47 protein-coding genes and 1 pseudogene (2 of these 48 running past the window's edge) are annotated in these 57,671 nt (G+C 64.9%); 33 read left to right on the forward strand and 15 right to left on the reverse strand.

The window, feature by feature from the left end; all coding sequences use genetic code 11:
* From OW521_RS16070 to OW521_RS16080, 3 genes are all read left to right on the forward strand, one after another.
* Positions 1–567, forward strand: partial view of a hypothetical protein gene (locus OW521_RS16070; protein WP_326493967.1) — the 3' portion only. The gene continues 105 nt to the left of window position 1, outside the view; the window shows 567 of its 672 coding nt (coding positions 106–672); the start codon falls outside the window, past its left edge; its stop codon occupies positions 565–567.
* A 90-nt stretch (positions 568–657) separates the two neighbouring features.
* A complete protein-coding gene (locus tag OW521_RS16075) occupies positions 658–1,878 on the forward strand; it encodes an MFS transporter (RefSeq protein ID WP_268020613.1) in 1,221 nt (406 codons plus the stop codon).
* A 155-nt stretch (positions 1,879–2,033) separates the two neighbouring features.
* Positions 2,034–3,284 carry an acyltransferase family protein gene (locus OW521_RS16080; RefSeq protein WP_268020614.1) on the forward strand — a complete coding sequence of 417 codons (1,251 nt, stop codon included), beginning with the start codon at positions 2,034–2,036 and terminating at the stop codon, positions 3,282–3,284.
* A gap of 3 nt (positions 3,285–3,287) precedes the next feature.
* On the opposite strand, the gene OW521_RS16085 is transcribed toward OW521_RS16080, so the two are convergent.
* Complete coding sequence (locus tag OW521_RS16085; protein WP_268020615.1) at positions 3,288–4,082, reverse strand: alpha/beta fold hydrolase; 795 nt, start codon at positions 4,080–4,082, stop codon at positions 3,288–3,290.
* A gap of 225 nt (positions 4,083–4,307) precedes the next feature.
* On the opposite strand from OW521_RS16085, the gene OW521_RS16090 reads away from it, so the two are divergent.
* Genes OW521_RS16090 through OW521_RS16100 form a run of 3 tightly spaced genes read left to right on the forward strand, consistent with a single transcriptional unit; the run spans position 4,308 to position 7,366 of the window.
* A complete protein-coding gene (locus tag OW521_RS16090; protein WP_268020616.1) occupies positions 4,308–5,363 on the forward strand; it encodes a permease in 1,056 nt (351 codons plus the stop codon).
* A 7-nt stretch (positions 5,364–5,370) separates the two neighbouring features.
* Entirely contained in the window at positions 5,371–6,120 is a 750-nt protein-coding gene (locus OW521_RS16095) for a TIGR03943 family putative permease subunit (protein WP_268020617.1), read from the forward strand.
* Positions 6,110–7,366: a hypothetical protein gene (locus tag OW521_RS16100; protein ID WP_268020618.1), complete on the forward strand. Its 1,257-nt coding sequence runs from the start codon at positions 6,110–6,112 to the stop codon at positions 7,364–7,366. Before OW521_RS16095 ends, OW521_RS16100 begins: the two co-directional genes overlap by 11 nt.
* Before the next feature lie 29 nt (positions 7,367–7,395).
* Here OW521_RS16100 and OW521_RS16105 read toward each other — a convergent pair whose 3' ends face one another.
* The 3 genes from OW521_RS16105 to OW521_RS16115 are packed head-to-tail and all read right to left on the reverse strand — an operon-like array spanning position 7,396 to position 11,543.
* A complete protein-coding gene (locus OW521_RS16105; protein WP_268020619.1) occupies positions 7,396–8,316 on the reverse strand; it encodes a phosphatase PAP2 family protein in 921 nt (306 codons plus the stop codon).
* Between the two features lie 32 nt (positions 8,317–8,348).
* Complete coding sequence (locus OW521_RS16110; protein ID WP_268020620.1) at positions 8,349–9,371, reverse strand: glycosyltransferase; 1,023 nt, start codon at positions 9,369–9,371, stop codon at positions 8,349–8,351.
* Positions 9,372–11,543 carry an amylo-alpha-1,6-glucosidase gene (locus OW521_RS16115; protein ID WP_268020621.1) on the reverse strand — a complete coding sequence of 724 codons (2,172 nt, stop codon included), beginning with the start codon at positions 11,541–11,543 and terminating at the stop codon, positions 9,372–9,374.
* Positions 11,544–12,250: 707 nt separating this feature from the next.
* On the opposite strand from OW521_RS16115, the gene OW521_RS16120 reads away from it, so the two are divergent.
* Genes OW521_RS16120 through OW521_RS16135 form a run of 4 tightly spaced genes read left to right on the forward strand, consistent with a single transcriptional unit; the run spans position 12,251 to position 16,958 of the window.
* Positions 12,251–13,669: an extracellular solute-binding protein gene (locus OW521_RS16120; protein WP_268020622.1), complete on the forward strand. Its 1,419-nt coding sequence runs from the start codon at positions 12,251–12,253 to the stop codon at positions 13,667–13,669.
* On the forward strand, positions 13,666–14,610 hold the full coding sequence (locus OW521_RS16125) for a carbohydrate ABC transporter permease (protein ID WP_442781165.1): 945 nt from the start codon (positions 13,666–13,668) through the stop codon (positions 14,608–14,610). Before OW521_RS16120 ends, OW521_RS16125 begins: the two co-directional genes overlap by 4 nt.
* Positions 14,611–14,618: 8 nt before the next feature.
* The gene (locus OW521_RS16130; RefSeq protein WP_442781166.1) at positions 14,619–15,506 is read left to right on the forward strand and encodes a carbohydrate ABC transporter permease; all 888 of its coding nucleotides are present in this window, start codon (positions 14,619–14,621) and stop codon (positions 15,504–15,506) included.
* Between the two features lie 27 nt (positions 15,507–15,533).
* A complete protein-coding gene (locus tag OW521_RS16135) occupies positions 15,534–16,958 on the forward strand; it encodes a glycoside hydrolase family 32 protein (protein WP_268020623.1) in 1,425 nt (474 codons plus the stop codon).
* 117 nt (positions 16,959–17,075) lie between these two features.
* Here the strand turns inward: OW521_RS16135 and OW521_RS16140 are convergent, their stop codons facing one another.
* Positions 17,076–18,149, reverse strand: a complete 1,074-nt coding sequence (locus OW521_RS16140; RefSeq protein WP_268020624.1) for a LacI family DNA-binding transcriptional regulator — start codon at positions 18,147–18,149, stop codon at positions 17,076–17,078.
* Between the two features lie 177 nt (positions 18,150–18,326).
* Between OW521_RS16140 and OW521_RS16145 the strand changes: the two genes are divergently transcribed.
* Complete coding sequence (locus tag OW521_RS16145) at positions 18,327–19,331, forward strand: o-succinylbenzoate synthase (protein ID WP_268020625.1); 1,005 nt, start codon at positions 18,327–18,329, stop codon at positions 19,329–19,331.
* Positions 19,332–19,487: 156 nt separating this feature from the next.
* Positions 19,488–21,197 carry a 2-succinyl-5-enolpyruvyl-6-hydroxy-3-cyclohexene-1-carboxylic-acid synthase gene (menD, locus tag OW521_RS16150; RefSeq protein ID WP_268020626.1) on the forward strand — a complete coding sequence of 570 codons (1,710 nt, stop codon included), beginning with the start codon at positions 19,488–19,490 and terminating at the stop codon, positions 21,195–21,197.
* A gap of 137 nt (positions 21,198–21,334) precedes the next feature.
* Here the strand turns inward: menD and OW521_RS16155 are convergent, their stop codons facing one another.
* The 4 genes from OW521_RS16155 to OW521_RS16170 all read right to left on the reverse strand — a co-directional run bounded on the left by OW521_RS16155 (position 21,335) and on the right by OW521_RS16170 (position 25,593).
* Positions 21,335–22,111 (reverse strand): amino acid ABC transporter ATP-binding protein, encoded by a 777-nt coding sequence (locus tag OW521_RS16155; protein WP_308193807.1) that lies wholly within the window; start codon positions 22,109–22,111, stop codon positions 21,335–21,337.
* Entirely contained in the window at positions 22,108–23,082 is a 975-nt protein-coding gene (locus OW521_RS16160) for an amino acid ABC transporter permease (protein WP_268020627.1), read from the reverse strand. The genes OW521_RS16155 and OW521_RS16160 overlap by 4 nt, the downstream gene beginning before the upstream one ends.
* A gap of 35 nt (positions 23,083–23,117) precedes the next feature.
* Positions 23,118–24,071: an ABC transporter substrate-binding protein gene (locus OW521_RS16165; RefSeq protein WP_268020628.1), complete on the reverse strand. Its 954-nt coding sequence runs from the start codon at positions 24,069–24,071 to the stop codon at positions 23,118–23,120.
* Positions 24,072–24,270: 199 nt separating this feature from the next.
* Positions 24,271–25,593 carry an isochorismate synthase gene (locus OW521_RS16170; RefSeq protein WP_268020629.1) on the reverse strand — a complete coding sequence of 441 codons (1,323 nt, stop codon included), beginning with the start codon at positions 25,591–25,593 and terminating at the stop codon, positions 24,271–24,273.
* 151 nt (positions 25,594–25,744) lie between these two features.
* On the opposite strand from OW521_RS16170, the gene OW521_RS16175 reads away from it, so the two are divergent.
* From OW521_RS16175 to OW521_RS16190, 4 genes are all read left to right on the forward strand, one after another.
* Positions 25,745–26,521: a demethylmenaquinone methyltransferase gene (locus OW521_RS16175; protein ID WP_268020630.1), complete on the forward strand. Its 777-nt coding sequence runs from the start codon at positions 25,745–25,747 to the stop codon at positions 26,519–26,521.
* 22 nt (positions 26,522–26,543) lie between these two features.
* Positions 26,544–27,887, forward strand: coding sequence for a geranylgeranyl reductase family protein (locus OW521_RS16180; protein WP_268020631.1), 1,344 nt, complete (start codon positions 26,544–26,546; stop codon positions 27,885–27,887).
* 9 nt (positions 27,888–27,896) lie between these two features.
* On the forward strand, positions 27,897–29,000 hold the full coding sequence (locus tag OW521_RS16185) for a polyprenyl synthetase family protein (protein WP_268020632.1): 1,104 nt from the start codon (positions 27,897–27,899) through the stop codon (positions 28,998–29,000).
* 450 nt (positions 29,001–29,450) lie between these two features.
* Complete coding sequence (locus tag OW521_RS16190; RefSeq protein ID WP_326493968.1) at positions 29,451–30,329, forward strand: endonuclease domain-containing protein; 879 nt, start codon at positions 29,451–29,453, stop codon at positions 30,327–30,329.
* A gap of 161 nt (positions 30,330–30,490) precedes the next feature.
* Here OW521_RS16190 and OW521_RS16195 read toward each other — a convergent pair whose 3' ends face one another.
* Both OW521_RS16195 and OW521_RS16200 read right to left on the reverse strand, forming a co-directional pair.
* On the reverse strand, positions 30,491–30,913 hold the full coding sequence (locus OW521_RS16195) for a hypothetical protein (protein WP_268020634.1): 423 nt from the start codon (positions 30,911–30,913) through the stop codon (positions 30,491–30,493).
* Between the two features lie 13 nt (positions 30,914–30,926).
* Positions 30,927–31,610: a trimeric intracellular cation channel family protein gene (locus tag OW521_RS16200; RefSeq protein WP_268020635.1), complete on the reverse strand. Its 684-nt coding sequence runs from the start codon at positions 31,608–31,610 to the stop codon at positions 30,927–30,929.
* Between the two features lie 51 nt (positions 31,611–31,661).
* Here OW521_RS16200 and OW521_RS16205 point away from each other — a divergent pair, with 51 nt between their 5' ends.
* The 12 genes from OW521_RS16205 to OW521_RS16260 all read left to right on the forward strand — a co-directional run bounded on the left by OW521_RS16205 (position 31,662) and on the right by OW521_RS16260 (position 46,018).
* The gene (locus tag OW521_RS16205; RefSeq protein ID WP_268020636.1) at positions 31,662–32,360 is read left to right on the forward strand and encodes a sirohydrochlorin chelatase; all 699 of its coding nucleotides are present in this window, start codon (positions 31,662–31,664) and stop codon (positions 32,358–32,360) included.
* Positions 32,361–32,492: 132 nt separating this feature from the next.
* Positions 32,493–34,238 carry a nitrite/sulfite reductase gene (locus OW521_RS16210; RefSeq protein WP_268020637.1) on the forward strand — a complete coding sequence of 582 codons (1,746 nt, stop codon included), beginning with the start codon at positions 32,493–32,495 and terminating at the stop codon, positions 34,236–34,238.
* Positions 34,235–34,951, forward strand: coding sequence for a phosphoadenylyl-sulfate reductase (locus OW521_RS16215; protein ID WP_265977671.1), 717 nt, complete (start codon positions 34,235–34,237; stop codon positions 34,949–34,951). The genes OW521_RS16210 and OW521_RS16215 overlap by 4 nt, the downstream gene beginning before the upstream one ends.
* Complete coding sequence (gene cysD, locus OW521_RS16220; RefSeq protein ID WP_268020638.1) at positions 34,948–35,934, forward strand: sulfate adenylyltransferase subunit CysD; 987 nt, start codon at positions 34,948–34,950, stop codon at positions 35,932–35,934. Before OW521_RS16215 ends, cysD begins: the two co-directional genes overlap by 4 nt.
* The gene (locus OW521_RS16225; RefSeq protein WP_268020639.1) at positions 35,934–37,346 is read left to right on the forward strand and encodes a sulfate adenylyltransferase subunit 1; all 1,413 of its coding nucleotides are present in this window, start codon (positions 35,934–35,936) and stop codon (positions 37,344–37,346) included. The genes cysD and OW521_RS16225 overlap by 1 nt, the downstream gene beginning before the upstream one ends.
* A gap of 274 nt (positions 37,347–37,620) precedes the next feature.
* Positions 37,621–38,775 carry an ABC transporter substrate-binding protein gene (locus OW521_RS16230; RefSeq protein WP_268020640.1) on the forward strand — a complete coding sequence of 385 codons (1,155 nt, stop codon included), beginning with the start codon at positions 37,621–37,623 and terminating at the stop codon, positions 38,773–38,775.
* A 103-nt stretch (positions 38,776–38,878) separates the two neighbouring features.
* The gene (locus OW521_RS16235) at positions 38,879–39,616 is read left to right on the forward strand and encodes an ABC transporter ATP-binding protein (protein WP_268020641.1); all 738 of its coding nucleotides are present in this window, start codon (positions 38,879–38,881) and stop codon (positions 39,614–39,616) included.
* Positions 39,606–40,553: an ABC transporter permease gene (locus OW521_RS16240; protein WP_268020642.1), complete on the forward strand. Its 948-nt coding sequence runs from the start codon at positions 39,606–39,608 to the stop codon at positions 40,551–40,553. Before OW521_RS16235 ends, OW521_RS16240 begins: the two co-directional genes overlap by 11 nt.
* A gap of 35 nt (positions 40,554–40,588) precedes the next feature.
* Positions 40,589–41,623, forward strand: a complete 1,035-nt coding sequence (locus tag OW521_RS16245) for an LLM class flavin-dependent oxidoreductase (RefSeq protein ID WP_268020643.1) — start codon at positions 40,589–40,591, stop codon at positions 41,621–41,623.
* A gap of 85 nt (positions 41,624–41,708) precedes the next feature.
* Positions 41,709–42,965 carry a uroporphyrinogen-III C-methyltransferase gene (gene cobA, locus OW521_RS16250; protein ID WP_268020644.1) on the forward strand — a complete coding sequence of 419 codons (1,257 nt, stop codon included), beginning with the start codon at positions 41,709–41,711 and terminating at the stop codon, positions 42,963–42,965.
* Positions 42,966–43,063: 98 nt separating this feature from the next.
* Entirely contained in the window at positions 43,064–44,530 is a 1,467-nt protein-coding gene (locus tag OW521_RS16255; protein WP_268020645.1) for an FAD-dependent oxidoreductase, read from the forward strand.
* 108 nt (positions 44,531–44,638) lie between these two features.
* The gene (locus tag OW521_RS16260) at positions 44,639–46,018 is read left to right on the forward strand and encodes an MBL fold metallo-hydrolase (RefSeq protein ID WP_268020646.1); all 1,380 of its coding nucleotides are present in this window, start codon (positions 44,639–44,641) and stop codon (positions 46,016–46,018) included.
* A gap of 174 nt (positions 46,019–46,192) precedes the next feature.
* Here OW521_RS16260 and OW521_RS16265 read toward each other — a convergent pair whose 3' ends face one another.
* The 3 genes and pseudogenes from OW521_RS16265 to OW521_RS16275 form a co-directional block, all read right to left on the reverse strand.
* Positions 46,193–46,873 (reverse strand): FadR/GntR family transcriptional regulator, encoded by a 681-nt coding sequence (locus OW521_RS16265; protein ID WP_268020647.1) that lies wholly within the window; start codon positions 46,871–46,873, stop codon positions 46,193–46,195.
* Positions 46,870–48,095, reverse strand: a pseudogene (locus OW521_RS16270) (MFS transporter). Before OW521_RS16270 ends, OW521_RS16265 begins: the two are co-directional and overlap by 4 nt.
* Positions 48,096–48,287: 192 nt before the next feature.
* The gene (locus OW521_RS16275; protein ID WP_268020648.1) at positions 48,288–49,730 is read right to left on the reverse strand and encodes a PucR family transcriptional regulator; all 1,443 of its coding nucleotides are present in this window, start codon (positions 49,728–49,730) and stop codon (positions 48,288–48,290) included.
* 144 nt (positions 49,731–49,874) lie between these two features.
* Between OW521_RS16275 and OW521_RS16280 the strand changes: the two genes are divergently transcribed.
* The 3 genes from OW521_RS16280 to OW521_RS16290 all read left to right on the forward strand — a co-directional run bounded on the left by OW521_RS16280 (position 49,875) and on the right by OW521_RS16290 (position 53,807).
* Positions 49,875–51,305: a gamma-aminobutyraldehyde dehydrogenase gene (locus OW521_RS16280; RefSeq protein ID WP_268020649.1), complete on the forward strand. Its 1,431-nt coding sequence runs from the start codon at positions 49,875–49,877 to the stop codon at positions 51,303–51,305.
* 70 nt (positions 51,306–51,375) lie between these two features.
* On the forward strand, positions 51,376–52,731 hold the full coding sequence (gene gabT / locus OW521_RS16285; protein WP_268020650.1) for a 4-aminobutyrate--2-oxoglutarate transaminase: 1,356 nt from the start codon (positions 51,376–51,378) through the stop codon (positions 52,729–52,731).
* A 209-nt stretch (positions 52,732–52,940) separates the two neighbouring features.
* Positions 52,941–53,807: a universal stress protein gene (locus tag OW521_RS16290; protein ID WP_268020651.1), complete on the forward strand. Its 867-nt coding sequence runs from the start codon at positions 52,941–52,943 to the stop codon at positions 53,805–53,807.
* A gap of 11 nt (positions 53,808–53,818) precedes the next feature.
* Here OW521_RS16290 and rarD read toward each other — a convergent pair whose 3' ends face one another.
* Complete coding sequence (rarD, locus tag OW521_RS16295) at positions 53,819–54,808, reverse strand: EamA family transporter RarD (protein ID WP_268020652.1); 990 nt, start codon at positions 54,806–54,808, stop codon at positions 53,819–53,821.
* A 206-nt stretch (positions 54,809–55,014) separates the two neighbouring features.
* On the opposite strand from rarD, the gene OW521_RS16300 reads away from it, so the two are divergent.
* Together OW521_RS16300 and OW521_RS16305 are read left to right on the forward strand one after the other, a co-directional pair.
* The gene (locus OW521_RS16300; protein WP_268020653.1) at positions 55,015–56,448 is read left to right on the forward strand and encodes an FAD-dependent oxidoreductase; all 1,434 of its coding nucleotides are present in this window, start codon (positions 55,015–55,017) and stop codon (positions 56,446–56,448) included.
* Positions 56,449–56,561: 113 nt separating this feature from the next.
* On the forward strand, positions 56,562–57,671 hold the 5' portion of the coding sequence (locus OW521_RS16305; RefSeq protein ID WP_268020654.1) for a GAF domain-containing protein. 255 nt of this gene lie beyond the right edge of the window; only the first 1,110 of its 1,365 coding nucleotides appear in the window; its start codon is at positions 56,562–56,564; its stop codon lies off the right edge, out of view.

Raw genomic sequence — 57,671 nt, forward strand, 5'->3', positions numbered from 1 at the left:
GACAGGGTGCGCACAGTGCTGGACCTGGCCGCTTTTACCCCGTTCGTCGAATCAATCGCTCCCTTGGACCACGTGCTCAAAGACGATCGGAAACGGGGACTGCCGGCCATCACGAAAGAGACGCTGCTGGCAGGAGCGGATGGAATCTATACGGCAGCAGCCATCCGGAGGATCCAAGCCGCCGTCGATTTCGCAGATCCCTTGTCCGGATCTGCCGGGGAATCCTACAGCCGCGCTTTAATGCACGCTGCCGGATTCGAGGCTCCTGTACTTCAACGTGAATTCCGCGACGAAGCAGGCCTCGTGGGCTATTCGGACTTCTATTGGAAGGGTGCGCGGGTGGCAGGGGAGTTCGACGGCATCGATAAATACCTGAAGCCGGAATTCCTGAAGGGACGGACTGCCGCCCAAGCCGTGGTCGAGGAGAAGCTGCGGGAGGACCGGATCCGTGCCACCGGGTGCGGCGTCGTCCGTTGGGTGTGGGCAGAACTCATGGCTCCCGGCGTGTTCGAACGGAAGCTGGCAACGGCAGGGGTGCCCCGGCGTCGTGCGCGAGGAGCCCTATGACGCGCAAAGTGTCCCGCGCTGCGCAGAATGCCTGGCGCTGCTGGAATTCCGGGTGCGATAGGTATTTTGCGCGTCGCTAGGATAGTAGGGATGACCACCACCAGCACCATCCGACCCTTCAACCTCCGCAGCATTGCCTTGCCTGCCTTCGGGCCCGCACTGCTGTTCTGCATAGGCGAGGGCGCTGTACTTCCGGTGGTGGCATTGTCCGCCCGCGATCTTGGCGCTTCCGTTGCCGTTTCCGCCCTGGTGGTCACATTAATAGGGCTGGGCTCCTGGCTCTTCAACCTGCCGGCGTCGCTCATCACCATCAAGTTCGGTGAGCGGTGGTCCATAGTAGGCGCAGGTGCCGCCGGAGCCTTGGCTTTGCTGGCCGCAGGATTCGCACCACTCCTTGCCCACAACGGCATCTGGTTGCTCGCAGCCGCCATGACCGTGGTCGGGATGTCCACGAGCGTCTTCAACCTGGCTCGCCAGAAGTACCTCACCGAGGCCGTCCCGGTCATTTTCCGGGCCCGCGCCCTGTCTACGCTGGGCGGCGTCACCCGGATCGGCGTGTTCGTCGGCCCGTTCGTCGGCGCGGCGGTGATGCAGTTCGCAGGCATCAGCGGTGCGTATTGGGTCGGCGTTGTGGGCATGGCGGCTGCAGCGGTGCTGTCCCTCACCATCCCCGACCTCGTTGTGCCGGACGACGCCGACGGCAGCCCCAAAGGACCCGAACCCACCCTCCGGGGCGTGGCGGTTTCCCACGCGGGCGTGTTCCTGACGATCGGCACCGGGATCCTCCTGCTCAGCGCGCTCCGGGCCTCCCGCCAGGTGGTCATCCCTCTGTGGGCGGACCACCTGGGACTGGACGCAACACACGCCTCACTCATCTACGGCCTGTCCGGGGCGATTGACATGCTCGTGTTCTACCCCGCCGGCAAACTCATGGACCGCAAGGGGCGGATGTGGGTTGCCGTGCCGTCCACGCTCATCATGGGCGCGGCGTTGTTCCTGATGCCCCTATCGGCCGAGTTTGTAGGATTGCTCCTGGCTTCGCTCCTGATCGGCTTCGGCAACGGCATCAGCTCGGGACTCATCATGACGCTCGGCGCCGACTTCTCCCCGGACAACGGCCGCGGCCAATTCCTCGGCTTGTGGCGGTTCATCTCCGACGCCGGTTCCACCGGTGGACCCGTCCTGCTCTCGGCCCTCACAGCCGCGGTATCCCTTGCAGCCGGCGTCTGGGCCACAGGCGTTCTGGGCGTGGCCGCTGCGGCCGTGTTCGCCGTCGCGCTCCCCAAGCTCAAACACCGCCGCAACTACTAAGGCGCCCGACGACGGCGGGACGCGCCGCCGTCGGACGCTGCCTGATGTGGGCGGCGGAGTCAGCCGGTAGCGGCTATGTGGGGCGGGTCCTGCACCCAGGCCGCCTGCCGCCCACTCCCAGACTCCGGTCAGGAGCCTCCGGTATGGTGAATCGGATGGTTTCAGTCATCACGCCTCCGCGTCCCGCCACTTCCTGGAAACCCACCGGGAATCCGGCCCCGGCGAAAGCCAGACCGGAAGGCGCAGGAGCTCCCCGGCCGAAGATCGATTCACAGCAGTCCAGGCCTGATCTCGGGACACTGACCGCGCTGCGTTTCGTTGCGGCGCTGTGGGTGGTGCTTTTCCATCTTCAGGCCATGCGGCAGACTTTCCTGGCCCCCGTCTACGAGCTGTTCGGCCCTGTCATTTCCAATGGTGACCTGGGCGTGGACGTGTTTTTTGTGCTCAGCGGCTTCATCATCACTTACACCTACCTGGACCGGCTGGGCCCGCGGTTCCGCTGGCGTGCGGCCGCGGACTTTGTCTGGGCCCGGTTCGCCCGGATGTGGCCGGCGTTCGCCTTGGTGGTGGGCGTGCTGGGCCTGTGGTTCGCGTACGGAACCGAGGAACAATCCGTGGGGACCTGGTCCCTGCAGACCCAGGCCCCGGATCTGTCGCCGTGGGGGCTGGCCAAGCAACTGCTGATGGTCCATCTCTGGTTCCAACCGGGCACCGACGGCGCCAGCTGGTTCGGGCCGGGCTGGACGGTCAGCGCCGAATGGATGGCTTATCTGGCGTTCCCGCTGCTGGCGATGGTCCTCTTCCGGCTGCGTCGGCTGCATCCGCTGGCAGCGCTTGCAGCTTCAGTGATGGTCCTCCTGCCGACAGCCATTTGGGGCCAGGACCTGCCGATCGCCACCGGCGAGCAGCAGCCGTACGAGTGGCTGCTCCGGATCACCTGCTGCTTCCTCTCCGGCGCCTTCGCCTGCATCGCCGCGCGGAATGCGGACCGAATGAACTTCAACTCCGCGCTCGCAGGGCCGGGCGCGGTACTGGCCGGAACCGCCGTCGTCATCTTCCTGGCAGCGGCAGGAAAACCGGGCCCGGGACGGCTTGCGGTGCTGGCCTTCCCGCTGCTGATCGCGCTCCTGAGCCTGACCCAGGGCTGGCTTCGCTCGGCGCTGTCGGCACGCTGGCTGCAGTATGGCGGACGCAGCTCTTACAGCCTGTACCTGGTCCACATGTTCTTTATCTATCTCTACTACTGGCTGAACAGGGACTGGCCGAATGGTGCGGGTCCTGTGGCCTCGAACGTGCTCGCGGCGGGCTGCCTGACCGGAATTGCCCTCGCCACCCATCTGATGTTCAAGTATGTCGAGGAACCTGCCCGCCTCCGGCTGCGCGCGCTGGTGCCGGCGGCGCGCTGAGCCTCAGCCGACCGAACCAAGGAACGCCGTCGCATCCTCTGCCACCTGGTCCGGACACTCCCACAAGACCAAGTGCCCCACACCTGGATAGACCTTCAACACGGCGTCCGGTATTCGGGCCGCCAAGGCTTCCTGGTGCCTCCGAGGCAGCACGGAGTCGTGCGCGCCCCACAGGATCAGGGTGGGCGCGAGAATTGTTCCGGCCTCGGTTGGGGGCGTGGCCGTGCACAAACCATCGAGGATGCGCTTCCACGCGTGCGCCGGCATCCTGATCCCGTCGTGTACCCGGTCCTCGATGAACCACGTGGGAACAGCATGCAGCAGGGGAAACCAGGACAGGGAAGTCCGTACCCAGTCCTCGTCGATGGGGTCCTCAAGGCGGTCGATGTCCTTGGCGAAAGATGGCCGGGCCCGAAGGCTCAACGGGGAACCCGCCAGCACGAGCGCCGCGACACGATCGGGGTACTGGATGGCCAACTGCTGGGCCACGTAGCCGCCACTGGAGGAGCCAAGGACGAATGCCCTGTCCACATCGACGGCATCCAGGATGGCCGCGGCGTCCTCGGCCTGTTCTGCCAGCGAATAGCCTTCCGGTGGTTTGTCCGCATCGCCCTGCCCGCGGAGGTCGGGAGCGTAAACCCTGAAGCTGGTCAGCCGGGGTACAAGACGGTCAAAGCTTCGACGGGATTCACCCCATGCATGCAATAGCACCAGCGGCTTTGCATCGACGTCGCCCTGGACGAGACACGGCACCGTGATGCCCGTGCTGAGCCTGAGATTCAGGACTTCGGAGCCCATAGCCTCAGGGTACGCCTCGGCTCGCCCCCGAAGGCACTGTAGCGACGGCCGCCGTCGGGCACTGTGGCTCGCCCCCGGGCACCTGCGAGGCTACGGCGAGAGACGGGTGGTCATTACTCGTTCCTTCCCGCGCTCGGTTGGGTAGAACTTCTGCTGTAAGTAGTTAGCTTTCCCAGCCCTTTCCGGTCAGGCCCTTCCGGCCGGGTCAGGGAGGAAGGAGTGCCCGTGACGCTGCCCGCCGTCGACACAAGCGAACAGTCGGCACACGAGCACAAAAGCTCGGCGCCCACTTTCAGATCGAAGTCTGCTGCCGGGCTCGCCGTCGGTCTCGCACTAGTTGTCCTGTTCGCCGTGGTCCGGGTGCTGGCACCGCCCGCGTCGGCAACCTTTGGACTTCCCGACGCCGCCCGCGACTTTGCGACGCTCTCGATCAGCGTGGTGGTCGAATCCCTGCCCTTCGTTTTCCTCGGGATTGTCCTCTCGATCGCTGTCCAGGTCTGGCTGCCGGAGGGCATGCTGCTCCGTCGGCTGCCACGAAGCCCGGTGCTGCGGCGCCTGGTGCTCTCGCTCCTGGGAATGCTGCTGCCGGTGTGCGAGTGCGGGAATGTTCCATTGGCCCGGGGATTGGTGGTCAAGGGCCTCACGGTTGCCGAGTCGATGACCTTCCTGTTCGCAGCCCCCATCCTGAATCCCGTCACCATCGTCACCACCGCGCAGGCATTCGGCTGGGACAACGGCGTCCTGGTCTCCCGCGTTTTTGGCGGCTTCTTCATCGCGAACCTTGTCGGTTGGATCTACAGCCGGCATCCGCGCCCCCAGGACCTGCTGACCACCCGTTTCCAGGAGACCTGTAGCCTGGCTGACCACCACGGCCCTGCCAGCCGGGTGAAGCGCAGCGTGCGGATGTTCTCGCAGGAGACGCGTGCCATGATGCCGGCCTTGTTCATTGGCGCAGGCATGGCCGGGCTGATCCAGGTTGCTGTCTCCCGTGAAGTGCTGGTCACCCTGGGCGGGAACCCCGTCTGGTCTGTCCTGGCGCTGATGCTGCTGGCGTTCGTTGTCGCGATCTGCTCGAACGTGGATGCTTTCTTCATCCTGTCTTTCGGCGCAACCTTCATGCCGGGAGGGATCGTTTCTTTCCTCGTTTTCGGGCCGATGATCGACGTAAAAATGCTCGCCCTGATGCGCACCACGTTCACCGCGAAAACGCTTCTGCAGCTCAGCCTGCTGGTAGCACTGTGCGCGGCTGTACTCGGGTTGGCGGTCAACTATGGTCATTAGGCGGCTCGTGGCCCACTGGCAGGGCGTGGTTCTCGGCCTGATCGGCCTCATCGCCACGATCTGGCTGGGGCTCACAGGCCAGCTTGCTTTGTACATCCATCCACGGTATTTCGTGTTCACGATCATCATGGCCGTGATAGCCGCCGTGCTTGCCCTCGCGGCCTTCACCCTGGATCCCGCCACCCCGGACGAGCACGACAACGACCACGACCACGCCGAGGAGGGCAGATCCCGGTGGGGCTGGCTGTGGTCGGTCGGAAGCGTGCTCACGGTGATCGCCGCCGTCGTCGCCTTGCTGATCCTGCCGCCGTCGACCCTCACCACGGCGACAGTCGCCCAACGGGACCTCAACGGCTCGGCCTCTGCCCTCACGCTGAAAGCGCCCGCCCTGCCCAGCAAAGGCGACTACTCCGCGTTCACCGTGAGGGACTGGGCATCGCTGCTTCGCTCCGGCGCCGGACAGGACTTCTTTGCCGACAAGACTGCCACCGTGACCGGGTTCATCACCCCGGACAAGACTGATCCGAATGTTTTCTTCGTGGCCCGCTTTGTGGTCACCTGTTGCGCGGTCGATGCGCAACCGATCGGCATTCCGGTGTACCACCCGGGTTGGCAGAATGAGTACACAACCGACAGCTGGGTCACGATCTCCAGCGGTTTTCGCGCCAACCCCAACCCGGCCAGCCGCGAGGCCATCGTGCTGATCCCGGATTCCATCATCCCCACCACCCAGCCGGCGCAGCCCTATGTCTACTAAGCGCAGCCCTGCCTCTGCCAAGCGGGCCGCGGCCGCTGCAGCCGCCGCCGCGCTCGCCGCTGGGCGCCGCTTCGCCCGGCGGCTCTACGGCACCATCACGATCCTCACGCTGCTTGCCGGTGGCCTCACCGCCGCGAACCTGGCGAAGCTGCCACACCCCAACTCCACCTCGGCGCTAACCCGTTCCTCCGCCTCCGCAGACTTCGCGCTGTACACCCTGCAACGGGACACGGGCAAGGACAACACAGGGGTGAAGAAGCCGGACACCATCCGCGGCACAAGTCTTTCCGGCACCGGCGAACCCACTGCCATTGTCAGTGCTCCCCGCATTCAGGAATATGCCGCCCTTCCCTCCGCCCTCGCCGTAGTCACGATCAACGATGACAACACCAGCTCACTGGAGATCGTCTCCCTCGCCGGCGGCCCGCCAACCCTGGTTCCCTTGCCAAGCCTGGGAACAGTGGCGAACCTTCATGCGGCAGGATCCAAACACCTCATCGGTTTCACGTTCACCGCGTCGTCGGCCACAGGCCAGTACTGGAAGACACTCTTCGTGTACGACGTCGACAATCCGTCCGCGGGTCCGCGCCCCGTCCAGGGGATAAACGGCACGGTGTCGGCTGCGGATTGGCGCTTTGTGCCCGATGCGGCCACGTTGGTGGTGCGGACCGATGACGGATCCATGTTTCTCATTGACGCGTTGGAACCGGGCAAGGTGTCGCCTTTGGGTACGCACGCCGGGATTCTCGGATTCGTCCCCGGCACCAACGAACTCGCCGTGGCCGACCCGGGGCTGAGAAAAGGCATAGACCCGCTCCGATATTCAACCATCAGCCTCGCCACCGGCACACCGGCACCGCTGAAACTCACTGGGACCTCCGCGACCGATCCTGCCAACGGGGTCACCGCCTCCGCGGGCCAGCCCCTCGTCCTGGACGGTTCCGGCCAGTACGTGCAAGTCGTGAGAAAGTACGACGCCGGAAAAGAGGCTTCCGCCGTCATCCTCACCGGCAAGAACGGCCCGCGCCAGTTCTACCAGCCTTCCGCCGCATGGTCGCGCATTCTGGACCTCTGCGTCTCTCCGGCCCGTGACTACCTCGCGATCGAAACGGCACCCCCGGAATACGCAGGAGACCAATACCCCGTTCTCCCCGAACCCTTCCCCATGCGGACAGACCTCGTGGATCTGAAGACCGGCAGGGTCCTGAAAAGCGTTCCAGGGTTTCTCCCGAGCTGGTGCGGCTGACGCCTAAGGCGAATGCCGCCGTCGGGCGCTCAAGGTGTGGGCCGCCGTCGGGCGCTCAGTCCGAAAAGCCAGGTGGCAGCGACCGTTGCCAGATAACCGGTGATGACGATCAGCGCGGCCCCGGCCCAAAAGTAGTTGGTGGTGCTGCTTTCCTGTCCGAAACCAGGGGCGATCTTGATCAGCGAGTACACAGCAACAGCCGCCGCCGCGACGCCCGCCAGCGCCGACAACAACAGCCACAAACGCGAGGACGCCCAATGGTCGCCGCGATCGTCCTGGACGTTCCAGCGGTTCCCGGTGCGCAGCACCAGCCAGCCGGCCGGGAGCATGACCGCTCCCACCAGGAGGAACGCGGCTACGACGTCGGCGGGCCGGTGCCACTGGTTGATCAGCGTGGACACACCGGCCGCCACCGCGAACGTGCCGCCCAGGAACCCGGCCACAGGGCGCCAGCGGGGCGACACCACCAGGAACACCGCGGCTGCCGCCGAGGCCGCCAGGGTCGTGTGGCCGGACGGCAGCGAATTCAGCTCGATGGTCTCGACACCTCGGAACGGCCTGTCCGGGAACCAATCCTTCAAGATCTGCGTGGCCAGGTTCGCCGCCACACAAGCGGCCAGGGCAATGCCCGCAGCCTTCCAGCGCCGGCGCGCTATCGTGACGAAAAGGACGACGACGGCGGCGATCGCCACCGAAATGACCGGCAACCAATCGAGGAACTTGGTGGTTGCCCGCTCGGCCGGGCCGTTGAGGGTCACGGCTTCCACCAGGGCGGATTCGTCGATGTACTGTCCCGTTGTGGTGCGGACGAAGAAATAGTAGGTGGCCGCGAAGCCAGCCACGCATGCCAAGGTTGCCAGCACAAAAAGGAAACCCGTTCCGGCGCCTGCCCAGCGCTTGTTTGCGGTCCTCTGTGTGGCCGTCAGCCGGCCTGTGCTAGGAAAACTCATCCCCTTCAGGGTGCCATATCTAGCTGGGAGGATCACTTCTGCTCGGCGAGAAGCTCCTCATAGAGCTCCAGGTGTTCGGCAACCATCCTTTCGGCGCCGAAATAGGTTTCCGCGGCCCGGCGGCATTCGCCTCGGTCCAGCGTGGCGGCGGCAACGAGGGCGGACGCGAGTTCCGGAGGATTGGAACCCAGGTAACCCGTGACGCCTTCACAAACGATCTCCGGGGCGGATCCTCGGAAAGTTGCCACTACTGGCGTGCCGGTAGCGAGGGCCTCAATCATGGCCATCCCGAAGGGTTCATCCCACTGAATCGGATTCAGCAAAGCCACGGAGCCGCCCAGGAGGACGAACTTGTCCGCGGCGTTCAGCTCGCCGAGGTATTCGACGTCGGGCCCCAGCAATGGTGCGATGACCGCGGAGTAATACTCATGCTCCTCCGCGCTGTACATTTTGGCCGCAATTCGGAGCGGAATCTGGGCCAGCTTGGCGGCCTCTATTGCTTCCGGCAAGCCCTTGCCGGGATGCATCCGGCCAAGGAAGCTGGCGTAGCCGCCGTCGCCGGATCCGAGCGGGACGGATTGCGTGTCGATGCCGTGGTGAATGACCCTCCGTGTCTTGATTCCGGGGGCAGTATCTGCCTGATGATGCGAGATCGCAATGATCGCGGTGTCGGTTGCCATTGCTTGGTAGATGTCATGGTTTTCGGCTGAAAAGGGGAGATGGGCCGTTGCGACGAGGGGAATACCGCCTGGCCGATGCCGATAGAGTGGCCCGGCCAGCGTGTTGTCGTGGATGAGGTCCACGCCCTCCATGGCCGCGAAGGCATACACGCTGTGGCGAAGTTCGTCGGTGCCGTTCCCAATCCTGGATCCGTCCGCGAGCGGAGGACCGGGGACCTTGGCCACTGGACATGTGCTTCCGGACGCCGCCGCCAGAAGCACATCATGACCGGCTGCGGACAGGCCACGCGCCAGGATATCGATGATCGACTCGGTGCCGCCGTAAGCGGGCGGTGGGACGGGGATCCAGGGCGGGGCAACCAATCCGATGCGCATCTACTTCCCCCGCCGCGGTCCAGCGGTGGCATGGTGGACATCCAACAGGTCGGAAAGCGGTTTGCGGGCCTCGAGGTGCAGCGCAATATTCTCAGGCAGGTCCGTGACCCGTGTTTTTCCGTTGACCACCTCCAGGGAAATCCGGGATCCGGCCAGCGGAATGTTCCGCATCTTGATGTCCCCGAAGCCCTCCGGGACCACAGGAGCCAGCCAGAGGCCTCCGTGTGTGAGGCAGGGATCGAAGCGGAGCAGAACGCGGAGCAGGTGAACCGGTGTGGCGGCCGCCCACGCCTGCGGTGAACATGACGAGGGATACGGAACGGGCATTCCGTAGGTTTTCCTGTCCAAGCCGCAGAACAATTCCGGCAGCCGCCCGCCAAAAGCCTCCGCCGCATCCAAGAGGCCCATGACGATCCGCTGGGACTCCTCCACAAAGCCGTACCGCATCAAGCCGCCGGCAATGAGGGCATTGTCGTGCGGCCACACCGAGCCGTTGTGGTAGCTCGCAGGATTGTAGGCTGCCATGTCTGAGGCGAGCGTCCGGACACCCCACCCGGTGAACATGGTGTCCGACATCAGCCGTTCCGCGACCAAGGGAGCCTTGTCGTCGTCGACGATTCCGCTCCAGAGGCAGTGGCCCATATTTGACGCGCACGCATCTACTGGCCGCTTGTCGCGGTCCAGGGCGATCGCGAAATAGCCGCGTTCAGGGAGCCAGAACTGCTCGTTGAACTTGCGCTTGAGTTCGGCCGCCCGCGCACCCCACACCGCAGCAAGCTTGGCATCTCCGTCCTCTTGGGCTATGAGTGCCCTGCTGAGATAGGCCGTGTACACGTAGCCCTGGACTTCGCACAGCGCGGTTGGAGGCATGGCCAAAGTGCCGTCGGCGAAGTTGATGCCGTCCCCGGAATCCTTCCAGCCTTGGTTGAACAGCCCTTGGTCCGTGGCCCGCGAGTACTCCACGAAGCCATCCCCGTCGGCGTCTCCGTAGTCGCGGATCCAATCCAAGGCCCGGTCCACCGCTGGCAGGAGGGATTCCGTGACCTCGGAGCGGAATCCCCAGCGGGTGAGCTCCCCGGCAAGCGTGACGAACAACGGAGTGGCATCCACCGACCCGTAGTAGGCACTCCCGCCCCCGAGGGCCAAACCCGTGCTGGCGCCCAGGCGGACCTCATGCAGGATCCGGCCGGGTTCCTCTTCGCTCAGCGGGTTGACGGTGCGGCCCTGGTGGTCGGCGAGGGTCCGCAGCGTCGCCAGGGCCAGCGAGGGGTCGAGGGGAAGGGTCATGAAGGAAGTCAGGAGCGAGTCCCGGCCGAAGAGGGCCATGAACCAAGGCGATCCTGCTGCCACCACCGTGCACCCAGGATGGTCGGGGTCGAAGATCCGCAACGAGCCGAGGTCTGCCCTGCTTTGATCCAACGCTTCTTGGAAGGCGTGGTTGGCCACTTCCGTTTGGGGAACCTTGCCGTGCCACTCCTGCAATCTCTCTTCCGGGACATCGTAAGGACGCTGGCTGCCCCAAACAGAGGCGTCGGCATCCGGTCCAACCCCGTCAATGCTTGGCGTGGCAGTCACGCTGGTGGACCAATGGCCTTGGGGCCCGATGGCCACGTCATAGCTGAGGACATCGCCGTCAACCAGGGCATTCGGGGCATCGACAGTGACCAGCACATGCCGCCCCTGCCGCTGGGACTCAAGGACCAAGGCCCCATTGCTGCCCTGCGCCAAATGCACACTCTCGTGCCGTGCCCGCCCTTCTTTGACTTCGAAGATGTCGGCAAAATCAGCATTCACCGTCAGCGAAACAGTGCATCGAGTGGCTTTGTGGGAAAAGTTCCTGACCGTGATTTCCTCGCGCACTCCGCCGAACAGGCTCCGTCGGCGTTCGATCAACAGGTGGCTGTCTGCCAGGCCGTCGGTGCGTGCCGCCCGGCCGATGAAATCGGCACGATAAGGCTCCGGGACCGGGGAGCCCAAGGCCTCGATGGCGTGCCCGTTCACCGCCAGGACCCAGTTGGAAACGAACCGAGTGTCCCGGAAAAACATTCCGTGGGGGCGTAGTTGGTCCATATCGCCGTTGGCTGCGGACACACAAAAGGATGTTCCCGCCAACAGCGTCACGGCGCCGGCGCCCGCCGAACCTGCAAGGTTTTCGGCATTCCAACCTGTCATCGATGAGCTCCAAGGTAGGGAAGGGGAATGGAAGGAAGAGGAGGAAGAGGAGGGGGTGGTGGTGGGGTAGGGAACGAGATATGGCCAATGAAAGCGACGGGGACTGGATCTGGGGATCGGAAGCAGGAGATGGGGATCGGGAATCTGGGCATAGGGATCGGAAACTGGAGATGGGGATGGGGAAACTGGGCAACTTGCATCAGCGTATTCTGCGCGTCTTCGGAAGTGAACCCTCCTGCACGTATGGCGGGTTTTGGGTGGACCCTCCTTCAGTCCTGGCGGGTTTTCCACTGACGCTCCTGCAGATATGGCGGGTTTTCCACCGACCCTCCTTCAGGTATGGCGGGTTTACCACCGACGCTCCTTCAGTTCTGACCCCTTGTTGCCGCAGATTGGGCCCCGATATGTGGTGGAGGGTTTAGGTTTTGGGGCCAATATCTGCAGGAGGGTCGGGGGTGTGGGGCGTATATGTGCGGGAGGGTCGGGGGTGTGGGGCGTATATGTGCGGGAGGGTCGGGGGTGTGGGGCGTATATGTGCAGGAGGGTTGGGGTTTGGGGGGCGATATCTGCAGGAGGGTTGGGGTTTGGGGCGGGATATCTGCAGGAGCGTTGGGGAACCGTGAGGTCGGCGTAACACGGATGTGACGCTTGACACGTGTTAGGTGATGGATTTACGCTACCTAACACGTGTTAGGAAGGAAAAAGACATGGCAGGAAGCAACGGGAAGTTGCGTGAGATCTCACGCAGGACAGCCCTTGGTGCCTTGGGCGCGGGAATTGTCGGAGCAACCGTGGCGTCGTGGCCACGGTTGACCGGCATGGACATCCCGGGCCGCGGGGACAACAGCCTCAGCATCGCCATCATGGGAACCGCAGCGGACGCAGCCGCCCGACAGCGGGTCATCGATGCGTTCGCGCGGGTCCACCCGGAAATCAGGGTGAAGGTCCAGGCCATCCAGGCCGCGGACTGGAAGGACTTCTTCACCAAGATCCTCACCATGGTGGCAGCAGGAACGCCACCGGACGTGGTCTACGTAGCCACCGAAGGCGCCCAGCTTTTCGCCGAGAAACTGGCCCACCCCTTGGACGAGTACCTTCGCCGCGATGCCGCGGACATGAAGGAATACTTCGCGGACGTCCACCCCAGCCTCGTGGAGGCGTTCATGTACAAGGGGAGCCTGTTCCAGCTTCCCATCGACTGGAACGCCGCCAACATGTACTACAACACCTCGGCTCTGCAGCAAGCCGGACTCGAACGTCCGTCGGATAACTGGACCCAGGCCGACTTCCGCAATACCCTTGCGGCGATGCGCAAAGCCAGGCCGCAGGACTTCACCCCGTACTACTGGACCAACAGGCTCTTCGGCGGCGTGGTTCCGTGGCTCTACGCCAACGACACCAGCTTCCTCAAGGAAACCAAGTCCGGCGGCGGCGGATGGCTCTGGGACAGCTTCTACGCCCAGGATCCGTCGCGCGGCCTGCGCTCGGGCGGCTATCAGTGGCTTGAACCCAATGCCGATGACCCACGTGTGTATGAGTCGTTCGACTACCTCCGCGGGCTCGTCAAGGACGGCTTGGGTGTCCGGCCCGAAGAGGGCGGCGGAAACTCACTCGTCGGGCTGTTCGCTTCCAACAGGATCGGCATGACGCCGGCGGGCGGCTACTGGGTGGAAGGCCTCCACGAAGCCGGAATGAAGGAGGACGGCTTCGACGTCCAGTTCTTCCCACGCTGGCGCACCCAGCGTCACCAGTTCGGTACCGCGGGTTACGCCATCATGAAGACCGCCAAGGACAAGGACGCTGCGTGGGAGTGGCTCAAGTTCTCTTCCAGCCTGGAAGCCATGCGCTTGGTCTTCCCGACGCCGAATACCACCCCGGCGCGCCGCTCCATGGTCAACGAGCAGTTGTACGCGGGACGCGGCCCCAAGCACTGGAAAGTCTTCTACGACACCCTGGACAAATTCCCCACCACAGGTCCCATTCCGGCACCGCCCCAGCAGGCCGCCGTCGAGACCGCATTGATGAAGAACGTATCCCTGGCCGTCAGCGGTGACGAGCGCCAACTCAAGCAGGCCCTCGACTCCATGCAACGCGACCTTGAGATCGCCTTGAGGAGGCAGGCATGAGCACGGCAACAACGGACATGTCCACCAAACGCCGGCACGGCGCCGCGGCGAAGAGCAAGACATCCGGAAAGCAGCGCCAGCGCTGGCTGCCTTGGGCGTTCTTGGCCCCGACCATCCTGGGCATGGGACTCTTCACCCTCGTGCCGATCGTGGCGTCCGTACTGCTCGCTTTCTTCCGCTGGGACATCATTTCGGCCCCAAGCTTCGTCGGGTTCGACAACTTCGCCGAAGTGGTTCAGGACCCCACGGTCCGGGTCTCGTTCCTGAACACCATCGTGTTCGTGGTGGTGGCCGTGGCGTTGCAGCTCGGCCTCGCCTTGGCGCTGGCCATCATGGTGCAGGAGAAACTCCCGGCCTGGCTCCGCGTCTTCTTCCGCAGCGCCTTCTTCTTCCCGCTGATACTGTCCGCGGCATCGGTGTCCATCTTCATGCGCTACCTGTTCAACGAACAATTCGGCGTGGTCAACTGGCTCCTGTCCTTCGTGGGCATCCCCGCGGTCCCTTGGCTGACGACGCCGGGCGGGTCTGCCGCCGTCGTGATCCTTGTGTATGTGTGGCAGAACTTCGGATTCTCGTTCCTGCTGTTCATCGGCGGCCTGGCGTCCATCCCCACCGAAACCTACGAGGCTGCATCGATCGACGGCGCCACGGGCTGGCGTAAACACCTCCACGTGACGCTGCCGCTTCTGAGCCCCACCACCTTGGTGGCATCCGTGATGGCGATCATCAACGCCCTGCAGGTGTTCGACCAGCCCTACGTCCTGACCCGCGGCGGCCCCGGCGACTCCACGCGCACCGCGGTGATGGTGATCTTCGAGTCCGCCTTCCAGCGCCTCGAGTTCGGCCAGGCCTCGGCGATCGGCGTGATCCTCACGCTGATCATCATGGCCATCACCGCCGCCCAGTTCCGGCTCAGCAAACGATTCGTCTTCTACCAGTAAGGCCCGCCATGACTACCACCTCAACCCAGCGCGCCGCCGTCGGACGCATCTCTCCCAACGGAGTCACGCCACGCAAGAAGCGGAACTGGAGCATGGCCGGACGAATCGTGCTGCTCCTGATCGCGTCCGTCCTCATCCTTGGCCCGGTGCTGTGGACCCTGTCCACCTCGTTGCGGCCACCTGCGGAATCGTTCCAGTTGCCGCCGTCGTTCCTTCCGCTCAATCCTGACTTCACGTCGTACGAGCAAGTCTTCAAACAGCTCAACATCATGCTTCTGGTCCTCAACAGTGCCCTCGTGACGGGACTGATCGCCGTCGGGCAGATGTTCACTGCGGCGCTGGCCGGGTATGCGTTCGCGAACCTCAAGTTCCGCGGCCGCGGGGCGCTGTTCTCGATCGTGTTGGCAACTATGATGGTCCCCGCGCAGGTGACGATTGTTCCGGTGTTCATGCTGATCCGCGGCATCGGTTTGTCCGACACGCTCCTCGCGCTGATCCTTCCGGCGATCCCGACGGCGTTCGGCACCTTCCTGATGCGCCAGTACTTCCTGGGGCTCCCGGGCGATTTGGGCGAGGCCGCGTCGATCGACGGCGCCTCGCCCTGGCGCACGTTCCGCTCGGTGTACGCGCCGCTGGCGATGCCGGGCATGGCAATCGTGGGCATCCTGGCGTTCAATTACCACTGGAACGAGTTCTTCCGCCCGCTCATCCTGACCATCTCCGAGCAGAACTTCACGCTCCCGCTAGGCCTGGTGTCGCTCCAGGGCAACCTCGGCACTGGCAGCATCTCGGTGGTGCTGGCGGGCGTGATCCTCTCCATGATTCCTGCCCTGGTGGTGTTCATGTTCGGCCAGCGCGCCCTGCGTGACGGACTCACCGCCGGCACAGGCAAATAGCCCTCCTACTTTCCTGAAAGGCCTTCGATGACGGACCTTGTAGCCTCCACTCCTTCCCTTGCCATGGCGGCCACCCACCCCGACCCCGCGTTCCCGCGCTTCCACCCCCGCCCTGCCCTAGGCTGGATCAACGATCCCAACGGCGTCAGCTACATCAACGGCCGGTACCACGTGTTCTTCCAGTTCAACCCGGAATCGGCCCGGCACCACCGGATCCAGTGGGGCCACGTGAGTTCCCCGGACCTGGTGCACTGGGATGAGCATCCCGTAGCGTTGCGCCCACAGGACGGCGGGCCGGACGAGTTCGGTTGCTGGACCGGCGTAGTGACGGACGACGACGGCGTCCCCACCGCCGCTTACTCCGGCGTCAGGGCGGATGGGGGTCACTCGCAAGTGGTGATTTCCCGCGGCTCGGCGGACTTGGTGTCGTGGGAGCAAACCGGCCACGTGGCGGCTACGATGCCGTCCGATGGCCTGGTCACGGCCGTGCGCGACCCCTTCATCTTCCACTTCAACAGCAAGCGCTACGCCATGCAGGGCGCCGGGCTGGCCAATGGACATGCTGCTTTGCTGCTGTACACGGTCGAGGACATGTCCGACTGGAAGTTCCAAGGGATCTGGCTGACCACCGAAAACCCCGTGGCCGCCACACACACGCCGGCCGAAATCTGGGAGTGCCCGCAGCTGGTCCGTGTCCCTTCCGACGGGGTAATTTCCGACGGCGTCCCTTCCGACGGCGCTGACACCTGGGTCATGATGTTTTCCCTGTGGCTCTCCGGTGACGACCACGAGCACGCCAACGGAGTGGGCCACCTCATTGGCTCGCTGGCCGAGGATCCGTCCACTGGACTGCCGGTGTTTGTCCCGCGTTCCGGAGGCAAGTCGGACCTTGGCCGGGATTTTTATGCCCCGCAGATCGTTCAGCTGGATTCCGGGTCCGCGTCGGAGCCGCGCGCCCTGCTGTGGGGATGGGCTAACGAAGGGCCCGGCCGTGATGGGCGCCGCGGCCGTTCGCAAGACCAGATCGACGCCGCGGGCTGGGCCGGCGTATTAACCCACCCGCGCTTCCTCTCGGTTGAGAACGATGCATTGGTGGTTGCTCCTGCGCCGGAGGTTGAGGCTTACCGGGGTTCCTCGGCTGCGGGCGGTGCGGCCGGGACGGTTTCCTTGCCGCCGTTTGCCGAAGCAATTGTGACCGGTGGCCTTGACGGTAGCGCTGGCGAGGTTCGGCTGGTGCTGGCCTCCGGAGCGGAGCGGCAAGTGGTGTTCGCGGGGCCGTTGTCCGGAGGCGAGGAACTCCGCATCTTCGTCGATGCTTCCCTGGTGGAGGTGTACCGGAAGGGCTCGGTGGCCACGACGCTCCGTGCCTACCCGGCCCTGGGTGAGGAATGGAGCCTTGAGCTTCCCGAAGGTGCAGCGGCGGACATCTGGGAACTGAAGCTGCCCGAATAGGCGGCAGGCCGCCGTCGTAATTTCCCCACTTTTGACCACGTTTGGCCGGAGTCGTAGTCCAAGAACCCCGTATTTTAGGGGATTCCGGGGCTGCGGCCCGGCCAAAAGTGGGGAGATTCAGCGGGCAGGCACGGGTCCCGTGGACTCACGGACCACCAGACGGCAGGGAACCATGGTCTCCAAACCGGCGTTGGTCTCCAACCCGGCCCTGCCGCCTCCCGCCGCGGCCCCCTGTTCAGGGTCCTCAATCTGTTCCAGCAACATGCTCATGGCGGCCGCGCCCATTTCGCGCAGCGGGAGCGCCATGGTGGTCAGCGCGGGGATCATGGTGGCGGCGATGCGGAACTCGTCGTCGTAACCCATGATCGAGAGGTCGTGGGGGACGGAGAGGCCCAACCGCGAGGCAGCCAGGGCAACCCCGACCGCGAGGCGATCGTTCGCGCACGCAATCGCGGTGGGCCGTTCGGCGGAGGAGAGCAGTCTCATTGCACCGTGGAATCCGTCGTTGATGTCCCATCCGGCCGTGAAGACGCGGTCGTCGCGAACGGGGATGGCGGCCTTGGCCATGGCTTCCCGGTGGCCTTCGATGCGCAACGGTACAGCCGGGGAGCTTGCAGCGCCGGCTAGGAAAGCGATGTCGCGATGGCCCAAATTCAGCAAGTGCTCGGTGGCTTCCCTGCCGCCGGAAACCTCGTCCGGGATGACATGGCGGAGCTGCGGGGTGGGGCTGTTGTCGTAGCAGTTGGCCAGCACAGAGGGGACGCGCAGCATGCCCTGGGGCACGTCGAGTGGCTTCAAGCCGACTGTGACATACATCAGTCCATCGACTTGCCTGTCGAGCAGGGTTTCGACGGCGCTCTCGTCACGGGAGGCGTCGCGCTCGGTGTCCATGACGACGGTGACAAAGCCGTGGGCGCGGGCGACATCGTCGGCGCCACCGATGATATTGCCGTCGAACGGGCTCACCACCACCTCGTCAGACACGATGCCAATCACGCGCGTGCGCTGGTTCCGCAGGCTCAGGGCGATGGCGTTGGGGGAGTAGTTGAGCTCGGCCGCGGCCTGCCGGATGCGGTCCTGACTCTCCTTGGCCACATTGCCGTCGCCGCGCCCGTTGAGCACCAGCGACACCGCACTCCGCGAGACGCCCGCCCGTTTCGCGACGTCGAGTGCTGTGGCCTTGCGCTGCATACGGGCTCCTCCGCCGGGGGTGATTCGGGCTTCTTGCTGCATTCTACCTAACGCGTGTGAGGTCCGCCGGTACCGCAACCCTCCTGCAGTTTTGAGGCCCTTTACGGCGATCCTCCTGCAGATATATGCCCTTCCCCCAAACCCTCCCGCAGATCTACCGGGCGTAGAGTATCCACCATGCCCGCATTCCCCACCCTCGACGAGATCCTTGCCACCGCCACCGTGGTCAGCCTGCCGATGCGCGTGAAGTTCCGGGGGATCATGGAGCGCGAGACGCTCCTGTTCCGCGGCCCGGCCGGTTGGGGCGAGTTTTGCCCGTTCCCCGAGTACAGCGACGCCGAAGCCTCCCGCTGGCTCGCCGCCGCCGTCGAAGCCGCATGGCAAGGTTTTCCCCCGCAGCTGAGGGACACCATTCCAGTCAATGCAACCGTCCCCGCCGTGCCTGCCGCCCGGGTGCCCGAGGTCCTGGAGCGCTTCGGCCGCGTGGACGCGGTCAAGGTCAAGGTCGCCGAGCGCGGGCAGGAACTCACCGACGACGTCGCTCGCGTCACCGCAGTCCGGAACGCCCTGCCGGACGCGGCCATCCGGGTGGACGCGAACGCAGGCTGGGACGTGCCCCAGGCGATCGAGGCACTTGGCCGCCTGTCCGCCGTCGGGCTCGAATACGCCGAGCAGCCCGTGCCGCACATCGAGGGGCTCGCCGAAGTCCGCCGTCGGCTCGCGCAACAAGGAACGCCCGTGCTCATCGCGGCCGACGAATCCGTCCGGAAGGAAGACGACCCCCTCAAGGTGGCCCGGGCCGGCGCGGCGGACTTGATCGTCGTCAAGGTGGCGCCGCTTGGGGGAGTGCGGCGCGCGCTGGACATCGTCGCGCAAGCCGGGCTTCCCGCCGTCGTGAGCTCGGCACTGGACACGTCGGTGGGGATCCGCGCGGGGCTGGCGCTCGCCGCCGCGCTGCCGGAACTGCCGTACGCCTGCGGGCTGGGGACCGTGCGGCTGTTCACCTCGGACATTACGCGGGATCCGTTAGTGCCCGACGACGGCGCCATCCGCGTCCGCGAAGCCGTCGCCGACGAGGGGCTGCTGGAGCAGTACGCGGCTCCCGCTGAACGTCGCGACTGGTGGCTGGACCGGCTCCGCCGCGTGCACGGTCTCCTGGCTGGGCAGTCCACCGGAACCTAACCGGAGTGTCCTCTCGCCGCCCGACGCTCGCTCACCTTTGAGGGTCCTTTCGGAAACGCTCGCTCACCTTTACTTTCAGATGAGCGAGCGTTTCGGCTTTTGGCCCCAAAGGTGAGCGGGCGTTTTAGGGGGAGGCGCCGCTAATAGACTGGTGCGGTGACTTCGCAAGGCTCCCTGAGCTCCCTCGCCGCTGCCCGGATCGCCGTTAAGGCGTTGCTCGACGGCGGTGTGCGGCACGTGGTGGTCTCTCCGGGTTCGCGCTCGGCGCCCATGGCCTACGCGCTGGCCGAAGCCGAAGCAGCCGGAAACGTCCGCCTCCTCGTCAGGATCGACGAACGCTCAGCCGGTTTCACGGCGCTGGGCCTGGCCCTCTCCACGGGCGCCCCGGCGGCCGTCCTCACCACCTCAGGCACCGCCGTCGGGAATCTCCTGCCGGCCGTCATGGAAGCCAACCACGCTGCGGTTCCCCTCGTAGTCCTTTCAGCCGATCGTCCCGCCGAACTCCTGGGCACCGGCGCCAACCAAACCACCATCCAGCTGGACCTCTTCGGCGAACACGTGCGCTTCGCCGTCGACATTCCCGCGGGCAGCAACCCGAGGCGCGCCGTCGAGACCGCCCTTTACGCGGCAACCGGCGCCCTCGAGGACACCCCTCCAGGCCCTGTGCAGCTCAACCTCGCCTTCCGCGAGCCACTCGTCCCGGAACAGGGCGAGGCCCTGCCCGCCCCCCAGGGCCGCGGCGTCTTCCACTACGACTCCGGTCCCCAGCCGCTGAACATGCCGCCCGCTCCCGCCGAACTGACCGAACGGCGGACGGTGGTCCTTGCAGGGCACGACGCCGGTCCGGTCGCGGAGGCCTTCGCCCGCGCCCACGGCTTTCCCTTGCTGGCCGAGCCGTCCTCCAACGCGCGCTTCGGCCCCAATGCGATCGGGCCGTATCGCCTGATGCTGGACAATTTCGGACCAAGCTCCGCCCTGCCGATCGAACGGGTGGTGGTCTTCGGACGTCCGACCCTTTCGCGGCCCGTCGCAGCCCTGCTGGCCCGAAACGACCTCCCCGCCGCCATATATGAGCCTGTTCCGGTGGCCTGGTACGAGCACGGCCGGCGTCGCGAGGAACGCTTTGATTCGCTGACTGAATTGGCGGAGTTCGCAGGCCGGGGCTCGGACGAATGGCTCGACGCTTGGCTCCTCGCCGGGTCCGCAGCCCAACACGCGCTCGACAGCGTTCTCGAAGCGGAGCCTGCAACCAACGGGCCCGCCGTGGGCGCCGCCGTTTGGAAACACGCTCGCGGACAGCTGGTACTGGGCTCCTCCAACGGCATCCGCGACGTCGACCTCGCCGGACAGCCCGCCTCCGAACCCCTGGCCACGGTTTTCGCGAACCGCGGCCTCGCCGGCATCGACGGAACCATCTCCACGGCCACGGGAATCGCCCTCGGCGCGGGCCGCGAAACCACCCTCCTCCTGGGCGACGTCACCTTCCTGCACGACGCCGGGGGCCTGCTCCTCGGAGCCGGAGAACCCGGGCCGGACCTGCGCACCGTGGTTCTTAACGACTCCGGCGGGGGCATCTTCGGCCTCCTCGAGCACGGCAAGGTGGAGGACGACGGCGGCTACGGCACCGCCGTCGAGCGCCTCTTCGGCACCCCGCACAGCGTCGACATTTCCGCGCTGGCCGCGGCATACGGCGTCGGGCACACTTCAGTGCGTACGACGGCGGAGCTCGCCGCCGTGCTTGCCTCGCCTTTGAAGGGGCGCAGCATTGTCGAAGTACGCACGGACCGTTCCGACCTGCGCCGGTTGCATGCGCGCATCAAGGCCGCAGTAGGCGCGGCCGTGTCCCAGGTACTGCTGCGGGCGTAGGCGCTCAGCGCTGGCGACGCGGACACTGACTGGCGACACGTAGGCAGACCCGCGACACGGAAATGCCCTGTCGAGGCTGGAATTCCAGCCTCGACAGGGCATTTGCGCGTCGCCGGGCATTTACCGCAGCGCAGGATCTACAGCACTCGGCTGAGGAATTCCTTGGTGCGGGCGTGCTGGGGGTTGGCGATGATTTCGCGGGGGTCACCGGATTCCACCACCACGCCTCCGTCCATGAAGGTCAGGCGGTCGCCGACTTCGCGGGCAAAGCCGATCTCGTGGGTCACCACGATCATGGTCATGCCGGACTTGGCCAGGTCCTTCATCACGTTGAGCACATCGCCCACGAGTTCGGGGTCAAGCGCGGAGGTGGGCTCGTCGAAGAGCATCAGCTCCGGTTCCATCGCCAGGGCCCGGGCGATCGCGACGCGCTGCTGCTGGCCGCCGGAGAGCTGTGCGGGGTAGTGGTTGGCGCGGTCGGCCAGGCCTACCCTGTCCAACAATTCGAGGGCGGCCTTCTTCGCGACGCCCTTGTTCTTGCCCTTGACCTGCACAGGCGCTTCCATGACGTTGTAGAGCGCGGTCTTGTGCGGGAACAGGTTGAAGCGCTGGAAGACCATGCCGATTTCCCGGCGCTGCGCGGCGATTTCCTTGACCTTCAGGTCGTGGAGGCGGCCGTTGACTTCGCGATAGCCGATCAGCTGGTCACCGACGGAGATGCGGCCGGCGCTGATGGTTTCGAGCAGGTTCACGCAGCGGAGCATGGTGGACTTTCCGGAACCGGACGGACCGATCACAACGGACACTTCGCCTTGGTTGACCGTCAGGTCGATGCCGCGGAGCACGTGGTGGGGACCGAAGTACTTGTGGAGGCCTTCGATCCGCACCAGCGGTTTCTGGGTGGTGATCGTCATTTTGCCTCATCCTCCGGGAAGTCCATCTTCAGCGACGGCTCTGCTTCGGCACTCGGTGCCACTGCCGCGGCCGCCTTGGCAGCCGCGGGGTTGATGACGGCCGGGGCCAGGTTGGTGTCCACGCCCTTGCCGTAGTAGGCCTCGATGTAGTGCTGGCCGACCATGAGGATGCTGGTGATGACCAGGTACCAGATGGCTGCCACGATCAACAGCGGCACCGGAAGGTAGATCCGGTTGGCCAGGGCGTTGGTGGCGAAGGTCAGGTCCAAGGTGAACGGGACGGCCAGGACCAGGGAGGTGGTCTTGAGCATGCCGATGGTCTCGTTGCCGGTGGGCGGGACGATGATGCGCATGGCCTGGGGCAGGATGATGCGCCACATGATCTTGCCCTTGCCCATGCCCAGGGCTTCAGCGGCTTCGGTCTGTCCCTTGTCCACGGACTTCAGGCCGGCCCGGAAGATCTCGGCCAAGTAGGCCGATTCATTAAGGCCAAGCCCCAGAATCGCGGCAACAAGGGCGGTAATGACTGTGCTCGTGTCCATGCTGAACAGCTCGGGGCCGAACGGAACCCCGGCGCTGATTTTCGGGTAGAGGACGGCGATCAGGCCCCAGAAGACCAATTGGGTGTAGACCGGGGTGCCGCGGAAGAACCAGACCCAAACCCAGGAGGTGTACCGCAGGACCGGGTTGTCGGACTGCCTCATGACGGCCAGCAGGATGGCAAGGACAATCGCAATGGCCATCGAAGCCACAGTCAGGAGCAACGTCCAGCCAACACCCTGGACGACCTTCACGTCCAGGATGTAGGTGCCCACCACGTCCCAACGGAAGTTGTGGTTCGTGATGACGCTTTGAATCATTAGTGCCAATACGCCAAGGATAACGACAGCGCTGATCCACCGCCCAGGATGCCTGACCGGCACCGCATTGTTCAGCACCGGCGCTGCGTGGGCTGGTTGATGATGATCCATCTGTGCACCTGATTTGTTATCCGTGGCGGGAATACTCAAGACTTGACCGCCGGGTTGACCTCGGACTTGGTGATGGCGCCTTCGGCGTTGCCCCAGCCAGTGAGGATCTTCTTGTATGAACCGTCAGACATGAGCTTGGTCAGGGTCTTCTGGATGACGTCGGCGAGGGCGGTGTCTGACTTGGCAACGGCGATGCCCTGGGGAGCGGCGTCGTAAACGTCGCCGAGCTTCTCGAGCTGGCCGTTCGTCTGGGTCAGGGCGTAACCGATGATGGGGGAGTCGGCTGCCATGGCGTCAATGCTGCCGTTGACGAGCCTGGTGGTGACGTCGGTCTGGTTCTTCAGGGTGACGATGTTGATGGGCTGCTTGCCATCAGCTACGCACTTCTTGTTGCGACCGGAAAGGTCCGGGTCTTCCTGGACGGTGCCGGTCTGCACGCCGATGGATTTGCCGCAGACGTCATCCAGGGAGAACTTCTTCGGGTTGCCCTTCTGCACTGCCCAGGCGGTGCCGGCGTTGAAGTAGCTGACCATGTTGACCGCGCCGAGTCGCTCGGGGTTGATGGTGAAGGAGGAGATGCCGAGATCGTACTTGGGGCCGAGAGCGGGGAGGATGCCCGTGAATTCGGCAGTCTGCACCTGGACCTTCAGGCCGAGTGTGGCACCGATTGCCTTGGCGATGTCGACGTCGTAACCGACCGGAGTCTGGCCGTCGGTTCCGAGGAACTCTGCAGGAGCGTAGGTGGTGTCCGAGCCGACGGTCAGCGTGCCCTTGGACTTGATAGCCGCCGGGACCAAGGCAGCAAGAGTGTCATCCTTGGCGATGGTGGTGGGGTTAAAACTTGCATTCGCGCTGCCAGAAGGTGAGGAAGAACTCGACGTGCCTTGCTCTGAGGCGTTGGTGCAGGCGGTCAGGGCCAGGGCGCCGATTGCGATGATGGTTGCAGCCTTGAGCGTCGAATTGACCGGAAGCGAACGGAATTTCTGCATTTTCTTACCTTTTTTTGCAGTGGATGCGAAACTAATCGGTTTATAGTGTAGCGCCGAACATGAGATGTGCGTCACAGAAAACTAAGTTTTACTATTGGATAACCTACCAAGCCAAAAATCAAGACCCTCTCCACAGCCTTTGTCTCACATCCCAGACATCACAGGGGTAGGCGAGGGCCGGAAGTCAAAGGGTCGGATCTTAGCTGTTGATACCCAGTGATTCGAGCATCGGGCGGAATTTGGCCCAGGTCTCGGCCAGCTCGGCCTCGGGAACGGAGCCCTCAACGATCCCGCAGCCCGCGTACAAGCGGACGGTTGTTGGGCTCTCGATGATGGCACCACGCAATGCGATACCCCACTCACCGTTGCCCGCGGCGTCGAGCCAACCGACCGGTCCCGCGTACGGCCCCCGGTCCATGTGCTCAAGCTCCCGGATCAGTTCCCCGGCCACCAAAGTAGGCGTGCCACACACCGCGGCCGTGGGGTGAAGTGCGTTGATCAGGGCGAGGCACGTAGGGACGTGTCCCTCGATATCGGCGAGTTCAGCCTTCACGTCCGAAGCCAGGTGCCACACATTGGGTAGCTCCAGGATGAACGGCTCACTGTGGGCGTTCATGGCCTCGGAGAAGGGCGCAAGCTGCGTGGTGAGCGACTGGATGGCGATCTCGTGCTCGTGCCTTTGCTTCTCGGAACCAGCAAGTACCCGTTCGGCGTATTCCATGGGGGAGCCGTCTATCCCCTCCGCATCGCGCCGGTCAAGGGTCCCGGCCAGGACACGCGCCTGTGCAGTACGGCCTTCCACTTGGATGAGCATCTCCGGCGTCGCGCCCACCAAACCGTCGACGCCGTAAGTCCAGCATTCGCGGTAACGGCTGGCCAGCTGGCGGAGCACCTGTGCGGCGTTGACGCCGTCGGGCAGCGCTGCTACAACGTCGCGGGCGAGGACCAGCTTCTCAAGCCTTCCCGTCCGGATTTCCGTCACGCCGTCGGCGACGGCCTGCTTCCAGTCGGCTTCGCTCAGCGATCCGCTCTCCAGTGTGACCTTCCCGTCCCCGACGCCGGAGCCACCCGCCGCTGTAAGCTCACTGTCCGCAGGACTCAGCCAGCCCGCGAGGGCGGCGAGGGCACCCGCCTCGGTGAGTTCGACGTCGTCGAGTGTCAACTGGGTGAGCCAGGACTGCCCATCCCGGATCCCGACCACAATCTCTGGAAGGATCAGGCGCGATTCAAAGGCGGACGTCTTGGAGAAAGCAAAGGAGCCAAAGGCTGCGGGGCCGGTGCCGGGGATCTCGAGGGGATCCGTGACGTCGGCCTCGATGACGAGGTGGCGCCACCAGATATCGGCCTCAAGGAAGCGATCAGGCCCGGTGGCAGTGAAGCGTGCAAGTTCGCCAAAGCCCACCAGCCCGTTCTCGCGGCGGGACCAGCACAGGACGTCGTCCCGGACCAGAAACGACGGCAGCCCCCCGGAGGATGAATCGACATCGAGGGGGACTGTCAAGGTGCGGAGCGTGCTCGTCATGATGGAACAACATTACTCCCGCGGGCAACGGTAGCCGCGTTCGCCGGACGGGCCCCCGGCGGGAGCCCGAGGCCGGGAACCCAGACGGGAACCCGGGCAAGAACGGAGCGCCCCGAAAGTTCTTCCCAAATTTGTCTGAGACAATTGCAGGGTGAACCGAGCATCCTTGGAAAAGCGTCCGGACGAAGTTGCGACGATGTTTGACGATGTCGCCCCCAAATACGACGTCGTCAACGATGTCCTGTCCATGGGGCAGACCCGGCGTTGGCGCCGCGTCGTCGTGGAAGCGATGGATGTTCGGGTGGGCCAAAAGGTCCTTGACCTGGCTGCCGGCACCGGTACCTCCAGCGAACCGTACGCCGACGCCGGAGTGGATGTTGTGGCCTGCGATTTCTCGCTGGGGATGCTGAAGGTTGGCAAGCGCCGCCGTCCGGACATCAACTTCGTTGCCGGAGACGCTACCAATCTGCCTTTCGCGGACAACTCCTTTGACGCGTGCACCATTTCCTTCGGCCTCCGCAACGTCAACGAACCACAGAAGGCCCTGGAAGAGATGCTCCGCGTCACCAAGCCCGGCGGACGCCTGGTCATCGCAGAATTCTCGGCCCCGGTGGTGCCCCTCTGGCGCACTATGTACACCGAATACCTGATGCGCGCCCTGCCTGCCATCGCCACCAAGGTCTCTTCCAACCCGGACGCCTACGTGTACCTTGCCGAGTCCATCCGCGCTTGGCCGGACCAGGACCACCTGGCCGCTTGGCTGCAGGAAGCCGGCTGGACCGACGTCAACTACCGCAACCTGAGCGGTGGCATCGTAGCGGTGCACCGCGCCCAGAAGCCCGGTGCCGAACACCGGGAAAGCGTCCCCGTGGCCAAGCTGCGCCGCCAGATCAAGCCGCGCCGCCAAGCCGGCGATCAGTCCCGCTAACCGGCTTATTAACAAGGACGCTGTGAACGTACTGATAGTCGGCGCAGGACCAGCAGGTTCCACCGCCGCGTACTACCTTGCCCAGGCTGGAATCGCCGTGACGGTGCTGGAGAAGACCACCTTCCCGCGCGAAAAGGTCTGCGGCGACGGACTCACTCCCCGCGCGGTCCGCGAAATCCAGAAGCTCGGCCTTCCTCACGCCGAGGACGGGGGTTGGCGCCGCAACAAGGGGCTCCGCCTGATCGCCGGCGGCCGGACCATCGAGCTGCCCTGGCCCGAAGTTGCCGACTTTCCCACCTACGGACTCATCCGCACCCGCCTCGGATTCGACGAGGAGTTGGCCCGGCACGCCCAGGCGGCAGGCGCCGTCGTCCTTGAACGCCACAGCGTCACCGAAGCCCTGCGCGACGACGCCGGGCGGGTGATCGGCGCCCGGGCCGCGATCCTCGACGAGTCCGGACGCAAGACGGGCGAAACGCGCGACTTCCACGCCGACGTCGTACTCGCCGCGGACGGCAACTCGACCCGCACAGCCGTTTCGCTCGGCATCCACAAGCGCGATGACCGCCCGCTGGGCGTCGCGGTCCGCACCTATTTCGCCTCGCCCCGCCACGACGACGACTGGATGGAAGGCTGGCTTGAGCTGCCGGGCAAGTCCGGCAAGCCGCTGCCCGGCTACGGTTGGGTGTTCGGCGTCGGGGATGGAACGTCCAACGTTGGCCTCGGAATCCTGAACTCTTCCAAGGAATTCGGCAAGCTCGACTACAAGCAGGTCCTGCGCGAATGGACCGCCGGCATGCCGTCCGATTGGGGCTTCACACCGGAAAACCAGGCGGGGGAGATCCGCGGCGCCGCGCTGCCCATGGGCTTCAACCGGACCCCGCACTACTCGCCGGGGCTCATGCTCCTGGGCGACGCAGGCGGCATGGTTTCCCCGTTTAACGGCGAGGGCATTTCCTACGCCATGGAGTCCGCCCGCTTCGCGGCCGAGTTCATCATCGACGCATCGTCCCGTTCGCGCTCGGCGGGATGGACAGCCGACGACGCCGACGCGCACCTTTCGCGGTACGCGGACTACGTGCGGGACCAGTGGGGTTCACACTTCACCTTGGGACGCGTCTTTGCAGCGCTCATCGGCAAGCCTGCCGTCATGAAACTCGCGCTGCGGACCGGCATGCCCATCCCAGTGCTGATGCGCTTTGTGGTGAGGCTGCTCGCCAACCTCACGGATGCGTCCGCCAAGGGTTTCGAGGACCGCGTCATCCGCGTCCTCGAGATGCTTGTGCCAGCCACGTCCAACACTACGTCCACCGTCGTTTCCACTCGCGCCGGCACCGAATCAACGCTTTCCACCGCGAAAAGTTAGGGTTAACCCGTGACTCACTCTGCCGAACACAGTTGGACGCACGCCGGTCACGGCCTGCCGGACACTGTCGAACCCGCTCCAACCACCACCGCGATCGCCACTGGCCTGCAGCTTCCTGCCGGTTTTGCGGCTATCGCCAGGGACGTGGAGCTGGGTCCTGCCATCACCACCAACCTTGCCCGCGTGGAGAAGAAGCTCCGCGAAGCAATTGCCAACTCGGACCCCCTGGCTGACGCAACGTCGCGTCACCTGGTGGAAGCCGGCGGCAAGCGCATCCGCCCGCTGTTGACCCTCCTGTGCGCCCACCTCGGTGACGCCTCCCGTCCGGAAGTGGTCCAGGCCGCCGTCGTCGTTGAACTGACGCACCTCGCAACCCTCTACCACGACGACGTGATGGACTCCGCGCCCTACCGACGCGGCGCTCCCACGGCCCACGAAGTCTGGGGCAACTCGGTGGCCATCCTCACCGGTGACCTGATCTTTGCCCGGGCCTCGATCTTGGTGTCCGAACTCGGTTCGCGTGCCTTGGGAATCCAGGCCCGCACCTTCGAGCGCCTGTGCCTCGGGCAGCTGCACGAAACCGTGGGCCCGCGTGAGGGCGAAGACGCCGTGGAACACTACCTCTCCGTTATCGCCGACAAGACCGGTTCGTTGGTTGCCGCCTCCGGCCAGCTCGGTGCCATCTTCGCAGGCGCCGACGAAGCCTTCGAAGACGTGCTCGTGGAATACGGCGAGAAAGTGGGCGTGGCCTTCCAGCTGGCCGATGACGTCATCGACGTTACCGGCGTGAAGGTCAAGTCCGGCAAGTCCCCGGGGACGGACCTCCGCGAAGGCGTCCCCACTCTGCCCGTCCTGCTGCTCCGCAAGGCTGCCGACAATGGCGACCAGTCCGCCGTCGAACTCTTGAGACTGGTGGACGGCGACCTGTCCTCCGATGAAGCGCTGGCCTTGGCCGTCGCCGGGCTGCGCAACCACCCTGTCACCGCTGAATCCTGGGTGATCGCGCGTCAGTGGTCAGCGGAAGCCATCGAGGCCTTGAAGCCGTTGCCCGAAGGCGTGGTCAAGGAATCGCTCACGAACTTCGCCCACGCCGTGGTGGAGCGCGCCAGCTAGGGTTGGCCGCGCGCCCCAACTAGCTCGCAGTTAACGTCGTTTTGACCCGTCATAACGACAACAACTGCTAGCTACTTGGGCGGGGACGGGCTTAATGCAATGGCCCCGGTTCTTTGCAACGCTACGAGTCACGCGCTGCAACGAACCGGGACCATAATCTCCGTTCGCATCAGATTCACCGGAGGCATTTAGTGAATCCGGTTACAGCATATGACAGATTTGTCACGGGTGCAACTTTCCCAGTCAATAGATTTTCCGGAGTTTGCCGGGGCTTCACGTTCCGTCCTGACCCTTTTTGAATCCGCAATGTCGCCGACACGCCTGCGAAGGGGTGTGTCCTGCGGATTTTGGGCCCAAAGAAGGTCAGGAAGGCCTGGAAAGTTGTCCACATAGGGGAGATCGAAGCTACTCTCACGAAGTGGATGCTGCTGAAGTGGGCGCATGGATGTGATGCAATTCCTCCGGAACCGGGGTGGCGTGGCCAGGACTGAGCAACTACGGAGAGCGGGCTTCGCCAAATCGGCGTTGGCGACTGGCGTCGGCAATAGGTCGCTCAACCTGCTGCGCCGCGGGATCTACGCGATCGAGGGCGCCGATCGGGACATCGTTGCCGCGTTCCAGGCGAATGGCGTCTTGACCTGTGTCTCGGCTGCTCGTTTCTACAATTTGTGGCAGCTGCATGAGCCACGGAATGCTCAGAGACCCGGGGCCCTCCACCTCAGCTGCGGTAGCGGCCTTGCACGGGACGGTGTGGTGGACCATGCCCGCTGTACCCACCCGAAGCATCCATACCTTCCCGTGGCGGGATTGGCTGATGTCCTCATCCACGCCCTGAGATGCAGGGCGGAACTTGAGTCCTTGGTGTTGGTGCAATCTGCCGTTAGCCGCGGATTGATCACCACTGACTTCCTCAAGAAGAAGCTGCCAGGAAACCGCAACGGAGCAGCCCGGGCAGTATTGGATTTTGTACTGCCTAGGGCCGATTCCTTGCTTGAGGTGCTGGCACATATGCACTTCGTCCGGGCGGGTCTCCGGGTCCGAATGCATGTGGAATTGGCCGGCGTCGGTGAGGTGGACTGCTTGATCAACGAGTGCCTCGTAGTGGAACTCGACGGCCGTACCCACTTGGAGCCGCGGCAGGTCAAGAAGGACCGGTACCGCGACAACGCCAGTGTGAGGGGTGGGCTCTTGTCATTGCGCTATTACTACCAGGACGTGGTCCACCGCCCTGAAGAGATGGTCAACGAGATCTTGACCGTATTGCGGCACCGGGAAGTCGGCCACTTCGCCCCGGCGCGTTACGCGCCCGGGTGGGTGCCGCCGTCGTGATCCAGCAAGTCGTAATCCGTCAAACAGTGCGCCGTCCTGACCTTCTTTGGCGCAAAAAAGGCCGCGACACACCTCGAACAAGGCGTGTCGCGGCCCTTTGAAATTCAAACAGGGTCAGGAAGGCGCGGCCCCCGCAAAAACGGCCCCGCCAACCAAAGCCCTCAGTCTTCGTCGCTGAAAGCCCAGTCGAACATGTCGAACACGAACTCGGAGAACGTGCCTTCTTCGGATTTCCACTGGCCGCGGGCGTTGTTGCGGCGCCAGACGATGGGATCGGGGACGCCGAGGTCGCCTACGCGGAAGCCCCACGTGAATTGCTCTTCCTCGTCCTCCAGAAACATGAGGAAGCCTTCGTCGTCCACTTCGAGCTCTTCGGGGTCCCAGAAGTAGTGGTAGGCCTCCATGAGGTCCTCGCAGCCACCGAGCGCGAGGTAGAACTCGCGCAAAACCATGGGAATGGTGAACGAGTGGGAGGCCAAGGCCTCGTCGAGTTCGGAGGCGGTGAGGCCGTCTTCTTCCTGCCATTCGTCCTCGAGATACTTCGGTACAAGCGCGCGGAACTTCTCGAGGAACATGTCAGTCATGCTCCCATCCTAGCTAATCGCGGGCACGTGAATCGGCGCCTGTCGAGACCCCGGCGCGATGCCATCCACGGACCGCCAAGGGCACTCGCCAACCTCGACGCCAAGCCACCACACGGAAGGCGAAAACCAAGGCGGCAATCAGGGCCGCAGTCAGCCCGTTGAAGGCACCCATGTTCCAGAGCAGGGCCGTCAGGGCCGCTCCGCTGAAGGCCGGCAGCGCGTACAGATCCCGGGCATCGAAGAGCGTGGGGATTTCGTTGGCGGTGATGTCGCGGAGCAGGCCACCGCCCACAGCCGTGGTGACGCCCAACAGGATTGCAGCCACCGGATTCATCCCGGCGGCCAGCGCCTTGAGCGTTCCGGTGATGCAGAACAAAGCCAGCCCGCCGGCGTCGAACAGCGTCAACAGCGAGGTAAAGCGCTGGATGCTTGAAAACAGGAAGTACACCAACACGGCGGCCAACAAGGGCGGCACCAGGTAGATCGGGTTGGTAAACGCCGCGGGTGGGCCGGCGTTGATGATGATGTCGCGGATGACACCGCCGCCCAGGGACACGAGCGAAGCCAAGAGAAGGGAGCCGATGATGTCGAACTGCTTCTTGGCCGCGAGCAAGGACCCGGACACAGCGAAAAAGAACACGCCGGCCAGATCCAGCCATACCAGCGCGAGGTCAAACGTGAACAAATGCAGCTCCATTCTTCGTTCACAGACGGGCGATCCTGCTTGCCCAACGTTACGCTTGCACCCATGAACAGCCCTGTCTTGATCGCGTGCGCCCATGGAACCCGGAACGTCGGAGGGCAGGCCGCCATCCGCCAGGTCTTGGCTGACATCGAGGCCCTCCGTCCTGGCCTGACGGTTGTTGAGGCCTACGTCGACGTCCAGGAACCCGAGTTGTCCGGCGTGGTGGCGGGCCTTCCGGAAGGCACGCCCGCCGTCGTCGTTCCTTTACTGCTCAGCACGGGCTACCACGTCAAGGTGGACATCCCCAAGGCGATCAAGTCCCGCCCGGAGGTGTCCGCGGCACCGCCGCTGGGGCCGGATCCGCGCCTCGCGGAGCTGCTCGCCGCACGGTTGCGCGACGCCGGCCTGGGCGACGACGACGGCGTCCTGCTCGCCGCCGCCGGCTCGTCCTTGCCGGACGGTTCCGTCGATTCGGAAGAGCAGGCACGCCAGCTCGCCGAGCTGCTGCCCAACAAGGTGCGCGTCGCCTATGGCGCGAGTGCCGAACCGAACGTGCCCGACGGCGTCGCGGCCCTGCGCGGGGAACTCACCGAAGACGGCGGCCGAGTCATTGTGTCCTCGTATCTGCTGGCCACGGGCTACTTTCACGACCAGCTGTTCAAGTCCGGGGCCGACGTCGTGACGGCGCCGCTGCTGCCTTCTCCCGTGCTCGCGGAGATCGCGCTGGAACGCTACGACGCCGTTGTCGCCGCGCGCTCCTGAACAGTTCCTTCGAATGCATAGCGGGGCCTCTCGAACAAGGTCCCACTGCGGTTCGTGACGAAATGTTTCCCTAGGTGACTCTTCGTTTCTGCTCCATTGTTGGAGAAATCTGGGCGGTTCTACAGTCGATGCATGACTGATACAGCTCTAGCCGGAGCGTCTGCGGACGAGGCTGCACCCCAGCGCCCGGCCCGCACCGCCCGTCCTGCCGCTAAACCCCATGGCCAGTGGAAGGTTGATGGCACTGCGCCCCTCAACGCCAACGAGACCTGGAAGCAGGAAGACAACGGGCTGAACGTCCGCGAGCGTATCGAGTCTGTCTACTCCAAGCACGGCTTCGACTCGATCGACGGCACGGACCTGCACGGCCGCTTCCGCTGGTGGGGCCTTTACACCCAGCGCAAGCCCGGGATCGACGGCGGCAAGACCGCCACCCTTGAGCCGCACGAGCTCGAGGACAAGTACTTCATGCTCCGCGTCAGAATCGACGGCGGTGCACTCACCACCGAGCAACTGCGCGTGATCGGCCAGATTTCCGTTGACTTCGCTCGCGGAAGCGCCGACCTGACTGACCGGCAGAACATCCAGCTGCACTGGATCCGCGTTGAGGACGTGCCGGAGATCTGGCGTCGCCTCGAATCCGTTGGCCTGTCCACCACCGAGGCCTGCGGCGACGTCCCGCGCGTCATCCTGGGCTCCCCGGTGGCCGGTATCGCCAAGGACGAGATCATCGACCCCACGCCGCTGATCCACGAACTCGCGGAGCGCTTCATCGGCGATCCCGAGCTCGCGAACCTGCCGCGCAAATACAAGACCGCCATCACCGGCCACCCCTCGCAGGACGTCGTCCACGAGATCAACGACTTCGGTCTGGTCGGCATGGTCCACCCCGAACTCGGCGTCGGCTACGACCTCTGGGTAGGTGGCGCCCTCTCCACCAACCCCATGCTGGCCAAGCGGCTCGGCGCGTTCGTGAAGCCCGAGGAAGCCGCCGAAGTATGGCTCGGCGTCACCAGCATCTTCCGCGACTACGGCTACCGCCGCATGCGCACCAAGGCCCGCCTGAAGTTCCTCCTGGCCGATTGGGGTCCGGAGAAGTTCCGCCAGATCCTTGAAGACGAATACCTCGGCTTCAAGCTTGCGGACGGCCCCGCGGCGCCCAAGCCTTCGACGCCGGGTGACCACGTCGGCATCCACGAGCAGAAGGACGGCAAGTTCTTCATCGGCGCCACGCCCTTGGCCGGACGTCTCTCCGGCAGCCAGCTCGTAAAGCTCGCGGACACCCTCGAAGCCCGCGGCTCGTTCCGCCTGCGCACTACACCGCACCAGAAGATCGTTGTGCTGGACGTCGCCAAGGAGCAGGTGGAGCCGCTCGTAGCCGAGCTGGACACCCTGGGCCTCTCCGCCCGCCCGTCCGTGTTCCGCCGCGGTACCATCGCCTGCACCGGCATCGAGTTCTGCAAACTCGCCATCGTGGAAACCAAGGTCACGGCAGCAACCGCCGTCGCTGAACTGGAACGCCGCCTGGCCGACCTCGCGGACAGCGGTCAGCTGCCGCAGGCCCTGTCCCTGCACATCAACGGCTGCCCCAACTCCTGCGCCCGCATCCAGACCGCGGACATCGGGCTCAAGGGCATGATGCTGCCAACGCCCGACGGCGACCCCACCCCGGGTTTCCAGGTCCACTTGGGCGGCGGGCTGGCTTCGTCCAGCCGCGAAGAAGCAGGCCTCGGCCGGACCGTGCGCGGCCTTAAGGTTTACGTCGAGGACCTGCCCGATTACGTAGAGCGGGTAGTCCGGAAATTCGTGGCAGACCGCGCCGAGGGCCAGACCTTCGCCGAATGGGCACACTCCGCAGATGAAGGAGATCTCCAGTGACCACCAGCACCAAGCTCCGCTCCCACGACGAACTCAAGGCCCTCGCCGAATCCGGTGCCGCAGAGCTCGGCTGGAACGCGCCCGCCCGCGACGTCATCGCCTGGGTGGCCCGCAACTTCGACCTGCCCGCCGTCGCCGTGGCCTGCTCCATGGCCGACGCCGTGCTGCCGGCTCTCGTCGCGGACCAGTTTCCCGGCGTCGACGTACTCTTCCTGGAGACCGGTTACCACTTCCCGGAAACCCACGCCACACGGGATGAGGTCGCCGCGAACCTGCGCGTGAACATCGTTGACGTGCTCCCGGAGAACACCGTGGAGCAGCAGGACCGCCTTCTCGGCAAAGACTTGTTTGCCCGCGACGCCGCTCAGTGCTGCGCGCTCCGGAAGGTCCAGCCGCTGCGACGGACCCTCGCAGGCTACGAAGTCTGGTTCACCGGTGTCCGCCGCGACGAGGCCCCCACCCGGACCAACACTCCTCTGATCACCTGGGACGAGACGAACGGCCTGGTCAAGGTCAACCCGATGGCCGATTGGAGCTTCGACCAGTTGGTCCAGTACTCCGAAGACAACATCCTTCCCGTCAACCCCCTCCTGAGCCAGGGCTACCCGTCCATCGGATGCCAGCCGTGCACCAGGAAAGTGGCCCCGGGAGCGGACCCACGCTCCGGCCGCTGGGCAGGGACCGACAAGACAGAATGCGGACTACACGTATGAGCACCCAAATCACCAACGAGGACCTGGAGCTGTCTGTGCTGGAAACCGACGCTGCTGAGACGCCGACTGCCGCTCCGGCTCTGCGTTCGGCCCGCCTGTCCAGCCTCGACACCCTCGAGTCCGAGGCCATTCACATCATCCGTGAAGTTGTTGCCGAGTTCGAGAAGCCTGCGTTGCTGTTCTCCGGCGGCAAGGATTCCGTGGTCATGCTGCACCTGGCTACCAAGGCGTTCTGGCCGGGCAAGGTACCGTTCCCCGTCTTGCACGTGGACACAGGCCATAACTTCCCTGAGGTCATTGATTTCCGTGATCGCACGGTGGAGCGCCTGGGCCTCAAGCTCGTGGTTGGCTCCGTTCAGGAGTTCATCGACCGTGGCGAACTTGCCGAACGTGCCGACGGCACCCGCAACCCGCTGCAGACAGTACCCCTCTTGGATGCCATCCAGCGCAACAAGTTCGACGCCGTTTTCGGCGGCGGCCGTCGTGACGAGGACAAGGCCCGTGCCAAGGAACGCATCCTGAGCCTCCGTGACGAGTTCGGCCAGTGGGATCCCCGCAACCAGCGCCCCGAATTGTGGAACCTGTACAACGGCCGCCACACCGTCGGCCAGCACGTCCGGGCGTTCCCCATCAGCAACTGGACCGAGCTGGACGTCTGGCGCTACATCGAGCGCGAAGGCATTGAGTTGCCCGGTTTGTACTACGCCCACGAGCGCGACGTCTACGAGCGCGACGGCATGTGGCGCGCAGTGGGTGAAGTCTCCATGCCTAAACCCCATGAAGAAGTCATTACGAAGCTCGTGCGTTACCGCACGGTAGGCGACATGTCCTGCACCGGCGCCGTCCTTTCCGACGCCCGCACCGTTGCCGACGTCGTCGTCGAAGTTGCCGCATCCACACTCACCGAACGTGGCGCCACCCGTGCAGATGACCGCATCTCCGAGGCAGCCATGGAAGACCGCAAGAAGGACGGCTACTTCTAATGAGCACTGAGACTTCACTCCTGGAGACCGGTCTGCGCGAATCCACCCTGTTTCGCTTTGCCACTGCCGGGTCCGTCGATGACGGCAAGTCCACCCTGGTGGGACGCCTGCTTCACGATTCCAAGGCGATCCTCGCCGACCAGCTCGACGCCGTGGCCCGCACCTCAGCCGACCGTGGCTTCGGTGGAGCCGGTGCCACAGGCACTCAAGCGATCGACCTTGCCCTCCTGACCGACGGCCTTCGTGCTGAGCGGGAACAAGGCATCACCATCGACGTCGCCTACCGCTACTTCGCCACCGACCGCCGCAGCTTCATCCTCGCGGACTGCCCGGGCCACGTTCAGTACACCAAGAACACGGTGACGGGCGCGTCCACTGCGGACGCCGTCGTCGTGCTCATCGACGCCCGCAAGGGAGTCCTGGAGCAGACCCGCCGGCACCTGTCCGTGCTGCAGTTGCTGCGCGTGGCGCATGTGATTGTCGCCGTGAACAAGATCGACCTCGTGGACTTCAGTGAGTCCGTCTTCCGCGAAATCGAGACTGACGTGCGGAAAGTTGCGCGTGAGCTTGGCTTGGGCAGCGACGGCATTGCCGACGTCGTGGTCATCCCGGTGTCAGCGCTCGACGGCGACAACGTGGTGGATCGCTCGGACCGCACCCCTTGGTACAGCGGTCCCGCACTGCTCGAGGTCTTGGAAACCCTTCCGGCCGCCGACGAACTTGAAAGCCACCTGGAAAGCTTCCGCTTCCCGGTCCAGCTGGTCATCCGCCCGCAAGGCGCGCTGGCTCCCGACGCCGTCGCCGCAGGGCTCGACGTCGAGGCGTACCGCGACTACCGTGCCTACGCCGGCCAGATCACGGAAGGGACCGTGAAGCTCGGCGACAAGGTCACCGTCCTGAGCCCGGGCCATGAGCCCCGGATCACCACGGTGACGGGGATCGACTTCGCCGGGAACGAGCTGGTCGAGGCCACTGCTCCTCAGTCAGTGGCGATCCGCTTGGCTGATGAGATCGACATCGCGCGCGGTGACACCATTGCCGCGGCAGGAACGGTGCGCGAGAGCTCGGCCGACCTGTACGCGGCGCTGTGCTGGCTCTCGCCGAAGCCGCTGCGCGAAGGTGCCAAGGTGATCGTGAAGCACGGCACCCGCACTGTCCAGGCGCTGGTGCGCAATGTGACGGGCAAGTTGGACCTGGCCACGTTCAACGTGGAAGCTGCATCCAGCCTTGAGCTGAACGACATCGGCAACGCCCAACTTCGACTCGCCGCGCCGCTGCCGTTGGAGAACTACCTGCACCACCGCCGCACGGGCGCGTTCCTGGTGATCGATCCCGTGGACGGCAACACCTTGGCCGCCGGTTTGGTGAAGGACCACCCGGGCGATCACGAAGACGAACGTTACGTCATCTGACCTTGTTGGTCAGCGAAACCGCAGCTTGTTTCCCAAACCCCGCCTTCAAGGCCCGGGATAGGAAACAAGCTGCGGTTTTTCGCATTGGGGCCGGGAGAATTGTGACGCCGCATGAACGTGCGTGACCCCGGGTTTCCGGGTCATTGAACGGCAATTATGACAGTCCCTATGGTGAATCCATGACCTCTTCGGATTGGTCCTTGCCTGCCCTCCCGGGGCGATGTCGCGGGGCCTGACAACCCGCCCAACCCCTCCATGCACTTCAAGGATCACCATGTCAAAGACTCCAGAACCCACGCCGCCGGCACCGAACCCGGGAACCGTCCGTATCGTCGCGGGTGAAAGCAACAAGCCCAAGCGCCGCCGCGCGCTCGAGATCGGCATCGCCGTTGGCCTCGTCCTCCTGATCGGCGCGGGCGCCGCCGTCGCATCGGTTGTCGCGAAGAACAACGAAACGAAGCCCGCGGCGGCCACGTCGCCCGCGGCGGAGCTGCGGCTGGGCTACTTCGGCAACGTCACGCACGCCCCGGCCCTGGTCGGGGTGAGCAAGGGCATCATCGCCAGCAAATTGGGCAGCACGAAGCTGAGCACCCAGGTGTTCAACGCCGGACCCGCCGCGATCGAGGCCCTGAACGCCGGCGCGATCGACGCCACATACATCGGACCGAATCCGGCCATCAACTCCTTCGTCCAGAGCAAGGGAGAATCCATCAGCATCATCGCCGGCGCGGCCTCGGGCGGCGCCCAGCTGGTGGTCAAGCCCGGGATCAACTCCGCCGCGGACCTCAAGGGCAAGACCCTGGCGTCTCCACAGCTCGGCGGCACCCAGGACGTGGCGCTGCGCGCCTGGCTGGGCAAGCAAGGCCTGAAGACCAACCCGAACGGCGGCGGCGACGTCGCCGTCAACCCGACCGAGAACGCCCAGACCCTCAAGCTCTTCCAGGATGGAAAGCTCGACGGCGCGTGGTTGCCAGAGCCGTGGGCCTCCCGCCTGGTGCTCCAGGCCGGAGGCAAGGTGTTGGTGGACGAAAAGGACCTGTGGGACAAGGATGAGTTTCCCACTACCATCCTGATCGTCAGCAAGAAGTTCGCCGCAGAACACCCCGAGACCGTGACCGCCTTGCTCCAGGGCCACGAGGCCTCCGTCAAGTGGCTCAACACGGCCTCGGCCGCGGACAAGGCCACCGCCATCAACGCCGCCCTGAAGGCGACCGCGGGCAACACCCTCCCGGCCGACGTGATCGACCGCTCCCTGAAGAACATCACCTTCACCGTGGACCCGCTCGCCGGAACCTACAAGAAACTCCTCCAGGACGGCGTGGACGCCGGCATCACCAAACCGGCCGACATCAACGGGATCTTCGATCTCCGCGCCCTCAACGTCGTCACGGGACAGAAGACATCGGCCGCAGGACTGGGCCAGGACTGAACTGGCTAGCAGTTGTTGTCGTTTTGATGGCTCATAACGACAACAACTGCCAGTTAGTTGGGTGCACATTCAATAAACGAAGCAACAAACGAAGGACGGGACCATGCCAGTCGTACTGGAACACCTGGGTAAACGCTTCGGCGACGGCGCCCCGGTGTTGGACGACGTCAACGCCACCATCCAGCAGGGCGAGTTCGTTGCGCTGCTGGGTGCGTCCGGCTGCGGCAAATCCACCCTGCTGAACATCCTCGCGGGACTGGACCAGCCGACGTCGGGCGCTCTGGAGGTGCCCAGCGACGGCGCCGCCTTCATGTTCCAGGATTCTGCGTTGTTTCCGTGGCTCACGGCCCGCGGCAATATCGAGCTGGCGCTGAAGCTGGCCGACAAGTCCGGCAGCACGAGCAAGGCTTCGCGCGCTGCGCGTGCAGGCGAACTGTTGGACCTTGTCCACTTGGGCGGCGCGGGGGACAAGCGCCCTCACGAGCTCTCCGGAGGCATGCGGCAGCGCGTCGCGCTGGCCCGCGCTTTGGCCCAGGACCGGCAGCTGCTGCTTATGGACGAGCCGTTCGCCGCGCTCGATGCCATCACCCGCGACCTTCTCCACGACGAGCTGGAGCGGATATGGAAGGAGACCGGCCGCACCATCGTGTTCGTGACCCACAACGTGCGCGAAGCCGTGCGGCTGGGCCAGCGGGTGCTCTTGCTGTCCTCCCGTCCGGGACGGGTTGTGGCCGAATGGGCCGTCTCCGAGGAACACCGGACCGACGCCGGCCGTGCCGGGGAACTGACTGGAACCATTACCCGCCGCCTGCGCGAGGAGATCCGCCGCCATGCCAATTGAACAGGAAACCCGACTTGTCGAGGAGAACGCCGAGCAAGCTTCGGAGTCCCGGCACATCACCTCGCCGTCCCTGAAGGGAAACCCGGACGAACTCCGGGATCTTGAGGCCGGCCTGGACAAATTGCAGTCGGACGCACACCGCAAGGCGCGCATTGACTGGACCCGGGTCATCCTCCCCATTGCGGCGCTCCTGGTGCTCATCCTGGCGTGGCAGTTCTACGTCTCCCTCGGGTTCAAACGCCGTGACCAAGTTCCCGGCCCGCTTGATGTCCTCAGCCAGTTCGGTGCTCTTTGGGCCGAGGGCAAGGCCCAGGAAGCCGTCCTGACCTCACTCCAGCGCGGCGTGATCGGGTTCCTGATCAGTGTTGCCGTGGCCACCCCGCTCGGCCTGCTCCTCGCGCAGGTGCAGCCGCTGCGCCGTGCCTTCGGGCCGCTCATTTCGGGGCTGCAGGTGCTTCCGTCCGTGGCGTGGGTTCCGGCCGCCATCATCTGGTTCGGACTATCGGACGGCACCGTGTACTTCGTCGTTCTGATGGGGGCCATTCCATCCATCATCAATGGGCTGATTTCCGGCGTCGACCAGATCCCGCCGCAGTACCGGAGCGTGGGCAAGGTCCTCGGGGCATCGCGACTACAGATGGCCTTGCAGATTGTCCTGCCGGCGGCCCTTCCCGGCTACCTCGGCGGCCTCAAGCAGGGTTGGGCTTTCTCCTGGCGATCCCTCATGGCTGCCGAAATCATCGCGGTGGGCGGCACCATCGGTTTCGGGCTCGGTTCGCTCTTGGACCAGGGCCGCACCTTGTCCGACATGGCCACCGTCATGTCCGCGATCCTGGCCATCCTGTTTGTGGGCATCCTGATCGAGCTCGTGGTGTTCGCCCCGATTGAGCGCCGCCTCCTGTTGCGCCGCGGCCTGCTGGCGGGGAGCACGCGCTAAGGAATTCCCCGGCCCACCCTGTGGTTGACGCGGGCATGAAACGAATCGGTTTTCTCTCCTTCGGCCATTGGGGGCCGGTCCAAGGCTCGTTGACTCCTTCGGCCGGCGACGCCCTGCTGCAAGGGATCGACCTCGCAGTCGCAGCGGAGGAGCTCGGCATCAACGGAGCATTCTTCCGCGTACACCATTTTGCGCGCCAGCAGGCCTCGCCGTTCCCCCTGTTGGCGGCCATTGCGGCCCGGACAAGCCGGATCGAGATGGGCACCGGCGTGATCGACATGCGCTACGAGAACCCGTTGTACATGGCCGAAGAAGCAGCAGCCACGGATCTCATTAGCCAAGGCAGGCTCCAGTTGGGCATCAGCCGCGGTTCACCCGAGCCGGCACTGCACGGCGCGAGGTACTTCGGCTACGCGCCAGCCGAGGGCGAAGATGATGCCGCCATGGCCCGGCGCCACACCGCAGTATTCCGCCACGCCATCGCAGGCCATGGCGTGGCGGAGGCGGACCCCTCCTTCATGGGCGGTGGCCGTGGTCTTCTGCCGATCCGGCCGACGTCGCCCGGGCTGCCGCGGCGCATTTGGTGGGGCGCCGGCACTCGCAAGACTGCCGTCTGGGCCGCGGAACAGGGCATGAACCTGATGAGTTCCACGCTCCTCACCGAGGACACCGGGGTTCCGTTCGACCAGCTCCAGGCTGAACAGATCAGGATGTTCCGGGAGGCGTGGGCAGCAGCCGGTCACGGTTTTGAGCCGCGAGTCTCGGTCAGCCGCAGCATCATTCCCGTGGTCGACGCCGAGGACGAACATTACTTCGGGCTCCGCGCTCAGGTGGAGAACCGCGACCAAGTGGGCATGCTCGACGGTGCCTTGTCACGTTTCGGAAAGAGCTACGTCGGCGAGCCCGATGCCTTGGCGGAGGACCTCGCGAAGGACGCCGCGGTCCAGGCTGCGGACACAGTGCTCGTAACCGTGCCCAACCAACTCGGGGTTGAGTACAACGCCAAGCTGCTGGGCAACATCGCCAAATACGTGGCCCCGGCGATCGGCTGGGAAGCACCCACAGGGTAAGAGGAATGTGACGCAGGGTTACCTAGCGTGAACTGGTGTTTCCGGACCTTTGAAGCATGTTACGGCCCGGCCCTACAGTTTTTTCATGGCAATACAGGACATCTACCCCACAGCCCTGCGGCTGCTCGGCCGCCCGGTGCTGGTGGTGGGCGGCGGACCCGTGGCTGCGCGACGCGCCAAGGGACTGCTCGACGCCGGCGCCCGGGTGACCGTGGTGGCCCCCGTTGCCTCTGACGCGCTCCGCGAACTCGCAGCCTCCGGCCTGCTCACCTGGGAGCCGCGCACTTACCTTTCCTCCGACGTCGACGGCGTCTGGTTCGTCCAGACGGCCACTGGCGTTGCCGCTGTTGACGCCCAGGTAGCCGCCGACGCCGAGGCGCAGCGCATCTGGTGCGTCAACGCCTCGGACCACGAGTCCTCCGCGGCATGGACCCCGGCCGTGGCCGTTGTGGACGATGTCAAGATCGCGATCAACGCCGGGGGAGACCCTCGCCGCGCCATGGCCTTGCGCGACGCCGTTGCTACCGCACTTGAGGTCGGCGACCTGCCGCTCCGCCGTCGTCGTGCTTCAACCGGAAGCGTCGCCCTCGTGGGTGGCGGTCCCGGCGACTCGGGGCTCATCACGGTCCGCGGACGCCGTCTCTTGGGCCAGGCCGACGTCGTCGTCGCGGACCGCCTCGGACCGCGCGACTTGCTGCAGGAACTCGCTCCGGACGTCCGCGTGATCGAGGTCGGCAAGGCCCCTGGCCACCACCCCGTGCCGCAACTGGAGATCAACCGGATCCTGGTGGAAGAAGCGCTAGCCGGCCACCGCGTGGTCAGGCTCAAGGGCGGCGACCCCTATGTCTTGGGCCGCGGTGGCGAGGAAGCGGAATTCTGCCGGCAGAACGGCGTCGAGGTTGAAGTGGTTCCCGGTGTCACCTCGGCGATTTCCGTGCCGGCGGCAGCAGGCATTCCCGTGACGCACCGCGGACTCGCAAAGGGTTTCAGCGTGGTGACCGGCCATGAAGAACTGTCCGAGGTCCCGGCCCGTCCCGACCACACCGTGATCCTGCTCATGGGTGTCGCCAAACTCCGCGAATCCGCGGCTGCCCTCGCGGACTCCGGAATGCCCTTGGACACGCCGGTAGGTATCGTAGAGAACGGCTACATGCCTGAACAGCGCGTCACGATCGGCACCTTGGCAACCATCGCCGACCAAGCCGAGGCAACCGGCGTTGCAAATCCTGCAGTGATTGTGATCGGCGATGTGGTGCGTGTCAGCCCGTTCGCCCCCGAGCATTTCAAGACCGCTGACTACAGCACCCTGACCCCCAACAAGCCCCGCGTCGTTACCCCCTAGCCCCTCACCCAACTAGCTCGCAGTAGGTGTCGTTATGAGCTCTCAAAACGACAACAATTGCGGGCTAGTTGGGAAGCACACTGAAAAGGAACACAGCCGTGTCATCTAGCACCACCGTAGGAACCGCTGCACGCCCGCTGCGCGTCGCCGTCGTCGGCTCCGGCCCGGCCGGCGTCTACGCTGCGGACATCCTGACGAAGAGCGAGGCCGTCAAGAGCGGCGAGCTGACTGTCAGCATCGACCTCTTCGACCGCTACCCGGCCCCCTACGGCCTCATCCGCTACGGCGTCGCCCCGGACCACCCCCGAATCAAGGGCATCGTGAACGCCCTGCACAAGGTCCTGGACCGCGGCGACATCCGCTTCTTCGGCAACGTGGACTACGGCACGGACATCTCCATCGACGACCTCCGCACACACTACGACGCCGTCATCTTCGCCACCGGCGCCATCAAGGACGCGGACCTGAACATCCCGGGCATCGAGCTTGAGGGCTCCTTCGGCGGCGCCGACTTCGTGTCCTGGTACGACGGCCACCCCGACGTCTCCCGCGAATGGCCGTTGGAAGCCACCTCCGTGGCTGTGCTCGGCAACGGCAACGTGGCACTGGACGTGGCCCGCGTCCTCTCCAAGCACGCCGATGACCTCCTGGTCACCGAAATCCCGGATAACGTTTACGCCGGCCTCAAGGCATCTCCGGTCACGGACGTCCACGTCTTCGGCCGTCGCGGACCGGCACAGGTGAAGTTCACCCCGCTGGAGCTCCGCGAACTGTCGCACTCCAAGGATGTGGACATCATCCTCTACGCCGAGGACTTCGAGTTCGACGAAGAGTCGGACCGCCAGATCCAGACGAACAACCAGACCAAGACCATGGTGGGTACCCTCACCAACTGGATCGCAGAGCAGCCCGAGGACCTCTCCGAGCTCAAGGCCTCCCGCCGCCTGCACTTGCACTTCCTGCACAGCCCTGTGGAGATCGTGGATTCCACAGAAGCTCCGGGCAAGGTTGCCGCGATCAAGTTCGAACGCACCGAGCTGGACGGCACGGGCAACGCGCGCGGTACGGGCGAATTCGTCGACTACCCGGTCCAGGCCGTGTACCGCGCCATCGGCTACTTCGGCTCCGCCCTGCCGGACGTTGAGTTCGACCACAAGAAGGGCGTCATTGCCAACCACGGCGGCCGTGTGGTCGACGCTTCTGGCGAGCACGTTCCTGGCCTGTACGCCACGGGTTGGATCAAGCGCGGCCCCATCGGCTTGATTGGGCACACCAAGGGTGACGCACTGGAGACGGTCACGTACCTCCTGGAAGACCGCGAGAACCTGCCGTTCGCCCCGGTTCCCGAGGCGGACGTCGTCGTCGATCTCCTGGACGCCCGCGGCGTGAAGTTCACCAGCTGGGAAGGCTGGCTGGCGCTGGATGCCCACGAGCTTGCCCTTGGCGCAGCCGCTTCCGACGCCGGCGCCTCCCACGGCGTCGAGGTCCAGCGCGAACGCATCAAGGTTGTCCCGCGCGAGGACATGGTGGACATCTCCCGCGACGGCGTGGCGGCCCAGGTCTAGGACCACTGCCTTAGAGCAACGCGGGGTCACTTAGCGCCCATCCGGAGCATCGGAATCGGCGCGAAGTGACCCCGCGTTGTTCATAAGTGGCGGGGTTAGACTCGCCTCATGGAAGTTGTCGTCGTTGAAACGACCCAGCTGGGGGACCGCAGCTACCTGGTTCATGACGGTACTGTTGCGCTCGTCGTCGACCCCCAGCGGGATACCGACCGCGTTGAAACAGCAGCGCGAAACGCTGGCGTGGCCATCACCCACGTCGCTGAAACGCACCTCCACAACGACTACCTCACGGGTGGCCTCATCCTTGCGCAGGACCACAACGCCCGCTACTTGGTGAATGCAGCGGACAGTGTGGCGTTTGAACGTGATCCTGTTGTTCCTGGGCAGGCGTTCAAGGTAGGCAGACTTTCCGTCAAGCCAGTGGCCACCCCTGGCCATACCCACACGCACCTGGCCTATGTGGTGTCGGACCCCGACCCCGGAGCGGGCGTGCGGCAAGCGGTGTTTTCGGGTGGCAGCCTGCTCTACGGTTCGGTGGGCCGGACTGATTTGATTGCTTCCGAAGACACGGCCGGGCTGGCCCATGACCAGTACTCCTCAGTTCGGCGGCTCGTGGCTGAGGCAGCTCCGGACGCGATTCTGTATCCCACGCATGGCTTCGGTTCCTTTTGCTCCATCGGTCCCGCGAGCAGGATCCCCGCCTCGACGATCGGGGAGCAAGCCGCCACCAACAATGCGCTCACCGACCCGGACGAAGACCATTTTGTCCAGCACCTCCTCGCCAATATCACGGCCTACCCGAGCTACTACGCGCACATGAGCCCGCTCAATTCCCTTGGTCCGGGCCCCGCGGAGCTGAATGTACCGGAATCGGTGGAAGGCGCGGAGTTGGGGCGCCGGCTCGAGGGTGGGGAATGGGTGGTGGACCTGCGTAACCGCGTGGCATTCGCCGCAAGCCATTTGCGCGGCAGCGTGGCCTTTGAATACGGGACGGGATCGAGCTTCACGAGCTACCTGGGCTGGGTCCTGCCATGGAACCAGCCGCTCACCCTGCTGGGCGACCACGACGACGTCGAAAAGGCCGTCCGCGACCTCGCGAGGATCGGAATCGACTCCCCGGACGCCGCAGTCGGAGGGGATCCCAAAGAGCTTGCTCCCGGCACCCCTTTGGTGAGCTATCCGCGCACCGACTGGACGGGGTTGGTGCGCTCCCGAACCCCCGGAGACACGGTGCTGGACGTGCGACGAACCGAGGAATTTGGCGCCTCGCACGTGCAAGGCGCGGTGAACGTTCCGCTTCATGAGCTATTGCTCCGGATGGAGCAGTTGCCGGACGCGAGGATCTGGGTGCACTGCACCTCCGGCTACCGGGCCGGTGTTGCCGCAAGCTTGCTGCACAGGGATGGCCGCGACGTCGTGCTCGTTGACGCAGCCTTCCGCGAGGCCTCAGGCGCCGGCGTCGAATTGGCGAGCTCCGCTCCGGCCTAGATGCTCGGGCTGCTGCGGATCCCCGCTCACCCTTAGGGTGTTTCCCGCCGACGCTCGCTCACCTTTAGGGTGTTTCCTGCGGATCCTCGCTCACCTGATGTGAGCGGGCGTGGGGAAAAAGTCCGACAGATGTGAGCGGGCGTTGGGAAAAAGTCCGACAGATGTGAGCGTGCGTCAGCTGTTGAGCCACTCCGCGGCGAAGTCCAGGTTGCGGTACACGCTCGCGACGGCGGCAGCCTCGTCGCGCGCCTCGATGGCGTCAGCGAGCTCGTCGTGGCCTTCGTGAGGAATGCCGTTGAAGCCGGCCTTGCGCTGCTGGCGCAGGAGATCGTCGTGGAAGACCCCGCCGAAGGACACATACAGCTGGTGGAGCAACGGGTTGCCCGAAGCCAGCGCCACCCGTTCGTGGAAATCCCAATCCGCGCGGGCCCATGCGGGGTAGTCGGCCGCGAGCCACGCGTCGTGGCGGACTTCGAGAAGGGCCCGCATGGCGGCGATATCCTCGCCTGTGGCATGCTTCGTGGCCAGCCGCGCGGCCTGGGTGTCCAGCCCCACCCTGACCTCGACCACGTGCTCCTGCGTATGCTCCTTGTACATCCGCTGGGCCGCGCCGGAGATCTCGCTGGTGGCGCGGACATAAGTGCCGTCGCCGCGGCGGACTTCGAGCATGCCGCTGTGGGCCAAGGCTTTGATGGCTTCGCGGAGCGTGCCGCGGGAGACTCCGAGCGAGGCCATGAGCTCCGGCTCAGCCGGAATTTTCTCCTGCAGGGGCCACTCTCCGGACTGGATCATGCCGCGCAGCTGGCTGGTGACCTCATCGGCCAGGACGGGACGGTGCGAAGGAACCAGGCTCATACGACCGGCCTCGGTCCGGCCTTGATCGGCGTGCGCTTGCTGGTCAGTAAATGGCAGGTCACCATGAGCGCAAGGGCTACTGCGGCCAGGAGCGCAAGGGGGAGTGTCCAGGCGCCAGTAGCACTGTGGAGCACCCCCATGCCGAACGGTCCCAAGGCCGCGATCAAGTAGCCCACGGACTGGGCGACGGTGGACATGGCGGTGGTTTCCGCCGTCGTACGCCCGCTGCGGCTGATGATCACGAGGACCAGCGGGAAGATGCCCAGGCCGAAACCGAACATCACCGCGGGAACGGCAGCGAGCGACGTCGGCAGAAACAGCATGGCGGGGATTGCCACCAGTGTTGTCCCGCTACCCAGATACAGAGCGGGCCGCATCATGCCTGGCCGGGAGCCGATGGCCAGGAGGATCATGCCCGCGACCACGGAAACCAGCTGCATGAGACCGAATTGCAGGCCGCTCTCGGAAGCGCTCAGTCCTTGGCTCGTCAGGATGTAGGCGAACCAGCTCATCACGGCATAAGCAAGGAAGGCCTGCAGCGTGAAGATGGAGGTGATCAGCAATCCCAGTCGGGTGCGCAGGAGAGGCCACATGGAAACGTGTTCCTGGCTGGCCTTGCGCGACGAGCGGTGGGCGTGGAGGACCATCGGCAGGAAGCCAAGCAGTGCGGCGACGCCAAGGATCCCCATGCTGCCAGACCCATCGACGGCGAGCCGAGTTGCTGCGCCAGGGGTACGCTGACCGCCGCGGCGAAGGTCGCGCCGCCGGACATGGTGAAGGTGTAGAGGCCGGTCATCATGGACGTCTTCGCCGCGTAATGCTCACGGATGTACGACGGCATGGCCACATTGCACACCGCCAGGCCGGACATCGCCAGCACCGTTCCGGCAAGGAGGGCGCCGGTTGCGGGGATGCTGCGGACCAGGAGGCCGGCAGCCAGCATCGCCAGTGCCACGAAGATCGACTTTTCGACGCCGATCCGGCGCGACAGCCAGGTGGTGCCCAGTCCCGCGACGGCGAAGCACAGCAAGGGGATGGACGGAAGGATTGACGCCACGAGCGCCCCATAGCCGAGGAATGCTTGCAAATCGTGGAACAGCGCCGCCGCGCTGGTAATGCCGGCGCGCAGATTCAGCCCGATGAGGACGACGGCGATGATCCCGACGACGGCGACCAGACGGGATTTCGGCGCCGCGGCTCCGCCGGTGCCCGGCACAGTCATTGCTTCCATTGCGTCTGGTGTCGGGTGAGTCGAGGTCATTTCTAAAGGTTAGACGTTTGACGTTTGCGTTGGGAAGTTTTGTGGTGTAAATCTCCAGGGCTGCTGGGAGCCCAACTGACTCGCAGTTAATGCCGTTTTGGGGGCGCAAAACGACAACAAATGCGAGTCAGTTGGGCCTGCGGCGTGCAACCCTCAGCGCGGGTTGCGCGATCCCAGCCGTTGCACCGCCAAGGCAAGCCACAGCTGAACCCGGTCCGGCGTCTGGGCAGGATCGTAGCCGGTGAGGTCCGTGATTTGCGCCAGCCGGTACCGTACCGTGTTTCGGTGCAGGGTCAGGGCTTCGGCGACGGCCGCGACAGAACCGTTGTGGTTGAGGTAGCTTTCCAGCGTGGAAACGAGCTCGGAGCCGTGGGTGGCGTCGAACTTGCGCAGGGGAGTGAGGGCTTCACTGGCCATGTCCGCCAGCGGCACGTCCTCGCTCGCGAGCAGGAGCGACGTCAGGCTGAGCCGCTCAGGTTCGTTGACCGGCAGCCCGTGCGCGACGGCGTCGCGCGCTTCAAAGTAGCTCCATCGCACGCCGTTCGGCTTGGTGTAGGAGCCACCGATTCCGATCACCGCGTGAATCCCCGCTTCCAAAAGGTGGTCGCTGAGATCCTTGGCCAGCGCGCTCGCGGAACTACCGTCGTCGGGCACTACCGTCACCAGATCCTTCCCGACGACGGCGGTCACCCCGCCGTCGAGGGACTGCGGCAGGGAGGTAGTGCCGAGCTGTTTGTGGTGGGCGGCGGAGACCACCAGCAGCACCACATTCTTGCGGGTGGTGTTGATTCCGACGCCGGCCAGTCGGCGGGCGGCTTCGACCGTGTCCAGGGTTCCGTGGATGACGTCGTCCAGCACTTGGCCCGCCAAAGCCCGCTGGCTTTGGCGCTGCTTGACCATGTTGTTGAGTTCCACGCTGATCAGGTTCTGGGCATAACCGACAATTCCGGTGTCGCCGAAAGGCTGTTTGATCCACAAGGTGCAGGCGTCGCGGCGGCCAGTGGGGATGGGGAAGGAAGCCCAATCGTCGGCCGTCGGCGCGGGGTTCCCAGCCACGCTGTTGTAAAGCTGGGCGCTGAACTGCGTGAGTGCGATGTCCGTCCTGAGCATGCTGCCCAATTGCTTGAGCAACTCGCCGAGCCCGCCACCGGTCAGCAGCGCCCGGGCCAGGATCTGGTGCCCGGCGATGAGTCGCTCCAGCTTGGAGTAGTGGTCCGCGGATTGGGAATCGGCTACAAGCTTGCCGATGGCGATGAAGGGGGTCTCATATGGGACTTCCACGAGGGGCAGGCCCCAGCGGTTCGCCTCGGCAATGAGGGCCGGAGGCACGGCCTCGTGGGTCAGTCCGGTACCGAAGCCGATGCCAACAGCTCCCGCGCGCTGAACCTGGCGCACAAAGCGGCGCTGTTCCGCGGCACCATTGAGCCTGAGCCCGGTGGTCAGGATCAGCTCGCCGCCGTTGAGGAAGCGCTGGGGATCCTCTTGCTCGGTCACGGCCACCCAGCGGATATCTTCGTTCCAAGTGGTTTCCGCGAGTCCGGCTTTGCGCAGCCGAAGAGAGGGGACGGCGACGAGCGCGGCGAGTGACATTGCCATGCCAAAAAGGATATCCCGGCACTGGTCATTCGCACTAAGTCGCGGTGGTCGGGGTGTGCACCTGACTATTCCGCGCCGCGGGGTGCTGGCATAGGCTCGGAGCAGCTGCAACCAATGCCTAGACACCGAAAGAGGTTGTACACCGTGGTCCAAACCTTGCAGAACTTCATCAACGGCGAGTTCGTCACGCCGGCAGGCACCGAACTGCTCGACATCGTGAACCCCACCAACGGGGAGATTGTCGCTCATGCGCCTATCTCCACAGAGGCCGACGTCGATGCTGCCATGAACGCGGCGAAGGAAGCCTTCAAGTCTTGGAAGCATGTCACGCCTGGCCAGCGCCAGCTCATGCTGCTCAAGCTCGCTGACGCCATCGAGGCCAACAGCGACGAGCTCGTTGAGGCCCAGCACCGCAACACCGGCCAGGTCCGCGCCCTCATCGCGTCCGAGGAGGTTGCCGCTGGTGCAGACCAGCTCCGTTTCTTCGCCGGCGCCGCGCGCATCATGGAAGGCAAGTCTGCCGGCGAGTACTTCGAGGGCCACACCTCGTACGTCCGCCGCGAACCGATCGGCGTCGTGGCCCAGGTTGCGCCGTGGAACTACCCGTTCCTCATGGGCATCTGGAAGATCGGCCCCGCCCTCGCGGCGGGCAACACGGTTGTCCTCAAGCCCTCCGATACCACTCCGGAATCCACCTTGGTCCTGGCGCGGCTGGCGGGGGAGATCTTCCCGGCCGGCGTTCTCAACGTGGTCCTCGGCAACGCGGCCACCGGTTCCATGATGGTGGAGCACAAGGTGCCGGGCCTCGTCTCGATCACCGGTTCCGTCCGTGCCGGTATTGCCGTGGCCAGTGGAGCGGCCAAGGGTCTCAAGCGTGCCCACCTGGAGCTCGGCGGCAAGGCCCCGGCCATCGTCTTCAAGGACGCCGACATCAAGAAGAGCGCAGCGGCCATCGCCGAGTTCGCCTTCTTCAACGCCGGCCAGGATTGCACCGCCATCACCCGAGTGCTGATCGAAGATTCGATCCATGACGACATGGTTGCCGCGATGGTGGAGCACACCAAGACGCTGCACACCGGCTCGCAGAACGACGAGGAAAACTACTTCGGCCCGCTCAACAACGTGAACCACTTCAACGCCGTGAACTCGGTAGTGGAACACCTCCCGGCCAACTGCAAGATCGAAACCGGCGGCCACCGTGCTGGTGACAAGGGCTTCTTCTTTGAGCCCACCATCATCACCGGCGCCAAGCAGACTGACGACGTCGTCCAGAAGGAAACCTTCGGCCCGGTCATCACCGTCCAGAAGTTCACCACCGAGGCCGAGGCTCTTGAGCTGGCCAACGACGTCGAATACGCCCTGGCTTCCAGCGTCTGGACCACGGACCACGGCACCGCCATGCGGATGAGCCGCGACTTGGACTTCGGCGCGGTCTGGATCAACACCCACATCCTGCTGACCGCTGAGATGCCGCACGGTGGCTTCAAGCAGTCCGGTTACGGCAAGGACCTGTCCATGTACGGCGTCGAGGACTACACGCGCATCAAGCATGTGATGTCTGCACTTGATGCATAACTCAGGCGCATAGCGAGGACGCCTGGCGTCCGACGCGTATACACGGCAAGCATAGAAAGAAAGAACCATCATGACCGCAACAGCACATGAAATCACCTACCGCCTGGACCAGAAGCGCAGCATCAACGGCGCCTTCCCCGGCCCCAAGTCCCAGGCCCTGAACGAGCGCCGGGCGGCCGTCGTCGCTGCCGGCGTCTCTTCGGGCGTGCCGGTCTACGTTGAGGACGCCGACGGCGGCATCATCCGCGACGTCGACGGCAACTCCTTCATCGACCTCGGCTCCGGCATTGCCGTGACCAGCGTTGGCGCCTCGGACCCCGCCGTCGTCGCGGCCGTCCAGGACGCTGTAGCCCACTTCACCCACACCTGCTTCATGGTCACCCCGTACGAGGGCTACGTGGCCGTCGCCGAGCAGCTGAACCGCCTAACCCCTGGCGACCACGAGAAGCGCACCGTGCTCTTCAACTCCGGCGCCGAGGCAGTGGAGAACGCCGTCAAGGTGGCACGCTTGGCAACCGGCCGTGACGCCGTCGTCGCCTTCGACCACGCATATCACGGCCGCACCAACCTGACCATGGCGCTCACCGCCAAGGCCATGCCCTACAAGACCAACTTCGGCCCGTTCGCGCCCGAGGTTTACCGCATGCCGATGAGCTACCCTTTCCGCGAGGAAAACCCGGAAATCACCGGTGCCGAGGCCGCCAAGCGCGTCATCACCATGATCGAGAAGCAGATCGGTGGCGACCAGGTTGCGGCGATCATCATCGAGCCGATCCAGGGCGAGGGCGGCTTCATTGTCCCGGCCGAAGGCTTCCTGCCGGCGCTGTCCGCATGGGCCAAGGAAAAGGGCATCGTCTTCATTGCCGACGAGGTCCAGTCCGGTTTCTGCCGCACGGGTGAATGGTTCGCCGTCAACCACGAGGGTGTTGTCCCGGACATCATCACGATGGCCAAGGGCATTGCCGGCGGCCTCCCGTTGTCCGCGATCACCGGCCGCGCAGACCTGCTCGACGCCGTCCATCCGGGCGGCCTCGGCGGCACCTACGGCGGGAACCCGGTTGCTTGTGCCGCAGCTCTTGCTGCCATCGGCACCATGGAGCAGCACGACCTCAACGCCCGCGCCCGCCACATCGAGGAAATCGCCCTCGGCCGCTTGCGTGAACTCGCGGCTGAGGTTTCCGTTATCGGCGACGTCCGCGGCCGCGGTGCCATGCTGGCAATCGAACTGGTCCAGGCCGGCTCCAAGGAACCGAACGCCGAACTGACAAAGGCCGTGGCCGCCGCGTGTCTCCAGGAAGGCGTCATCATCCTGACGTGTGGCACCTACGGCAACGTCATCCGCCTGCTGCCGCCGCTGGTCATCAGCGACGAACTGCTCCTCGACGGGCTCGAGGTCCTGGCGGCGGCCATCAAGGCCAACGCCTAGCCACAACCCAGGTGGACATGCCCACCTCTGCGTGTCAAGGATGGACATAGTGTGACTATGTCCATCCTTGGCATTTAAGAAAGGGCATGTCCGGGTATGGGAAGCAGTTCCGCAGGTAGAGTCATGCCTAGCTAGCGAATCCAGACCGGCCAACGTTGCCCGGATTCCCCGGACGGGCCCTGGAATTCGCCGTCGACAAAGGGGTCTTCATGCGATATGTAGTTGGCTACACGCCGAACGAACGTGGCGCGGACGCCGTTGCCCTGGCCTCATCCCTGGCCCGCGCGCAGGACGCAGTACTGGACCTTGTGTACGTCGTGGACGCGCATACTCCCTACTCGGGCCTGTACCCCGAAAGCACGGGCGCAACTCCGGCTGAGCAGGCCGTCCTGACCGCGCAAGCCCAGAGCCTCGCGTTAGTGCCCGACGACGTCGAGGCCACCTTCCGCGCGTTGCCTGCCGAATCGTTCCCTTCAGGGCTGATCCAGGCCGCAGGGACCGACGCTGGACTGATCGTGGTGGGCGCGTCGAGGAACGGGCTGTTCAAGAGGTTCACGGTAGGCAGCGTGGCCAACGGGCTGCTCCATGCTTCGCCGGTTCCGGTGGCCTTGGCGCCGCGCGGATTCAACCGCACCGAGCCCGTCACCCGGTTCACTTTGGCCACGGGGCAGCGCTCCGGGGCCGACGCTGCGATCGCCACCGCCATCGGTGCGGCCAACCGCAGGGGCGTGCCGTTGCGGCTCGTGTCGTTGGTGACGCTCGACGCCGGCACCGACGTTGGAGGCGAGGCTACCAATGCGGCTCATCGCCACGCCAACACTGTCCTCAGCAACGCTGCCTCCCGTTTGCCGCAAGGGCACGATGTGACCGTGGAAGTTGCCCACGGCCGCAGCATCGAAGAAGCGATCGACAGCTTGGAGTGGATCGACGGCGAAGTGGTCATCATCGGCTCATCGCGCCTGGCGGAAAGAAGCAAACTGTTCATGGGCAGCACCGCAAACAAGATCCTCAGGGCGCTGCCGGTGCCCATGGTGGTGGTGCCGCGCGATTACGAGCGTGCGGACTCGATGCCGTAGGGGTGCGCTGCTCAGGCCGCGCTCAGCCGTGCCCGCTTTCTCATGAGCGAGTTCTTGCGTGCAGTGCGGAGCATATCGACGGTCAGGAGCAGCAGGGCCAGCCACACGATTCCGAAACCCACCCAGCGGTCGGGGGTCATGGTTTCGTGGAGGACGGCCAGGGCCACGATGAACTGGAGGATCGGCGCGAAGTATTGCAGCAGGCCGATCGTCGTCATGGGCAGGCGGCGTGCAGAGGCACCGAAGAACAGGAGCGGCACGGCGGTGATGATGCCCGAAGATGCCAGCAGCCAGAAGTGGCCCGGGCCGTTGCTTCCCAAGGTCCCGGCTCCGGTGAGGCCGAGGACAATCATGGTGGCGCCGGCGATCGGGGCGAGGACCACGGTCTCCACCGTGAGGCTCGTGATGGCGTTGACTTTCGGTCCGACGCGCTTCTTCACGAAACCATAGAGTCCAAAGCTGAACGCGAGGACCAAAGCGATCCACGGAAGCTTTCCATAGGAAACCGTCAGGACGCCGACGGCTATGAAGCCGATCCCGACGGCGGCCCACTGGAGCGGGCGGAGCGTTTCCTTCAGGACGAACACGCCAAGGAGAACCGACACGAGCGGGTTGATGAAATAGCCGAGCGAGGCTTCGACCGCGTGCCCGGTGGTGACGCCGAAGGTGTAGGTCAGCCAGTTGATGGCGATCAGTCCCGCAGCCATGGCGAGCGGTCCTAGGACGGCCCGGTCTCTAAAGGCATTGCCGAGGAGGCGCCAGGTCCGGGTGATGGTGATGAGCAGGGCGCAGAATATGAGCGACCAGACCACTCGGTTGGCGACGATTTCCACCGCTCCGGCGGGTTGCAGCACCACGAAGTAGAGCGGAAGCAGGCCCCACAGACCGTACGCCCCGATGCCGAACACGACACCCGCCGTCGTCTCACTCTTCGCACTCTTTGCCTCGGCGGCGGCGGATGCAGAAGCTGCGGCGCTCGGGGCGGTGGACGGGGCGGGCACGGTTTGCTCGGGCGTAGGCACAAAGTCAAGAACACCACATGTTGCGAAGGTATTCCTGACCGTACGGCCGGAAAGTTTGTGTGAGTTTCCTCGCCTCACCGGGTCACTCCTGCCACGTGCTGACATTCACCAGGCAACTGAGAACTAGAATTGGAAACTGCGCGCCCCACTACGCGGGGCGGATTCCCGTCTCAGAAGGGTTCACGGTGTCCAACTCGGCCGAAACCACCTCAAAACGTCCACTGCGCGTCGCAATTGTCGGCGCAGGACCGGCCGGCGTGTACGCCGCGGACATCCTGACCAAATCCAGCGAGGTCAAGGATGGCGACGTCGAGGTCAGCATCGACCTTTTCGAGGCATACCCCGCGCCATACGGGCTGATCCGCTACGGAGTGGCGCCGGACCACCCCCGCATCAAGGGCATCGTCAACGCGCTTCACAAGGTCCTGGACCGCGGCGATATCCGCTTCCTTGGCAATGTCACGTACGGCCGCGACCTTACGCTGCATGACTTCCGGGCCTTCTATGACGCGGTGATCTTCTCCACGGGAGCAGTCAAGGACGCCGAGCTGAACATTCCCGGCGTGGAACTCGAAGGATCGTTCGGTGGAGCCGACTTCGTGTCCTGGTATGACGGACACCCGGATGTCGCCCGCGAATGGCCACTGGATGCCAAAGAAGTGGCGGTCATCGGCAATGGCAACGTGGCACTGGACGTGGCCCGCATGCTCTCCAAGCACGCAGATGACCTCTTGGTCACCGAAATCCCGGACAACGTCTATGCCGGCCTCAAGGCCTCTCCGGTCACGGACGTGCACGTCTTCGGGCGCCGCGGACCGGCGCAGATCAAGTTCACTCCGCTGGAACTGAGGGAGCTCTCGCACTCCAACGACGTGGACATTGTGCTGTACCCGGAGGACTTCGAGTTTGATGAAGCCTCCGACGACGCCATCCGCAGCAACAACCAGATCAAGACCATGGTCAACACGCTGACCAACTGGCTTGTCGAGGAACATGCCGAAGCCGAGCAGCCCTCGTCGCGCAGGCTGCATCTGCATTTCCTGCACAGCCCGGTGGAAATTGTGTCGGAAGACGGCTCCGGCAAAGTTTCCGGCATCAAGTTCGAGCGCATGCAGCTGGACGGAACGGGTAATGTCAAGGGCACCGGTGAGTTCGTGGACTATCCAGTCCAGGCCGTTTACCGAGCCATCGGCTACCACGGTTCGCCGCTGGACGAGATTGAGTACGACGCACGCCGCGGGGTCATCCCCAACGACGGCGGACGGGTGCTGGACGCCGACGGCAAGCCGGTACCGGGCATCTACGCCACGGGCTGGATCAAGCGCGGACCCGTCGGCCTGATCGGGCACACGAAGGGCGACGCCCTGGAGACCATCGGGTGCCTGTTGGAGGACCGCCTCACGCTGCCCCCGGCCGAAAACCCGGACCCGCAGGCCATCATCAACCTCCTGGAAGAGCGGGGCATCGAGTACACCACCTGGGAAGGCTGGAACAAGCTCGATGCGCACGAAGCAGCCCTCGGTGCCGCATGGACCGCCGAAAACGCTGGCACCGGCGTCGTACGCGAACGCATCAAGGTGGTCCCGCGCGAGGACATGATCGGGATCTCCCGCGCCTAGCGGCGTGGAGCGATTTCGCCGAACGAACCGCTCGACGCCGGCCGCCCATAGGCAAAGCCCTGCGTCGCAACTAGACTGGCCGGTACTGTGCTGCGTCCGGTTTTGGGAGTTCGATGAGGAATCCGATCCAACCGGCAGCTTTGGTTGGCGACGCCGCCGAGCTGCTGCAGCGCCATGCCCGCGCAGGTCACGAACAACTGGACTCCTGGCGTTTTGGGCCTCCCGACGCGACGGAGCTTCCTGGGTTGCGCAGCCTAATCAAGGAATCCTGGCAGCGATCCGCGCAGCTCAACGCGAACCCGGACCAGCCTGAGGCTCCCGTGGTCATGGACCTCGACGAGCTTGAGGAATACCGCCGCCAACACCCGCTGGCCATCATCATGCCCGTCATCCAGAAGCTCCTCATTCAGCCCAGCTATGACAGCGGGCTGTTGGTCGCCGTGGGGGACGAGCTCGGCCGGCTGCTGTGGGTTGACGGAAATCCCGCGATGAGGCGCCGTGCCGAAGGCATGATGTTCGTGGCCGGCGCGGATTGGTCCGAAGCCGCCGTTGGCACGAGTGCGCCCGGCACAGCGCTCGCGTTGGGCCGCGGCATCCAGATCTCCGGCGCCGAGCACTACAAACGCTCCGTCCATCCGTGGAGCTGCACCGCCGTGCCCTTCCACGACCCCGACTCCGGCGCGCTCCTCGGCGTTGTCGACATCACCGGTACGGAAGCCGCCGTCGCACCCCACACGCTTTCCCTCGTTGAAGCGACCGTGGCGGCAGCGCAGGCCCAATTGCGTGTCGAGAGGCTTCAGCTCTCGGCCACTAAGCACTCTTTGCCTGCCCGACGGCGGAACTCGCCTTCCGTCGCAAGCTCCCGAGTGGGAACCGGACTGTACCGGAACAGCCTTCAGCTGCTGGGCCGCGACCAGGCGCTGTTGAGTATAGGAGGGCGCAGCATTCCGCTCTCCGCCAGGCACAGTGAGATCCTGGCATTGCTGGGCACTCGTCCCGAGGGTCTCAGCGCCGAAGAACTGGCGCTGGCCTTGTATCCGGGAGATGGTTTCACCGTCACCCTACGGGCCGAAATGGTGCGCCTGCGGAAGGTCCTGCACGAAGTCGACCCCGCGGCAGTCCCGGAATCCCGCCCCTACCGGCTCCCGATCGACCTCGGCCAGGATGCCGCCCAAGTGCTTTCCTGCCTGCAACGGGGTGCCCACCGCATCGCCCTGGAGATC

Source organism: Arthrobacter sp. MMS18-M83 (assembly GCF_026683955.1).
Taxonomy (GTDB): domain Bacteria; phylum Actinomycetota; class Actinomycetes; order Actinomycetales; family Micrococcaceae; genus Arthrobacter.

Bases quoted from the DNA above. Each gene is read 5' to 3' on its own strand.
- OW521_RS16075 (WP_268020613.1), top strand. From the start codon at position 658: ATGACCACCACCAGCACCATCCGACCCTTCAACCTCCGCAGCATTGCC.
- OW521_RS16080 (WP_268020614.1), top strand. From the start codon at position 2,034: ATGGTTTCAGTCATCACGCCTCCGCGTCCCGCCACTTCCTGGAAACCC.
- OW521_RS16085 (WP_268020615.1), bottom strand. From the start codon at position 4,082: ATGGGCTCCGAAGTCCTGAATCTCAGGCTCAGCACGGGCATCACGGTG.
- OW521_RS16100 (WP_268020618.1), top strand. From the start codon at position 6,110: ATGTCTACTAAGCGCAGCCCTGCCTCTGCCAAGCGGGCCGCGGCCGCT.
- OW521_RS16105 (WP_268020619.1), bottom strand. From the start codon at position 8,316: ATGAGTTTTCCTAGCACAGGCCGGCTGACGGCCACACAGAGGACCGCA.
- OW521_RS16110 (WP_268020620.1), bottom strand. From the start codon at position 9,371: ATGCGCATCGGATTGGTTGCCCCGCCCTGGATCCCCGTCCCACCGCCC.
- OW521_RS16115 (WP_268020621.1), bottom strand. From the start codon at position 11,543: ATGACAGGTTGGAATGCCGAAAACCTTGCAGGTTCGGCGGGCGCCGGC.
- OW521_RS16120 (WP_268020622.1), top strand. From the start codon at position 12,251: ATGGCAGGAAGCAACGGGAAGTTGCGTGAGATCTCACGCAGGACAGCC.
- OW521_RS16125 (WP_442781165.1), top strand. From the start codon at position 13,666: ATGAGCACGGCAACAACGGACATGTCCACCAAACGCCGGCACGGCGCC.
- OW521_RS16130 (WP_442781166.1), top strand. From the start codon at position 14,619: ATGACTACCACCTCAACCCAGCGCGCCGCCGTCGGACGCATCTCTCCC.
- OW521_RS16135 (WP_268020623.1), top strand. From the start codon at position 15,534: ATGACGGACCTTGTAGCCTCCACTCCTTCCCTTGCCATGGCGGCCACC.
- OW521_RS16140 (WP_268020624.1), bottom strand. From the start codon at position 18,149: ATGCAGCGCAAGGCCACAGCACTCGACGTCGCGAAACGGGCGGGCGTC.
- OW521_RS16145 (WP_268020625.1), top strand. From the start codon at position 18,327: ATGCCCGCATTCCCCACCCTCGACGAGATCCTTGCCACCGCCACCGTG.
- OW521_RS16155 (WP_308193807.1), bottom strand. From the start codon at position 22,111: ATGACGATCACCACCCAGAAACCGCTGGTGCGGATCGAAGGCCTCCAC.
- OW521_RS16160 (WP_268020627.1), bottom strand. From the start codon at position 23,082: ATGGATCATCATCAACCAGCCCACGCAGCGCCGGTGCTGAACAATGCG.
- OW521_RS16165 (WP_268020628.1), bottom strand. From the start codon at position 24,071: ATGCAGAAATTCCGTTCGCTTCCGGTCAATTCGACGCTCAAGGCTGCA.
- OW521_RS16170 (WP_268020629.1), bottom strand. From the start codon at position 25,593: ATGACGAGCACGCTCCGCACCTTGACAGTCCCCCTCGATGTCGATTCA.
- OW521_RS16190 (WP_326493968.1), top strand. From the start codon at position 29,451: ATGCAATTCCTCCGGAACCGGGGTGGCGTGGCCAGGACTGAGCAACTA.
- OW521_RS16195 (WP_268020634.1), bottom strand. From the start codon at position 30,913: ATGACTGACATGTTCCTCGAGAAGTTCCGCGCGCTTGTACCGAAGTAT.
- OW521_RS16200 (WP_268020635.1), bottom strand. From the start codon at position 31,610: ATGGAGCTGCATTTGTTCACGTTTGACCTCGCGCTGGTATGGCTGGAT.
- OW521_RS16205 (WP_268020636.1), top strand. From the start codon at position 31,662: ATGAACAGCCCTGTCTTGATCGCGTGCGCCCATGGAACCCGGAACGTC.
- OW521_RS16210 (WP_268020637.1), top strand. From the start codon at position 32,493: ATGACTGATACAGCTCTAGCCGGAGCGTCTGCGGACGAGGCTGCACCC.
- cysD (WP_268020638.1), top strand. From the start codon at position 34,948: ATGAGCACCCAAATCACCAACGAGGACCTGGAGCTGTCTGTGCTGGAA.
- OW521_RS16225 (WP_268020639.1), top strand. From the start codon at position 35,934: ATGAGCACTGAGACTTCACTCCTGGAGACCGGTCTGCGCGAATCCACC.
- OW521_RS16230 (WP_268020640.1), top strand. From the start codon at position 37,621: ATGTCAAAGACTCCAGAACCCACGCCGCCGGCACCGAACCCGGGAACC.
- OW521_RS16235 (WP_268020641.1), top strand. From the start codon at position 38,879: ATGCCAGTCGTACTGGAACACCTGGGTAAACGCTTCGGCGACGGCGCC.
- OW521_RS16240 (WP_268020642.1), top strand. From the start codon at position 39,606: ATGCCAATTGAACAGGAAACCCGACTTGTCGAGGAGAACGCCGAGCAA.
- OW521_RS16245 (WP_268020643.1), top strand. From the start codon at position 40,589: ATGAAACGAATCGGTTTTCTCTCCTTCGGCCATTGGGGGCCGGTCCAA.
- cobA (WP_268020644.1), top strand. From the start codon at position 41,709: ATGGCAATACAGGACATCTACCCCACAGCCCTGCGGCTGCTCGGCCGC.
- OW521_RS16260 (WP_268020646.1), top strand. From the start codon at position 44,639: ATGGAAGTTGTCGTCGTTGAAACGACCCAGCTGGGGGACCGCAGCTAC.
- OW521_RS16265 (WP_268020647.1), bottom strand. From the start codon at position 46,873: ATGAGCCTGGTTCCTTCGCACCGTCCCGTCCTGGCCGATGAGGTCACC.
- OW521_RS16275 (WP_268020648.1), bottom strand. From the start codon at position 49,730: ATGGCAATGTCACTCGCCGCGCTCGTCGCCGTCCCCTCTCTTCGGCTG.
- gabT (WP_268020650.1), top strand. From the start codon at position 51,376: ATGACCGCAACAGCACATGAAATCACCTACCGCCTGGACCAGAAGCGC.
- OW521_RS16290 (WP_268020651.1), top strand. From the start codon at position 52,941: ATGCGATATGTAGTTGGCTACACGCCGAACGAACGTGGCGCGGACGCC.